The sequence below is a fragment of the Actinomycetes bacterium genome (genome assembly GCA_022396035.1).
In the GTDB taxonomy this organism is placed as follows: domain Bacteria; phylum Actinomycetota; class Humimicrobiia; order Humimicrobiales; family Humimicrobiaceae; genus Halolacustris.
In genome coordinates, this window is sequence record JAIOXO010000013.1 from 1 (window position 1) to 45,236 (window position 45,236).

General features: G+C 39.3%; 44 protein-coding genes and 1 pseudogene. 6 read left to right on the plus strand and 39 right to left on the minus strand.

What is annotated here, in order from left to right:
- Nucleotides 1-341: 341 nt before the first annotated feature.
- Complete coding sequence (locus K9H14_05335) at nucleotides 342-2,417, minus strand: thioredoxin domain-containing protein (GenBank protein ID MCG9479616.1); 2,076 nt, start codon at nucleotides 2,415-2,417, stop codon at nucleotides 342-344.
- A gap of 42 nt (nucleotides 2,418-2,459) precedes the next feature.
- A complete protein-coding gene (locus tag K9H14_05340; GenBank protein ID MCG9479617.1) occupies nucleotides 2,460-3,329 on the minus strand; it encodes a hypothetical protein in 870 nt (289 codons plus the stop codon).
- Nucleotides 3,330-3,399: 70 nt separating this feature from the next.
- On the opposite strand from K9H14_05340, the gene phrB reads away from it, so the two are divergent.
- Nucleotides 3,400-4,761, plus strand: coding sequence for a deoxyribodipyrimidine photo-lyase (gene phrB, locus K9H14_05345; protein MCG9479618.1), 1,362 nt, complete (start codon nucleotides 3,400-3,402; stop codon nucleotides 4,759-4,761).
- 76 nt (nucleotides 4,762-4,837) lie between these two features.
- Nucleotides 4,838-5,653: an SDR family oxidoreductase gene (locus K9H14_05350; GenBank protein MCG9479619.1), complete on the plus strand. Its 816-nt coding sequence runs from the start codon at nucleotides 4,838-4,840 to the stop codon at nucleotides 5,651-5,653.
- Between the two features lie 2 nt (nucleotides 5,654-5,655).
- Here the strand turns inward: K9H14_05350 and K9H14_05355 are convergent, their stop codons facing one another.
- The 8 genes from K9H14_05355 to K9H14_05390 all read right to left on the minus strand — a co-directional run bounded on the left by K9H14_05355 (nucleotide 5,656) and on the right by K9H14_05390 (nucleotide 16,998).
- Nucleotides 5,656-8,040, minus strand: coding sequence for a diguanylate cyclase (locus K9H14_05355; protein ID MCG9479620.1), 2,385 nt, complete (start codon nucleotides 8,038-8,040; stop codon nucleotides 5,656-5,658).
- Between the two features lie 129 nt (nucleotides 8,041-8,169).
- Nucleotides 8,170-9,159, minus strand: coding sequence for an IS1595 family transposase (locus tag K9H14_05360; GenBank protein ID MCG9479621.1), 990 nt, complete (start codon nucleotides 9,157-9,159; stop codon nucleotides 8,170-8,172).
- 212 nt (nucleotides 9,160-9,371) lie between these two features.
- A complete protein-coding gene (locus K9H14_05365; GenBank protein ID MCG9479622.1) occupies nucleotides 9,372-9,947 on the minus strand; it encodes a hypothetical protein in 576 nt (191 codons plus the stop codon).
- Between the two features lie 67 nt (nucleotides 9,948-10,014).
- A complete protein-coding gene (locus tag K9H14_05370; protein ID MCG9479623.1) occupies nucleotides 10,015-12,270 on the minus strand; it encodes a DEAD/DEAH box helicase in 2,256 nt (751 codons plus the stop codon).
- Nucleotides 12,246-13,334, minus strand: coding sequence for a ribonuclease H-like domain-containing protein (locus tag K9H14_05375; protein ID MCG9479624.1), 1,089 nt, complete (start codon nucleotides 13,332-13,334; stop codon nucleotides 12,246-12,248). Before K9H14_05375 ends, K9H14_05370 begins: the two co-directional genes overlap by 25 nt.
- A 136-nt stretch (nucleotides 13,335-13,470) precedes the next feature.
- Complete coding sequence (locus K9H14_05380; protein ID MCG9479625.1) at nucleotides 13,471-15,303, minus strand: transketolase; 1,833 nt, start codon at nucleotides 15,301-15,303, stop codon at nucleotides 13,471-13,473.
- A complete protein-coding gene (gene gnd / locus K9H14_05385) occupies nucleotides 15,293-16,204 on the minus strand; it encodes a decarboxylating 6-phosphogluconate dehydrogenase (protein MCG9479626.1) in 912 nt (303 codons plus the stop codon). The genes K9H14_05380 and gnd overlap by 11 nt, the downstream gene beginning before the upstream one ends.
- Nucleotides 16,201-16,998, minus strand: a complete 798-nt coding sequence (locus K9H14_05390) for a Cof-type HAD-IIB family hydrolase (protein MCG9479627.1) — start codon at nucleotides 16,996-16,998, stop codon at nucleotides 16,201-16,203. Before K9H14_05390 ends, gnd begins: the two co-directional genes overlap by 4 nt.
- A 113-nt stretch (nucleotides 16,999-17,111) precedes the next feature.
- On the opposite strand from K9H14_05390, the gene K9H14_05395 reads away from it, so the two are divergent.
- The 4 genes and pseudogenes from K9H14_05395 to K9H14_05410 all read left to right on the plus strand — a co-directional run bounded on the left by K9H14_05395 (nucleotide 17,112) and on the right by K9H14_05410 (nucleotide 21,255).
- Nucleotides 17,112-17,975, plus strand: a complete 864-nt coding sequence (locus K9H14_05395; protein ID MCG9479628.1) for a DegV family protein — start codon at nucleotides 17,112-17,114, stop codon at nucleotides 17,973-17,975.
- Between the two features lie 141 nt (nucleotides 17,976-18,116).
- A pseudogene (locus K9H14_05400) lies at nucleotides 18,117-18,904 on the plus strand (electron transfer flavoprotein subunit beta/FixA family protein).
- 14 nt (nucleotides 18,905-18,918) lie between these two features.
- Nucleotides 18,919-20,142, plus strand: a complete 1,224-nt coding sequence (locus tag K9H14_05405) for an FAD-binding protein (GenBank protein ID MCG9479629.1) — start codon at nucleotides 18,919-18,921, stop codon at nucleotides 20,140-20,142.
- A 9-nt stretch (nucleotides 20,143-20,151) separates the two neighbouring features.
- On the plus strand, nucleotides 20,152-21,255 hold the full coding sequence (locus tag K9H14_05410) for an FAD-binding oxidoreductase (protein ID MCG9479630.1): 1,104 nt from the start codon (nucleotides 20,152-20,154) through the stop codon (nucleotides 21,253-21,255).
- 52 nt (nucleotides 21,256-21,307) lie between these two features.
- Here the strand turns inward: K9H14_05410 and K9H14_05415 are convergent, their stop codons facing one another.
- The 29 genes from K9H14_05415 to K9H14_05555 form a co-directional block, all read right to left on the minus strand.
- The gene (locus tag K9H14_05415; protein ID MCG9479631.1) at nucleotides 21,308-22,015 is read right to left on the minus strand and encodes an rRNA pseudouridine synthase; all 708 of its coding nucleotides are present in this window, start codon (nucleotides 22,013-22,015) and stop codon (nucleotides 21,308-21,310) included.
- The gene (gene scpB, locus K9H14_05420) at nucleotides 22,008-22,568 is read right to left on the minus strand and encodes an SMC-Scp complex subunit ScpB (protein MCG9479632.1); all 561 of its coding nucleotides are present in this window, start codon (nucleotides 22,566-22,568) and stop codon (nucleotides 22,008-22,010) included. The genes K9H14_05415 and scpB overlap by 8 nt, the downstream gene beginning before the upstream one ends.
- Nucleotides 22,549-23,313 (minus strand): segregation/condensation protein A, encoded by a 765-nt coding sequence (locus K9H14_05425; GenBank protein MCG9479633.1) that lies wholly within the window; start codon nucleotides 23,311-23,313, stop codon nucleotides 22,549-22,551. Before K9H14_05425 ends, scpB begins: the two co-directional genes overlap by 20 nt.
- Nucleotides 23,300-24,283, minus strand: a complete 984-nt coding sequence (gene trpS / locus K9H14_05430) for a tryptophan--tRNA ligase (protein MCG9479634.1) — start codon at nucleotides 24,281-24,283, stop codon at nucleotides 23,300-23,302. The genes K9H14_05425 and trpS overlap by 14 nt, the downstream gene beginning before the upstream one ends.
- A 27-nt stretch (nucleotides 24,284-24,310) precedes the next feature.
- Nucleotides 24,311-24,994 (minus strand): site-2 protease family protein, encoded by a 684-nt coding sequence (locus tag K9H14_05435; GenBank protein MCG9479635.1) that lies wholly within the window; start codon nucleotides 24,992-24,994, stop codon nucleotides 24,311-24,313.
- 126 nt (nucleotides 24,995-25,120) lie between these two features.
- Nucleotides 25,121-26,026, minus strand: a complete 906-nt coding sequence (gene xerD, locus K9H14_05440; GenBank protein ID MCG9479636.1) for a site-specific tyrosine recombinase XerD — start codon at nucleotides 26,024-26,026, stop codon at nucleotides 25,121-25,123.
- The gene (locus K9H14_05445) at nucleotides 26,013-26,561 is read right to left on the minus strand and encodes an NUDIX hydrolase (GenBank protein MCG9479637.1); all 549 of its coding nucleotides are present in this window, start codon (nucleotides 26,559-26,561) and stop codon (nucleotides 26,013-26,015) included. The genes xerD and K9H14_05445 overlap by 14 nt, the downstream gene beginning before the upstream one ends.
- An 8-nt stretch (nucleotides 26,562-26,569) precedes the next feature.
- A complete protein-coding gene (locus K9H14_05450; protein ID MCG9479638.1) occupies nucleotides 26,570-27,718 on the minus strand; it encodes a M20/M25/M40 family metallo-hydrolase in 1,149 nt (382 codons plus the stop codon).
- Nucleotides 27,691-28,392: a DUF1461 domain-containing protein gene (locus K9H14_05455; GenBank protein ID MCG9479639.1), complete on the minus strand. Its 702-nt coding sequence runs from the start codon at nucleotides 28,390-28,392 to the stop codon at nucleotides 27,691-27,693. Before K9H14_05455 ends, K9H14_05450 begins: the two co-directional genes overlap by 28 nt.
- Nucleotides 28,389-30,011: a CTP synthase gene (locus K9H14_05460; GenBank protein MCG9479640.1), complete on the minus strand. Its 1,623-nt coding sequence runs from the start codon at nucleotides 30,009-30,011 to the stop codon at nucleotides 28,389-28,391. The genes K9H14_05455 and K9H14_05460 overlap by 4 nt, the downstream gene beginning before the upstream one ends.
- A 2-nt stretch (nucleotides 30,012-30,013) precedes the next feature.
- Nucleotides 30,014-31,771: a DNA repair protein RecN gene (gene recN, locus K9H14_05465; GenBank protein MCG9479641.1), complete on the minus strand. Its 1,758-nt coding sequence runs from the start codon at nucleotides 31,769-31,771 to the stop codon at nucleotides 30,014-30,016.
- 13 nt (nucleotides 31,772-31,784) lie between these two features.
- Nucleotides 31,785-32,654, minus strand: a complete 870-nt coding sequence (locus K9H14_05470; protein ID MCG9479642.1) for an NAD(+)/NADH kinase — start codon at nucleotides 32,652-32,654, stop codon at nucleotides 31,785-31,787.
- Nucleotides 32,655-32,659: 5 nt separating this feature from the next.
- The gene (locus K9H14_05475; protein MCG9479643.1) at nucleotides 32,660-33,463 is read right to left on the minus strand and encodes a TlyA family RNA methyltransferase; all 804 of its coding nucleotides are present in this window, start codon (nucleotides 33,461-33,463) and stop codon (nucleotides 32,660-32,662) included.
- A 146-nt stretch (nucleotides 33,464-33,609) separates the two neighbouring features.
- A complete protein-coding gene (nusB, locus tag K9H14_05480; GenBank protein ID MCG9479644.1) occupies nucleotides 33,610-34,026 on the minus strand; it encodes a transcription antitermination factor NusB in 417 nt (138 codons plus the stop codon).
- A 2-nt stretch (nucleotides 34,027-34,028) separates the two neighbouring features.
- Entirely contained in the window at nucleotides 34,029-34,589 is a 561-nt protein-coding gene (efp, locus tag K9H14_05485; GenBank protein MCG9479645.1) for an elongation factor P, read from the minus strand.
- Nucleotides 34,590-34,606: 17 nt separating this feature from the next.
- Nucleotides 34,607-35,716, minus strand: a complete 1,110-nt coding sequence (locus K9H14_05490) for a Xaa-Pro peptidase family protein (protein MCG9479646.1) — start codon at nucleotides 35,714-35,716, stop codon at nucleotides 34,607-34,609.
- A 12-nt stretch (nucleotides 35,717-35,728) separates the two neighbouring features.
- Nucleotides 35,729-37,060 (minus strand): hypothetical protein, encoded by a 1,332-nt coding sequence (locus tag K9H14_05495; GenBank protein MCG9479647.1) that lies wholly within the window; start codon nucleotides 37,058-37,060, stop codon nucleotides 35,729-35,731.
- A gap of 11 nt (nucleotides 37,061-37,071) precedes the next feature.
- Nucleotides 37,072-37,635 (minus strand): prepilin-type N-terminal cleavage/methylation domain-containing protein, encoded by a 564-nt coding sequence (locus K9H14_05500; GenBank protein ID MCG9479648.1) that lies wholly within the window; start codon nucleotides 37,633-37,635, stop codon nucleotides 37,072-37,074.
- Entirely contained in the window at nucleotides 37,616-38,320 is a 705-nt protein-coding gene (locus K9H14_05505) for a type II secretion system GspH family protein (GenBank protein ID MCG9479649.1), read from the minus strand. Before K9H14_05505 ends, K9H14_05500 begins: the two co-directional genes overlap by 20 nt.
- A gap of 7 nt (nucleotides 38,321-38,327) precedes the next feature.
- Nucleotides 38,328-38,762 carry a type II 3-dehydroquinate dehydratase gene (aroQ, locus tag K9H14_05510; GenBank protein ID MCG9479650.1) on the minus strand — a complete coding sequence of 145 codons (435 nt, stop codon included), beginning with the start codon at nucleotides 38,760-38,762 and terminating at the stop codon, nucleotides 38,328-38,330.
- A gap of 3 nt (nucleotides 38,763-38,765) precedes the next feature.
- Entirely contained in the window at nucleotides 38,766-39,863 is a 1,098-nt protein-coding gene (gene aroB, locus K9H14_05515; protein MCG9479651.1) for a 3-dehydroquinate synthase, read from the minus strand.
- On the minus strand, nucleotides 39,860-40,375 hold the full coding sequence (locus K9H14_05520) for a shikimate kinase (protein MCG9479652.1): 516 nt from the start codon (nucleotides 40,373-40,375) through the stop codon (nucleotides 39,860-39,862). The genes aroB and K9H14_05520 overlap by 4 nt, the downstream gene beginning before the upstream one ends.
- Nucleotides 40,376-40,379: 4 nt before the next feature.
- Complete coding sequence (gene aroC, locus K9H14_05525; protein MCG9479653.1) at nucleotides 40,380-41,510, minus strand: chorismate synthase; 1,131 nt, start codon at nucleotides 41,508-41,510, stop codon at nucleotides 40,380-40,382.
- Between the two features lie 11 nt (nucleotides 41,511-41,521).
- Complete coding sequence (locus K9H14_05530; GenBank protein MCG9479654.1) at nucleotides 41,522-42,040, minus strand: hypothetical protein; 519 nt, start codon at nucleotides 42,038-42,040, stop codon at nucleotides 41,522-41,524.
- A complete protein-coding gene (gene pilO / locus K9H14_05535) occupies nucleotides 42,009-42,545 on the minus strand; it encodes a type 4a pilus biogenesis protein PilO (GenBank protein MCG9479655.1) in 537 nt (178 codons plus the stop codon). Before pilO ends, K9H14_05530 begins: the two co-directional genes overlap by 32 nt.
- Before the next feature lie 15 nt (nucleotides 42,546-42,560).
- Nucleotides 42,561-43,226 (minus strand): PilN domain-containing protein, encoded by a 666-nt coding sequence (locus K9H14_05540; GenBank protein ID MCG9479656.1) that lies wholly within the window; start codon nucleotides 43,224-43,226, stop codon nucleotides 42,561-42,563.
- Nucleotides 43,223-43,594, minus strand: coding sequence for a hypothetical protein (locus K9H14_05545; GenBank protein MCG9479657.1), 372 nt, complete (start codon nucleotides 43,592-43,594; stop codon nucleotides 43,223-43,225). The genes K9H14_05540 and K9H14_05545 overlap by 4 nt, the downstream gene beginning before the upstream one ends.
- Nucleotides 43,566-44,351 carry a pilus assembly protein PilM gene (gene pilM / locus K9H14_05550; protein ID MCG9479658.1) on the minus strand — a complete coding sequence of 262 codons (786 nt, stop codon included), beginning with the start codon at nucleotides 44,349-44,351 and terminating at the stop codon, nucleotides 43,566-43,568. Before pilM ends, K9H14_05545 begins: the two co-directional genes overlap by 29 nt.
- A 9-nt stretch (nucleotides 44,352-44,360) precedes the next feature.
- Nucleotides 44,361-45,125, minus strand: a complete 765-nt coding sequence (locus K9H14_05555; GenBank protein ID MCG9479659.1) for a prepilin peptidase — start codon at nucleotides 45,123-45,125, stop codon at nucleotides 44,361-44,363.
- Nucleotides 45,126-45,236: the final 111 nt, after the last annotated feature.

Sequence of the window (45,236 nt, forward strand, 5' to 3'; positions counted from 1 at the left end):
CCGATAAGACCCAGGCCTATTACGCATATGTTTTTTATATCCTTCATGATGACCTTTAGTAAATGATTGAATTTCTTTAATAGATTAACCATTATACTTTTTAAGCCAAAAAAAATAAACAACCTGGACAAATTTATATTGACAAAGCATTTTTATTCTGGTAATTTAAAGTTATTCTTAAGGCAGGAGGCAACCTCCGAGAAAAACTTGTTATTTGAACTGAAAAGTAAAAATACAGGTTAAAATTTTGGAGAGTCCCTAAGAAAAGTCTTAAGAGGTACCCCGAGGTGTTTATTAGCCTAAGGCTTCTGGCTAAGGCAAACCATAACTCGGGGTTTTTTTTATTCTTCAGTAACCAGTTCAATCATCTTCTCTATATCGCTGGTTGGAAATTTACAGTTAAAATCAGTGCAGACATAAGCGGTTGGCTTTTGTTCATAGCAAATATAGCTATGGGTAAATCCGGTCAGGTTATCCAGTTCGGTATTATCCTGCTGGCAGGGCTTAAAGATAACATTTACCTGGGGCAGGTATCTCCTATTTAACTGATTAATCATATTCTGGCTGTCATCGGCAAAGCTCTGCCCGCAAACAACAACTTCCCTGGTGCCATAATATAAGAGCAGATAAGCATAGAGCATAAACGGATGATACTGGGGGTTATTTTTTAAACTTTGAGAGAACTCTTTAATGATTTTTAAACCAAACTGTCCCAGTTCTGGTTCACTGGTAAGCTTGGACAATCTGATCATATTTAGAAGAGACACTGAATTTCCCGATGGAAGTGAAGTATCGCTGGCTTCTTTCTGCCTGTATATTAAAGCATCTTCGGTTACCGAAGTATAATAAAATCCACCGTTTTCTTCATCCCAGAACAATTCCAGCGCCTTACTGTTTAATTGTTTGGCAATTTTTAGGTATCTTAGATTAAATGTGGATTGATAAAGTTCCAGCAGGCCGTTTATAAAATAGGCATAATCATCAATGGTGGATCCGGATGATGACAGTCCCTGGTTCCAGCAATGATAAAGTCTGCCTTCTTCAATCATATTCTTGATTATAAAATCTGCTGCCTTTTTGGCGGCTTCTATATATATTGGCCGGTCCAGTACTCTGCCCCCTATGGCCATAGCTGCTATCATAAGGCCATTCCAATCAGTCAGAATCTTGGGATCAATAAATGGATGCTGCCTTTTATTTCTGGCTGCCAGCAGCTTCTGTAGACATCCTGAAATCATATCACTTAGCTGCATGGCAGGCAGTTTTAATTTTCGGGAAAGTTTATCCATATCTTCATTTATGTAAAGAATGTTTAGATCATTTTCCAGTGAAATGTTTCCCTCCGGCTGGATATTAAATACATTTACCGCCAGTTTGAAATCTTCCGGGTTCAAAGCTTCCTTTAGTTGCTGATAGGTCCATAAATAATATTTTCCTTCCTCACCCTGGCTGTCTGCATCCACAGAATCATAAAAACCACCTTCGCTACTGTAAAGGTCACTCAGCACAAAGGTAAAAATATCTTTTACGGTCTGGCTGTAAAGTTGTTTTTTTGTCACCAGATAACCATCAATATAAGCCCGGGCTAACAGGGCCTGGTCATATAACATTTTTTCAAAATGAGGTAATTTCCAGCTTCTGTCAGTCGAATACCGGTGAAAACCAAATCCAATATGATCCCATATTCCACCTTTCCTCATGTTATCCAGGGTTTGGGTAGCCATATGGATGCCGCTGGAAATTTCATTTTTATGGCTGTATCTTAGCATATAAATTATATTGGCAGCCTGTGGAAATTTAGGCTGATCACCGAATCCACCATATTCCTGATCATAAAACCTGCCCAGCTGGCTAAATCCCTGCTCAAAGATTGATTCATCCAGTTCGGCCCTGTTCTTGTACCGGGAAGCTTTCTGCAGTGATGCGGTAATTTTATCAGATGATTTTAGCACCTCTTCCCTCTTGGTATCCCATATTTCTCTTATCCTGGGCAAAAGTTTAACCATGCCCACCCGGCCGTAAGCATCATGTTTGGGTATATAGGTAGAAGCAAAGAATGGTTTGCGCTCAGGAGTCATAACAATAGTAAGGGGCCATCCTGAAGTATTAGCCAGTATCTGGGCTGTGGCCATATAGGTTTTGTCTATATCCGGTCTCTCTTCCCGGTCTACCTTTATGCAAATAAAATTATTATTAAGTAAATCTGCCACCTGCTTGTCTTCAAAACTATCTTTTTCCATCACGTGGCACCAATGGCAGGCAGAGTAACCAATAGACAAAAAAATTGGTTTATCCTCTCTTTTTGCAGTCTCAAAAGCCTCCTGGCTCCAGGGATACCAGTCCACCGGATTGGTAGCATGTTGCTGCAGATAGGGGCTTTTTTCGTTTATTAATCTATTGTATTTTCTTTCATTCATAACCCTGTTCGCCTCTAATTTTTATATTTTAACAATCTAGCATTAAAAGCAACTATTACTGTACTTATGGACATAAGCACAGCCCCAACTGCCGGGCTTAAAAGTATGCCTACCGGATACAGGACCCCCTGCGGCCAGGTTCTGGGTTTTGGATTTGCTTTGCTGGGCCTGCCTTACCCTTTTGACAATCTGTGAAAGAAATGACTCTTCCCCGGTGTTTAAAATTTTAACCTTTACCGAGTCTTCTCCGTTTATCGATCCCCCTATAACCTGGTCTCCACCACTTTTTTCTACCGGCATTGATTCGCCGGTCAGCATAGCCTCATTCACCGAGGTCTGGCCTTCAATAATTTCTCCATCAGCCGGAATCTTTTCCCCAGGTTTTATTAACACCAAATCCTCTTTTTTAAGTTCTTTTATATCTACATCTTCTACCTGGCCCTTACTGTCAATGCGATGGGTCTGGGAAGGCATAAGCCGGGCCAGCTCTTCCAATGCGCTTGAAGCCCCCATCACCGATTTCATTTCAATCCAATGGCCCAGAAGCATTATATCTACCAGAGTAGCCAGCTCCCAGAAGAATACCTTGCCTTCTACCCCCAATACCACTGCACTGCTATAGGCATAGGCCACTATAATAGCCAGGGCTATTAAAGTCATCATGCCTGGTTGTTTTGCTTTTAATTCCTTATACAGGCCTTTTAGGAAAGGCCAGCCTCCATAGAAGAATATAAAGCTGCTTAATGCCAGCAGCAGATACATGTCCCCGGTAAAAGAAAGGTATCCCTCAATATTTAAAAACTGCTGAATAAGCGGAGATAACAGCAATACCGGTACCGTAACTATAACCGATACTATAAATCTTATCCTGAAATCCCTTACCATGTGATGATGATTCTGCTTGTCTTTCATAGGCTTTTTTAAAACTATAATATTAAGTATTATAATATCTGATTATATTAATTTTGTGGAGGGTCCAGATATTAACTATCCACGACACAGAGAACTGAAAAAAGGCAAAACAGGATGTGGTGCGGTTGCCTTCTGGATGAGCAGAGACCAGAGGTCAGATGACAACTGGGCCTTGCTTTTTGCACAGGGCAGGGCAAAAGAATTAAACCGGCCCCTGATAACCTTCTTTTATTTATCAGACCAGTTTCTGAATGCGGATAAAAGCCATTTCTGGTTTATGCTGGAAGGCTTAAAGATGGTTGAAAAAAACTTAAACAGAAAAAATATACCTTTCTATCTGGTACAGGGCAAACTTGAAGATATTGCAGCCTTTTTAAACCAGAAAAATACAGCCGAACTGGTTACCGACTTTGATCCTTTAAATATAAAAAGAAAATGGAAAAAACAAATTTTAACCCGGATAAATATCCCTGTTTACGAAGTAGACACCCATAACATCGTGCCCTGCTGGATAGTTTCCGATAAGCAGGAATATGCAGCCTATACCATAAGACCAAAAATTAACCGCTTAAAAAGTAAATACCTGACTGGATTTATAAAATTGACCAGACAACAATCAATGCCCGATTCCAGCTACAGGCCTCCAAACTGGGATGATATTTATAGAAAACTGCAGATTGGCAATATCAAACCCGCTTTTAAGGCAAAACCGGGTGAAGAGGCTGCATTCAAGACCCTGGAAATTTTTCTGGAAAGCAAGTTGAACCATTACGGGCAAAAAAGAAATAATCCTAATCTGGATGCCACCTCCGGTCTCTCCCCTTATCTGCACTGGGGACAGATATCCGCCCAGAGAATTGTGCTGGAAGCATTAAAGTTTAAGCCTGACTCCAATCTAGAATCCTTTCTGGAAGAATTAATAATCAGGCGTGAACTTTCTGATAACTTCTGCTACTACAACCAGAATTATGATAAATTTGAAGGCTTTTCTTCCTGGGCAAAAAAAACATTGCTCCAGCACTGCAAAGATAAAAGGCCCTATACCTATAATCTGGAACAGCTGGAAGGTGCGCAAACCCACGACATGGTGTGGAATGCCGCCCAGAAACAAATGTTAATAACTGGAAGCATGCACGGGTACCTAAGGATGTACTGGGCCAAAAAGATACTGGAGTGGACTCCCGGTCCTCGGCAAGCTCTGGAATATGCCCTGTACCTGAATAACCGCTATCAGCTGGACGGCCGGGACCCCAATGGCTATACAGGAATTGCCTGGAGCATTGGCGGTGTACACGACCGGGCCTGGAACCAGAGAGATGTATTTGGTAAAATCAGGTATATGTCACTGGCAGGATTAAAAAGAAAATTTGATACATCGGCCTATATATCAAAAATAAAAAAAATTGAACAAAATATTTACCAGGATTCTTAAATCACACCGGATTATTGATAATATTATTGAAACAGGATTATAATTATAACTATAAATAATTTATTCCACAGGGAACATGAGAAAAGCTTATTCTAGAAACTTAATTAAATTAAGCAAGCTGATATCTCTACAAGGGAAAAAGACCCTTATAACCGGGGCAGGTTCCGGCATCGGAAGGGCTATAGCCAAAAGATTTGCAGAGGCAGGATCAGACCTATTGCTGCTGGATATAGATAAACAAAGCCTGGATAAGACCCAGGAACTGCTAAGCCATTTTGCCTGCATAAAACATAGCTATGCTATAGATCTTACCAGCAAAAAGGATATAGATGATTATTGGGAAAGCCTGGGTTCCGATCTTCCCCATATACTTGTAAATAACGCCGGAATATACCCATTTAAGGATTTCCTTGAACTGGACTCTGATTATCTTAAAAATATTATAGATATAAACCTTAACTCAGTAGTCTGGATGTGCCAGAAATTTATCCGTAATAGAATTAATACCGGGGGCATTATAATAAATATATCCTCCATAGAAGCAATTCTCCCCTTTAAGGAAAATATGACCCATTACAGCATAACCAAATCTGGAATAATAGCCCTAACCAGATCGCTGGCCAGAGACTATGGCAAGAATGGTATTAGGGCTAATGTAATACTTCCGGGAGCCATAAAAACTCCGGGTACTGATAATCTGGTTAAATTTGCCTTGAGGCGGTTTAAGTTTAAATTGATTAAAACAGGATATGATTTTCAGTCCAGACTAGCTCTGGGGCGATGGGGATACCCCGATGAAGTGGCAAAAGCATCGCTATTTTTAGCCAGCGATATGGCCAGCTACATCCAGGGAGCAATGCTGCCGGTAGACGGGGGTTTCCTCTCTTCTTAAAATCAGGTCACAATATTGTTCTTTTCAAAAATAGCAACAAATTCGGCCGCTACCTCCGGATCAAACTGGGTACCTGCACATTTCTTTATTTCGTATAATGCTTCCTTGGGGGTTAGCGCCTTCCGGTAAGGACGGTCATTGGTCATGGCATCATAGGCATCTACTACCGCAATAATTCTGGCAAGTATGGGTATCTGATCTCCTTTTAAGCCCCGGGGGTAACCGCTGCCGTCCCAGTTTTCATGGTGGCTGAGTATGGCCTCTGCTATTAAGGTTAGCTCTGGACTCTGGCTGGCTATCCTGTACCCTATCTCTGGATGTTTTTTTATTATATCCCACTCGCCAACCGATAATTTATCCGGTTTAAATATAATATTATCAGCTATGGCAATCTTGCCAATATCGTGAAGGGTAGCCAGCAAGTTGAGTTCATCCAGGTCGGATTCAGGAAGGCCTAAACGCTTGCCCATAACTCGGGATAATTTTTTCATCCTCTGCATATGTTCTTCAGTCTCAAAATCCTTCTCTTCCAGAGCTTTACCCAGGGAAGAAATCATCTGGCTGCGGGCACTTTTTGTCTCTATCAGCTTGTGTCTGTACATTTTATCTTCAGCTTCTTTTATAAGCAAACCTATGTTGCAGTCCGGGGTTTGTTTGCAGGCACACCCTAAAGATATGCTTAATGTGAGCTGTTTTTTGCTTTCATTACGGCACCTGACTTTTATTCTTTCTATTATTTTTAAAGCATCTTTTTTAATGGTATGAGGAAGTATGGCTATAAATTCATCCCCGCCCCACCGGGCCAATATATCTTCTTTTCTAAAACCATCCTTTAATATTTGTGCAATTTTGCGCAGCAGCTTATCTCCCTGATTATGTCCAAAGGTATCATTAATGAGCTTCAGCCCATTAACATCACCAATTATTATGCTAATGGGATACATCCTTTCAGTATCCAGCCTTTTTAGCTCCTCTTCAAAAAAGTAACGGTTATATAATCCGGTAAGGCTGTCATGAAAACTTAAATACTTTATTTTCTGTTCAGTCTTTTTCCGGCTGCTTATATCTCTTACTATTCCCTCATAATAGGTTTTACTGTTTTTATCCATAACAGACCATATGCTGGCTTCCACCCAGATCTTCTCTCCACCTTTTTTGGCCAGCCTGCACTCAACTGTTTTTTTGAAAGGCTGTAAAGACTTTTTCATTTCCTGGGCAATATCTATTAGCGGCAGTTCCTGCTTGCGGCTGCAGTTAAAAATTTTCAGCATGGACCCGTTCACTTCTATATAGTTGCCATCCATGTCTAAACGAAAAATTCCATCCAGAGAATTCTTAAAAATAGACCTGTACCTCTCTTCAGCCAGGCGTTGTTCTGTAACATCATTAAATATAAGTATCTTTCCTATTATTTTCTTATTCATATCCATAAAAGGGTTTATGGTCAGGCTAAAGATATTGGGAAGACCACTCAGGGTAAGGTTGTCTATTATTTCAAAGCCGCTGGAAAGCTTGCTTTTTATACCGTTCCAACTGGGCCATATATTATCCAGTTCTTCGCCTATCAGATTGTTTTTATCGAAATATCTTAAAACTGGCTGATTGGCATATACAACCCTGTCATTCTTATCCACTGCCAGTACCATATCCTGGTTATTTTCAATTTCCGGTTCCACGCTAATAGGAATAAAATCACCTATTTTTAACCTCATAAACCCATACAGCAAGGCTGAACTACCCAGAGTTAGTCCCATAGGGGCAAGCTTTAGCTTAAACAGAAAATCAAAAGCAAAAACATCTAAAACAGTAAACAGGATAGGTATAGAAATAGTAATTATAAGCACAATGGCATGACTTCTAAACACTTTTTGTCTGCTGGCAAGAAGCCTTGCCAGCATTATTAAGGCAGTAATGGTTAAACTATAACAATAGGTAATCCATAACCAGAACCAGGGTCCATAACTTTCATTTATATAAGAAAGTATTCCGCTGGTTTCAAAAGTTATACTTTCCCAGATCAGCCCGTGATACTGATTGGTAAACACCAGGGCCATAGTGGCTGCTGGGATGAGGCTAAACAATGCTATCTTTTTCAGGTTAACCCATTTGGAATAACCGGTATAATAAAGTACCAGAAAAAAAAGAGCAACAGGAATAGAAGTTACCCCCAGGTATTTTATTTTACTCCAAAAAAGCTTGGTGCCCTCTGCCAGACTGAGAAGTTCAAAATAATAACTGAGCACCCATATAAAACTGCCCCCAAAAAGGGCTATTCCAAATTTATAACCATAAATGTTCCTAAACCTCCCCAGAAAGAAAATCCCTGTAAGAGGAATTATCAATCCCAGCACCAGAGCAGATATATAGGGTATAACTTCTAAGTCCATTTACTATAATTATAAATATATTAATTTATATTATAATTATAATTAAATATATAAATAATTCAATAATATATTTTATAAATTTATGAATATATAAAATAATATGGCTCTTTTTAAAAATATTGTTGATTTCTACACCGCCTTTACAGAGCATGCCCTAAGCAACAGGGCCCTTCCTGCTGTTTCTAGTGTCTTATCTTTTGCCACAGTATCAACAAACTCGAACCAGTGTAGGTAATTGCTCAAATACTTGGTTGCCACACCTTTAAATCTGTATATCCAATTCTTTAGCCTGCTGTGGTAGGAGTTAACGTTCTGTATGTGATATATCCCCTTAAGCGTCCTTCTGCCTTTTTGTAGATCAAGGTTTATATAACCAATCCCATTATCCTTGGCAAAGCGGCCAAAACTGGGGTGCCTGTCTGTTAGAAGAACTGATTTTCCAGAAAGTCTGCCACCTAAAAGTTTGCCGATCTCGTCTGCGGAAGGACGACCAAAAGTGGCAATATCTGACAGGGTGTGACTGTCTCTATCCCTGGCCACGATTACGCATACCTGGTCTCTGCTTATACCTCGCTTCTTGGATTTTCCACCCCTTTTTCTGGGTTTTCTTCCAATGTTTTTGCTGCCTTTCTGGGAATGAAGGAAAAAGGTATCATCCGCCTCTACAATCCCGGAAAGGCTGTCATCTTCAATGTTCTTTAATATAGAAAGCACCTTGTGCCTCCAGTTAAAGGCAGTAGGGATTGAGATCTTTGCCTTCTTGGCAGTCTCTTCCAGTGTGGCCCCGGAAAGCATAAGCTTTGCTGCATGTACAAATTTTTCCTTCTCATGGATATAGTGAAGGGCGGTAGAGGTAAGATCGGTAAATGTCTTTGTGCAGCTTCTGCACAGGTATCTTTTCCTGCCTCTGTAATTGCCATACCTTACCACTCTGTCACTTGAGCAGTGGGGACAGTGATATCCACTGCTAAATCTCCTGTCTCTTATCTCAGCCACCATATCTGTCAGGGTTTTACCGGAAACTTCCACATCCTTTAGATAGGATATGATTTCTGATTTCTCCTCTGAAGATAGCTTTGAGAGAAGTAAATACAGTTGTTTTTTTAAGTCTTCTGTCAATTTATTTCCTTTCGAACATACTTGATTTAAGGATATATTAGCAAACGTATGTTCGTATATCAACAATATTCTTGAAAAGAGCCAATAATATTTAAATTTACTATTTATAATAGCTGAAAATAAACCTTTAATTTATAAATAACTAAAAATATGGTGTAAAGATTGATGGAACACAGCTGATCCCAGGTTTAAACCTAAGCTTAAAATAACTTCTACTGCATACTCAGCACTATCCTGTAAATTATAAAGGTTATTATAGCCACCAGTATAAGGGCAAATATTACTATGCAGCCTGTATTCTTTAACATTGGGCCCCAGACATCCTGGCCGCCAGGATACTTATTGGGGATATTATCTTTTTCAGGTTCAAAATCTTCATTCAAGGTAATGCTGCAATAAGGACACAGGTTATAATCATCTTTTATGGGCATATGGCAATCCGGACAGAGTTCCTTACCCAGCTTTTTGAAAAATTCAAGCTTGGCATCTATTTCTTTCTGGCTTAGTCCGAAATTATTCTTTATTTTATTCAGCAGATTTTCCTCTTTTTCGGTAATCTGTCCTTCGTTGGCAAACTGGGTGTAAGTTTTAGCATAGAGTTCGAGGATATTTTCTTTGTCAAATTTCTTTAAAATATCAATCTCTTCGGGGGTAAGATCCTTATATACAATTATGTCATCCTCAATTTTATCAAACCTTTTGTCCAGCATATCATCGCATTGGTCACAATAAGGTGAATCTGTGTCCGGCGGCAGTTCTTTGCCGCATTGCTTGCATTTATCAACCATGATAACTCCAATCCAAATAAGAAATTATTTAAACTTATAAAATAAAATAGTACAACAACTACCGATTCTAAAATATACCATTAATATTATGCAATATCAATTTGGTGGCACTTTTATCCAGCGGCTGGTTATCATTGCCGCATTTGGGTGAAAATACACAGGCAGGGCAGCCATTTTCACAGGGACAGTCCTTTACCAGCTCATAGGATACATTGACCAGTTTTCCAAACAGATCAAATGCTTTTTCAGAAAGACCTATTCCTCCCTGATATGAATCATAAATAAATATAGTCGGTTTTCCGTTTGCAGGATAATAAGGAAAAGAGACTCCCCCTATATCCCAGCGGTCACACATCACCAGAAGAGGCATCATGGCTATCATGCAATGTTCCATTCCATGCAGTCCCCCATTAAAATCAAGGCCTTCTCTTTTAACCTTATCTTCTATATATCCGGGTATGGTAAACCACAGGCCATAGGTATCAAATTCGATGGGGGGCAGTTTTAATTCATTGGTGCCTATAGTACGGTCATTTTTTATAATTTTATAAGCATAATAGTTTTCTTTTACCATTATCCGGCCATAAAAAGTCATGGTATCATTATCCGGCTGCTTAAGGGTTTCCTCTATCCTTATATCGGTATTTTTTAAGGGTTGCGTATAATAATCAACCGGGCGCCTCTCTACCTCTATGACCTGTCGGTCAAGGTTGAAATCTTTAACTATAAAGGTTTTCCCCTGATGAACCATAACTGCACCCTGGTATGCTTCCCGGTAGGCCTGCTGCTGGCTTACCGTCTCCATCACTTCTCCCCCATTCACTATGGTATAGGTAGTCTGGCCAAAGTTCTCAAGATCTACAATATGGCTGGGCGAACCGTTTCCACAGTATATCCAGCCATGGGCTGTATCTTTTAGTAATCCGCTGTGTTTAAAATCAGGTAAATATTTATTCCAATGGACCTCAAAATATTTAGTGTCTCTATCTTCTTTAAGCGGCAGCTCTGCGGAAGCGCATAGAAGCTGACCTGTATTTATATAGGTGTTATCTACATCAATAATGGCATTTTCGGGAGAACTTTTAAAAATATAGTGAGGGTGATTTACCAGATACTGGTCCAGCGGATTCTGGAAAGCAACCATTATTACTATGGAAGGATTGGTTTTTCTGCCTGCCCTGCCTGCCTGTTGCCTGGTAGATATAATAGTTCCTGGAAAACCAGAAATTATTACCGAGTCCAGGTTGCCAATGTCTATGCCCAGCTCCAGGGCATTAGTAGATACAATACCCTTAAGCCTGCCTTCTTTTATGGCTGCTTCAATGTTTCTTCTCTGCTGGGGCAAATACCCTGCCTTGTAACTGCTTATACTGGAGCCAAGCTTGCTGCCCTGTTCATCTAATTTGTCTTTGGTCCACTTGGCAATAAGTTCTGCCATCTTTCTGGAAGTGGTAAAGCAAAGGGTCTGGATACCCCGCTTAACCATATATATAAGTAAATCCACTGTCTCCTGATGGGTAGACATAATGCTGCGGTCCTGGAGGAAAGGATTATAGAGCAAGAAATATTTATCCCCCCGGGGAGAACCGTCTTCCCGGATTATTTCAAATTTTAAGCCGGTGAGCTTTTCACCAAATTCCACAGGATTGGCCAGAGTAGCAGTAGAAAGTATAAACTGTGGGCTGGCTCCGTAGTAATCCATTATCCTTCGCAGTCTTCTTATCAACATGGCTATATTGGAGCCAAATACTCCCCGGTACTGATGGGCTTCATCAATAACTATAAATTTGATATTTCTAAAAAAACTCTCCCATTTCCAGTGCCAGGCCAGCGAATGGTGGAGCTGGTAGGGGTTAGTAATTACCACCCTGGATCTGGACCTGATCCTGGATCGTCTGGCTCTGGGGGTATCTCCATCATAAATATCAGAATAAAAGTTAAGGCCCATTGCCTCTTCCATATCCCTGATTTTTTTTAACTGATCATTGGCCAGAGCCTTGGTAGGATAGATATAAAGGGCAGTAGACTGCCGGTCCTTTATAAGCATATTAAAAACAGGGAGATTAAAAGCCAGTGTTTTGCCCGATGCAGTGGGGGTGGTTATAATTAAATTATGCCCCTTATTTATTTTCTCCATTGCCTTACACTGATGGCGGTACAGCCTGATATGATGATCTGACAGGTATGACTTAATCATATCAGCAAAGTTTTTGGTATCTCCATATACCGGATTCTTCTGGCCCAGCAGTTCCACATGAACTATTTTTGAACCAAACCGGGCAGATAATTTTAAATGTTTTATGATGTCTGGAATTTTTTCCATTGTTTATGCAATAATGAGAAAAGTTTGGCTAAAGAAACTAAGTCCTGGCGATTGTGATTTATGACTGGAACCAGTGTGTCCACATTACCATTGTCCAGATACTGCTGGTAAAATTGAGGCACCATATAGCCGGGTAAATCCTGATGTCTCTGGATACCCAGCAAATTTTCTTCCAGTGAAGACAGCCTGAAGCTGTCAAATTGATCTTTCCAGAAAAATCTGCAAAACTGCAAAATATCCAGGTGTATTTTATCTAAATCGTGCACCAGACTGTAATAATAAAGTCTTTGCCTTATAAACGGTACATCAAACATCCTGCCGTTAAAGGAAACCAGTACCGTATTTTTAGACAGATTATGGTTTAACAGATAAAGTACTGCTGCTTCTTCTTCATAACTTCTGGCCAGGTATTGCTTTACCCTTATTGATCCGTTTACTATCCTGGCAACCCCTATAAGTATAACCGGCATATTATAAAGACCCATAGTCTCAATATCCAGCAGAAGAAAGTTTTTCTGGTCACAAAAAGAAGAAACCAGAAGTTGATGGGGATGGGAGCAGGGACACCATCTGGAAATCCATTTGGTTAATTGCTTAGGCTGATTCTGTTCAAGATAAACCAGAAATTGTCTAGCCTGCTGGCCGTAACCAGGATGTGAGACCAGATCCCTTATGGACCTATAACCTTCATCTCTTAGTTTTTGCTCGGTAATCGAACCGATTCCATATATAAGTTTTAGATCTGATAATAATATCTCCTGAGCCTGGCCGGGATCAAGGCAATTTAAGGAAAAGTCTTCACGGGTAGATATTAATAAACAATTCCCCTTTCTGGTCCTGATCTGGCTGCCCCCGAATATATCAGTCAAATTTTTACCACTATACTGGGGAGCAAGAGACTCTGTCCAATACTTTAAGTTCCGGGAATTATCCTCTTTTCCCATATTGGCTGCCGCATTTTTCAAGCGGTCCATATGTCTGGCCCTTCCACTTATCAGTTGACCGCATTCAGGGCAATAATTTTTGCTTATATCTATTTTAATGCCGCACTTTGAGCAATACATATCAGTTTTTCCCCTAAAATATGGCAAATTGGCCAGATTAAAAAAACAGATTACCAGTGGCCAGGTCCTGGCAGTATTATAGCATAATCAGGCAGCTTAATTATGAAGATTACATTAATTTATAAGAATACTTTAACTATAATATTGCCTTAACTCTTGCGGTTATAGCATCTGCAGAAATCTCTTCAAAGTCCAGAAGCTCCTGTGGTGAACCGCTTCTGGGCATCTTTCTAACTGCCATTATGTGTACAGAAACATTGTCTCTGGAAAGCAAGCTGCAAACTGCTTCTCCCAGTCCCCCTTGGGCATAATGATCCTCTACGGTAACTATGGCTTCAGTTTCTCTCTGTGCTTTAAGCAAAGCTAAATAATCAAGAGGCTTTATACTGTAGAGATCAATTATTCTGACAGCAATACCCTCTTTTTTCAGATTGTAATACGCTTTTAAGGCCTGGTGCACGGTAATTCCTGCCGCACAGATGGTAACCACATCTTTTGGACTACTTTTTAGCGTACTACTTCCCCCGATTTTAAATTCATCTTGGCTTTTATAGAGTATGGGGGTATCCATCCGGGTGGTTCTAATATAGACATTACCCTGGTGCAAGGCTGCCTGTTCTACCAGCTTAATAGTGGATACAGCATCAGCAGGATAGAGTATTACCGAGTCCAGGTTGGTCCTAAACATTGCTAAATCTTCCAGCCCCATCTGGGAGGGGCCGTCCTCCCCTATGGAAACCCCGGCATGTGAACCCACAAACTTTATATTTGAATTAGAGTACTGGCTCATTCTTATCTGATCAAAGGCCCGGCTGTGGAAAGCTGCGAAGGAAGACATAAAAGGAATTTTTCCTCTCAAACTCAAGCCTAGAGCTACCCCGGTCATATTCTGTTCAGCAATAAACATCTCAAAATAGTTATTGGGATAATTGTTTCTGAATACTTCTGAATAGGTAGAATTGCTGACCTCCCCATCCAGAGCTACAATATGGGGAAATTTGGGAAATATATTAACCAGGCCCATCCCATACGCTTTCCTGGTAGCCATCTTGTTTTTAGATACAGTAAGTATTTTATCTTCTGCCGGACTGCATTTATGGGGTTTTAAGTTTTCAGGTTCAGCCAGCTTTGCCCTCAGACCATATTCAATTTCTCCCAGTTCAGACAGTGCTTTTTTTTCTTCTTTTTCAGTTAATGCCTTTCCGTGCCAGCCCTGCCTGTCCTCCAGAAAACTAACTCCCTTGCCCTTTACGGTATCGGCTATAATCATTACCGGTTTATCTTTTGAGTCCATAGCAGCGTTAAAAGCGGAAAGGTTCTCCGTTATATTATGACCTTCTACCTCTATGGTTTGCCACCCAAAAGATGAAAGCATTTCTGCATACCTCTGGGTATTATGGCCATACATGGTCCATCCGCTCTGCCCCAATCCATTTACATCAATAATGCCAACCAGATTATCTAATTTATAGTGACTGGCCAGCTGCACTGCCTCCCATATGCTTCCTTCTGACATTTCACTGTCCCCTAAAAGGACATAGGTCCTGTATGGAAGCATATCCAGATATTTGGCATTCAAGGCCATGCCTACACCTATACTTAAACCCTGGCCCAATGAACCGGTAGCCGCTTCTCCGTATTTGAAATTTTTGGTAGGGTGGCCTTCCAGGTTACTGCCAAACCGGCGGAGCTGCCATAACTCTTCTTCATCAACAGCTCCGGCTATCGTCCACAATGCATAAAGCAGCGGACTGGCATGACCTTTGGAAAATATTAACCGGTCATTATTGGCAAATAAAGGGTAGTCAACCTTGTATTTAAACCACCCGCCGAACATCAAAGAAGCCATGGTTTCTACCGCTGAAAGTGATGATGTAGGATGGCCTGAACCGGCAATAGTGGTAGATTTTATTATATAGTACCTTAACAGTTTACAAATTCTGGTTAATTTATCTATGTCATTCATCATTCCTCCTCCTTATTGCTGGATGACCTCCAAACCTGTTTCTTAATGCAGACAGTATCTTTTTGGTAAAATTGAAACCGTCGGTTTTATCTTTTCTAAAATTTAATGCACTTTCAATTGAAGGTATTTTAATTTTTTTTACCCGGGCATACTCTACTGCCCACTGGCCTTCACCGGAATGTCCCACCCTGCTGCTTACATTTTCCAAATCATTTCCGAACTTTTGGAAAGCATCCTGCAGCCAGGCAACCAGCCTGGATTTTATTACGCTGTCATGGTTGTAAAGGTCTGCTATCTGTTTCAGGTCAAAATCAAATTCTGATTCAGAAAGAAGGTTAAAACCTTCGGCCAGTGACTGCATCATCCCGTATTCAATACCATTATGTATCATCTTGGCAAAATGGCCCGCTCCAGGCTTTCCAACATGTCTGCAGGCCTGAAAACCGGCCAGAGTATTTAACAGCTGTTTCTGGTCCTGAAAAGTCCGGGCAGCAGCACCTGCCATAAGGCAGGCCCCGTTTCTGGCTCCGGAAGGCCCCCCGCTGACTCCAACATCTATGAAGTTTATGCCTTTCCGGCTCAGAAAATCATAATTTTTTTGAGAATTCTTCCACCATGAATTGCCGCCATCAATAATGGTGCTGCCTTTTTCTAAAAAATTGGATAATTCGCTGATCATGCCACCGGTTTCATTATGGGGAAGCATTAACCATAAAACTGCAGGCTGCCTTAATCTGGTTATCATCTCCTCCAAAGAACGGGAATTGATTGCTCCGCAGGCTTCCAGCTCTATGCCGGGTTTTAAGTCCTGGTCAAAAACCACTACCCTGTAATTGTTTTCTAAAAGTCTTAAAACCATATTATAGCCCATTTTTCCCAGCCCTATAAAGCCCAGCTCTTTCATGGCCCGCCTTCAAGTATATGGTTATATATGGCCTTGCCTACCCCGGCCTCATTGTTACTCCCGGTAATAATATCCGCAGTATCGGTTAGCTGCTGATGAGCATTTTTTACCGCAATCTTTAATCCTGCGGTATCAAACATACTTAAATCATTTAAATTATCACCAAAAACCGCAACCTCTTCCTGCCTCAGGTCTAAATGTTTAATTATTTCCTTCAATGCCCTACCCTTGGATGCTCTGGCCGGCAGGATGTTTACATAGGTTTTCCAGGGTCTGGTAATCATAACCCCACCATTGGAAAACTTTTCTACCAGTTTATTTCCAAATTCCTCCTGCTGGTGTAGAACACTTATAGCTATTGCATTATTCTTGAAATTATCACTGTCAAGATTGGAAGTCTGCTGCAGGTTTTCGCCGGTTTGCTTTATATAATCTACTACCGGAGTAAACTGATCATAATACATAATATTATCCTGCAGAGAGACCAGAGGGCTGTACCCATTGGATTTAATATAGTCTATAATCTCTGAAAAAAGATCCGGATTTAATTTTATAGCTCTATGTACTTTCAGGTTTAAGTCAATCAGTGTTGCTCCCCCTGCTGTTATCTGGGGCATGGTAAGACCCAGGGGTTTAATTATTGGAATCAGGGAGTAGATAAGTTTACCGGTAGCCAGTACGATTCTTATACCTTCCCTTTTGCAGTCCTGCAGAGCCCGCATATTAAGTTCAGGTATCTGGTATTTTTTGTCGATCAGGGTTCCATCAACATCGGAAACAATAAGTTTTATCATGTTTATGCCTCCAGATATAACCATAGCAGTTTACATTTGTTTTTTCCAACAGGTACTTTTTATTTTTATTTTATCTGATAATATTAAAATAATATAAAGAGGCATAAAAAAGTATGTCAAAAATTGCTGTAGTCACCGACAGTTCATCAGATATACCCCAAAAGATTGCCCACGATCTGGGAATAAGCATAATACCCATGTACATAAATATTGAAGGCAAATCCTATAAAGAAGGCCGGGAGATAAATAATGAACAGGTATATAAAGCATTAGCAGACGGTTATATGGTACGTACCTCCGGACCTTCAGCAGCTGATTTTATGGAGGTATTCACCCGGTTATTTGATGAGAAAATAGAAAAAATCTATACTATCTGCCTCAGCTCCAAACTCTCCGGCACGCTTAACTCAGCCTTACTTGCCCAGCGAAATTTTAAGAAGGGGCTGATAAAAATAATAGATTCCAGAAATACAACCATAAGCATGGGCCTTCTGGTAACCGAAACCGCAAGACTGGCTAAATTAGACTTAGCTGAAGATGAATTGGAATCAAAGATTGCTTACCTGATTGAAGAGACCAGTTTTTATGCCGCCATAGAGAATTTTAAATACGTATTTAGAAGTGGGAGAACCCCTTTTTTAGGAAAATTTCTAAGCAAGGCCCTGATCTTTAAACCGGTAGTATCGATAAACAGTAATGGCAAAATCTATTTAAAAAGTTTTTCAAAAAGCAAGCAAAAAGCTATCCTTAAGCTATACAAACAGACCATTACCAGCATAGACACCCGGCGGGCATGGCGCATAGGAATTTTTTATGGCGACCGGATTCAACCAGCCCTGGACCTAAAACAGCGTTTTGAAGAAAATAATAAGGGTAATATCAGGGAAATAATATTATCCGAAGTTACCACGGTTATAAGCGCCCATACCGGCCCGGGAATATGGGGCGTAGCTTATAGCCCTATTCTGAATTACTGAATTAAGTAAAATATTCTACTCTATTTAAGCCCTTAATTTAATCAATAAGTTTGGTTAACCTAATTTTATTTTAATTGTCTATCTAACCCAAATATGTTACCATCCCTGCTTAGATTAAATGGTCTAAAACGAGGAGTTTATATAAATATAGTGGTATGTATAAAACAGGTGCCCGGGACCTCCAAGGTAAACATAGACCCTAAAACAGGAGTTCTCATAAGAAGCGGTATTGATACCAAGATGAACCCCTATGACCTGTTTGCCCTGGAAGCTGCTTTAAAAATAAAGGAGGAAAAAGGCGGCACCATAAAGGTCATAAGCATGGGTCCCCCGCAGGCTGCAGATGTTATAAAAGAAGCTTACATGATGGGAGCTGATTAGGGGGTTTTGCTTTCCGATAAGAGTTTTGCCGGCGCTGATGTGCTGGCCACCTCCTATACCCTGTCACAGGGTATAGAAAAGCTTGAACCCTATGATTTGATTATTTGCGGAAAACAGACTACTGACGGCGATACTGCCCAGGTAGGGCCGGAGATAGCAGAGTTCTTAAAAATACCACATATAGCTAATGTGCTCAGCATACTTCAGCTGGATGCAGAAAGCATGTGGTTGAAATGGACATGCCCAACACCATAGAAATTGCCAAGTTGAATTATCCCTGCCTGATAACCGTAGAAAAGGATATATATGAACCCCGGCTGCCATCATTTAAGAAGAAGGTAGCTACCAGGGATAGGGAAATTAAGGTACTGAGCTTAAAAGATTTCAAGGATCAGGATACCAACAAATATGGTCTTGACGGGTCACCAACGCAGGTAGAAAAGGTTTTTCCTCCTCCCCAGGATACCAGCCAGGAAAAATGGAGCGGAAGCCCTGAGGAGGCTGCGCAGAAAATTGCAGATAAACTCAGAGAATTAAAGTACATATAAACAGGAGAATATTTATGGGAAGATTAAAGATAAATCAGGAAAAAGTAAATAGAGAAGTTTCCAAAAAACTTATAGAGTTATGCCCCTTTGGCAGTATAAGTGAAAAAGAGGGGCAGCTTGAAATAGATTCAGGCTGTAAAATGTGTAAATTATGTGTAAAAAAAGGTCCCAAAGGAGTTATAGAGTTTATACAGGATTCAGGACCAAAAGTGGATAAGGACCAATGGAAGGATATTACCGTTTATGTGGATCATGTAGATGGAGAAATACATCCGGTTACCTATGAGCTCATTGGAAAAGCCAGAGAACTGGCCCGGAAGGTTGGATTTAAGGTTAATTGCCTGTTTATAGGCCACAGCATTCTGGAAAAGGCTGAACAGCTCCTGGAATACGGAGTGGACCAAGTCTTTGTATATGATGACCAGAAATTAAAAGAATTCCGTATTGAGCCCTATGCTTTAGCCTTTGAAGATTATATAAAACAGCTTAAACCTTCCATCATTTTGGTTGGAGCCACCACCATCGGCAGGTCTCTGGCTCCCCGGGTTGCAGGAAGGTTTAGAACCGGCCTTACTGCTGACTGCACCGTGCTGGACATTAAAAATAATACAGACCTGGTGCAGATAAGACCGGCTTTCGGAGGCAATATAATGGCCCGGATCATTACTCCAAATTCAAGGCCGCAGTTCGCGACCGTAAGGTATAAAGTTATGGACGCCGCTGTTAAATTCAGCAACATGGAGGGGAAAATAAGGGCTATGGATACCGGACAGCTGAAATTTTCTTCAGGCATCGATGTATTAAATATTACTGAAAAGGAAATTGAGGAAAATATATCAGATGCTGAAACTATAATTGCTGTAGGGAAAGCAGTAAAGGATAATAAACAAATGGATATGATCAAGAAACTGGCCCGGCTTCTGGGGGCACAGATTGCTGGAACCAGACCGTTGATAGAATCAGGACTTATAGAGCCTCAGAAACAGATCGGCTTAAGCGGGAGAACAGTTAAGCCCAAACTAATAATCACCCTGGGTGTATCTGGAGCAGTACAGTTTATTGCCGGCATGATCGGCTCTGACCATATATTTGCCGTAAACAAAGATACGCAGGCGCCCATCTTTAATATAGCCAATTACAGCATTGTGGGTGATATTTTTGAAGTGGTTCCCCAGTTAATTGAGGAAATAAAGAAACATAAAGGTACCGATGTTAAAGAATGTGTGGGTGTAAAATGAGGAGGAAGAATGAAAGAAGCAGTAATAAATAATGAATATAAAAAAATTGAATTAGAGGATATAGATTATTTAGCTTCAATAGTGGGCAGGGAAAGCCTTTATTTGGGTGAAGATATACATGAAGATTTTTGCCATGACGAACTGTTTAGCATAAGCCAGATGCCGGATGTACTAATTGAAGTTAAAAATACCGATCAAATATCCAAGGTATTAAAATATGCAAACCAGCATAAAATACCGGTGGTAGCCAGAGGCTCAGGAACCGGTCTGGTAGGAGGAGCTGTTCCTATTTTTGGAGGTATCCTTATCAATATGACCAAAATGGACAAGATTATCAGCCTGGATGATGAAAACCTGGCTCTTACTGTAGAATCTGGAGCTTTGCTTATGGATATAGCCAAGCATGTAGAGGAAAACGATCTCTTCTATCCCCCCGATCCGGGAGAAAAGTCAGCTACTATAGGCGGTAATATAAGCACCAATGCCGGGGGTATGAGGGCCTTAAAATATGGGGTTACCAGGGACTATGTATTGGGCCTGGAAGTAGTACTACCCAATGGAGAAGTACTTGATATCGGAGGAAAGGTAGTAAAAAACAGTTCTGGCTATAGCCTGAAAGACTTATTCTGCGGTTCCGAAGGTACCCTGGGAATAATAACCAAGGCTATACTCAAGCTATTGCCTTTGCCCAAGAAGTTCATCAGTTTACTGGTTCCTTTTCCTGATCTGGATAGTGCCATAGCTGTAGTTCCCAAAATACTTAAGCTGAAGATTGTACCTACGGCCATAGAATTTATGCAAAAAGAAGTACTGAAATCAGCAGAAGAATATCTGGGGAAAAGAATACCTGATAATTCAGGCGCTGCCTCCTATCTGCTGTTTACCTTTGATGGAAACAGTAAGGAAGAAGTTGAAAAGGAATATGAGACCGTGGCCAGGGCCTGTATAGACAATGGTGCTTTTGATGCTTATATAGTAGATACAGATGAAAGAAAGGAAATGGTATGGTCTGCCAGAAATACACTCCTGGAAGCAGTTAAGGCTTCCACTTCTGAACTGGATGAATGCGATGTTGTGCTTCCCCGTAACAAGATTGCTGAATTTGTAAATTGATCCCAACAATATATTAAATCCAGGCAAAGTATGCCAGTAATATCAAGAGGATTTATTTTGAAACCAGTTTTTTAACCTGTCTGCTATCAAGTATCTTGTACTGGCCTTCTTTTAAATCCCCTAAATCATATTTTCCGATTTTGGTTCTTACCAGGTCCTGAACCTGGTAGCCCAGTTTTTTAAACACTCTTCTGATAATCCTTTTTCTGCCCTCTACCAGCCGTAAATCAATCAAGGAGTAATCAGGGTTTCTTTTTAAAACCCGGGTAGACAGTATAGCTACTTCCCGGTCCTCAATTTCTATTCCCTTATTAATCCGCTGTAGATGGGAGTCATCAATAAAACCCTTAATTTTTACTCTATAGGTCTTGGGGATGCTAAATTTAGGGTGAGTAATCTGATAAGCAAGGTAACCGTCATTGGTCATAATTAACAGGCCTCTTGAATTATAATCCAGCCTGCCTGCCGGATAAAGCCTCTGTTCTAAATCTATAAGGTCAGTTACCTTTTTTCTTTTAAAATCATCCTTAACTGTTGACAGATAGCCGCCGGGCTTGTTTAAAGCAATAACCAGCTTGGCCTGGGGATAAACCTTGCGGTCCAGGCAGTATACTTGGTCCTGCTTTCCTACTTTAAGAGAAAGCTTGTCTACAGGCCTGCCATTCACTTTAATTTTTCCATCCAGTATCAGCTGTTCACATTTTCTTCTGGAACCAAGCCCGCAATCTGCCAGATATTTAGCTATTCTAACCTTATTCACTGTCAATACTATCTAATGGTGGTAACTGACTCAAGCTGTCTATTCCCATCAGTTCAAGGAATTTTTCAGTAGTCCTGTAGATTATGGGGTTACCTGGTTCCTTGAGCTTACCTGCTTCCTTCAGCAACCCCTTTTCTACCAGGGTTACTACCACGCTATCGGTCCTTACCCCTCTTATCTCAGCTATCTGGGTACGGGTAACCGGTTGTTTATAGGCGGTTATGGCCAGAGTTTCTAATGCCGCCTGTGAAAGATGGGATCTTATATTGGATTTAACGAAGTCTTTTATGTAATCACTTATGGCCGGATTGGAATAAAAACGGTAGCCGCCGGCCACTTTCCTTAATATAAAGCCCCGGCCGGAATCAATATATTCCTGCTTCAGATTTTCAATTATTTCTTTGGCCTCACCGGGCTCTATGCCTAGAGCATCAGCAATTTCCCTGCTCTTTACCGGCTGCTCGGATATAAACAGGATTCCTTCTATGCATGCTTTTAGAAGTGGCTGATCGGTTTGAAGTAGATTAAATTTTTTATTGGTTTTTTGATTCATCTTTATTTATTTTTTTAATGATTATATTTCCGAAGTTTTCAAATTGAATAATTTCTATTTGTTCATTTTTATACAATTCCAGAATGGATAAAAAGCAAATAATTATATCCAGAACCTGCTTGAACTCCATGGTTAATTGCTTGAAAGTAATTTCTTCTTTTTGTTCCAATCTTATATTTATTCTCTCCATTTCATCATAAATGGACCTTATATTCCGATGATTGTAAGCTATATCCAACCCCAGCTGTACCGGATCCCCCCTGAATAGATTTCTTGCTATCGAGGCCAGATCATTTTTATTAATTCCTTCTAGAAAATTTGGCATAATATCCAAAAATTCTTTTTCTACCGGAGCTTCTCTCACAAAAAACAATTCTTCGGTTTCCAAAGATTTTTCCAGGTATAAGCTCAGTTTCTTAAAAATCCTGTATTCTCTTTCCCTTAATTTAAGAATTTCTTCGCTTATCTCCTGCTGTTTCTGATTTTCTGTATTCTTGGAAGGCAAAAGTGACCGGGATTTTATTTCCAGCAGGACCGATGCAGTATAAATAAACCCGGACAAGGTATCAATAGCCACTTCCCGGTGCTGGTTTATAAAATCAACAAAGCCGCTGATAATCTCATTCATGTTTATCTGGTATATATCAGCTTTTTTGGTTTGCACCAGCTCCAGCAACAATTTTACAGGACCAGACTGGTCCTGGTAATGGATGATGTATTGCCCTGAGCCCTCAGTCAATTCCAATCTTTTCCCTAACCTGTTTTATAGTATTGTTTGATATTTCCCTTACCTGCTCTTTCCCTTTATTTAGTATCTGGTGAATTTTTTTACTGTCCTTTTCCAGCTCTCTTCTTCTGGCCTGAAAATCTTTTAGTGACTCGTAAATAATATCTGCCAGCTCCTGTTTGCATTGTATGCAACCTATTTCAGCATTCCTGCATCTGCTTTCAATGTTCTCTATATTATCTTTCTGATATATATTATGGAAAGTAAACACATTGCAAACCTCAGGATGACCGGGATCTTTGAGCTTTACTCTCTGGGGATCAGTAATCATCATTTTTACCTTTTTGGACATGATTTCATGGCTGTCTGTAAGATAAATGGCATTCCCGTAACTTTTGGACATCTTTCTGCCATCAGTGCCGGGAACCCTGGTGGATTGAGAAAGCAGCTCTTCAGGTTCATTGAAATACTGGCCGTACAGGTAATTGAACCTTCTGGCAATTTCCCTGGTAATTTCCAGATGCGGCAGCTGGTCCTCCCCTACCGGGACAATATTGGCATTAACTATAAGTATGTCTGCCGCCATTATCACCGGATAGGATAAAAACCCCAGCGTAGATAAATCTTTTGATTTCAGCTGGTTGATCTGTTCCTTATAGGTAGGACAGCGTTCCAGCCAGCTTATGGGGGTAATCATGGAAAAATAGAGGGTAAGTTCGGTGATTTCCGGTATATCTGACTGCCGGTATAAATGAGTCTGGTCAGGGTTTACACCCAGAGCAATTAAATCAATTACACAATCCATAAGATTCTGTTTAATATGGGAAGGATTCTGGTATTCGGTAGATAGGGCATGCCAGTCTACCAGAAAGAAGAAATTTTCATACTGGTGCTGATGTTCTATCATATTCATAATATTGCCATGCAGGTGCCCCAGATGGAGCTTGCCTGTGGGCCTGAAACCGGTTAACATTTTTGTTTTTTTCATCCTTATTTCCTTTTGCTCTAGCATTCCTCAAATTAAATATTGCCACCAAAGGCACATACTATATATAAACCCTACAACTGGAGAAATTATATTCCAGAAAAAACTTCCCCCCAAAAATAATATTATAAAAATAAATATAAAACCAAATCTGCCCAGACTCAAGTACTTATACATAGCATTGCTGGGCAAAAAGGAAGCAAGAACCTTGGAGCCATCAAGTGGCGGTATGGGGATAAGATTAAATACTGCTAAAAATATATTAATATAAATAGCAAAAATAAATATATCAGCTATAAATTGTATTGCTGCATTATAGGTATTTCTGGTTAAGAATGCATACAATCCAAAAACTGAACCAAGCATAAAAGCAATTAACAAATTAGTCACTATCCCTGCCAGGGATGTATACCTTATTCCTTTACGGAAATCCCTGAAATAATTAGAATTAATGGGTACCGGCTTGGCATAGCCAAATACTATATTGGAATTAAGCAAAATCAGCAGCAGGGGTAAGATGATGGTGCCAAAAATATCTATATGGGCAACTGGGTTTAAGGTAAGCCTGCCCATATTCCTGGCAGTTGGGTCTCCCTGTTTGTATGCAATATAGCCGTGCGCATATTCATGCAATATTACCCCTAAAAACAGGCCCGGGGCCCAGGTTATTGCCTGCCTTAGGAAATCTACCAAAGAATTGAATAAATTACTCATTAAATCCTGCCGTTTCTAACTTAATTTGTCGGCATAAATTATATGCCTGCCTGGTTATGACCTTATACCTTAACAAAAATTCTCAAATTTGCAACTATGGAAAACCTATGGAATAAGGCCTATATTTCAAACCTCTCTGGGATGATATTTAAAATATATTTTTTTCAGGTGTTTTTTGGTAACAGTAGTATAAATTTCGGTAGAAGATATGCTGCTATGCCCCAGCAATTCCTGTACTGTTCTCAAATCTGCGCCTCTTTCCAGCATATGGGTGGCAAAACTATGCCTCAGTATATGGGGGTAAAGAGTCTTTTTTAAACCGGATAGCCGTCCATACTTTTTCATAATCTTCCACAAAGCCTGTCGTGATAATTGTTTTCCAAATCTATTTAAAAACACATAATCCTGGCCATACTTTACAACTGTTCTCCTTTCCTGGTCTTTGTACCTGGTTAATGCATCCAGCGCCTTCTGGCCTATGGGGGTAACTCTTTCTTTTTTTCCCTTGCCAATAAAGAAAAGCAATCCTTCATCAATATCAATATTTTTTAATTTCAGGTTAACCAGCTCGCTGGCTCTTAAACCACATGAATACAATAGTTCAAACATGGCAATATCTCTCTGTTTAGACTTATTAGCCTTCTTTCTTACTATATCCAAAAAGATAGAGACTTCCTGTTCGGTTAAGACATCCACCAGCCTGCGCGGCAATTTTGGGTTGCTTAACTCTGCAAAAGGGTTTTTTTGAAGCTGTTGTCCCCTTATCAGAAACTTATAGAATCCCCGCAGCGATGATAGAATCCGGGATATGGAGTTACTGCCCTGGTCCTGCCTTAATTGTTTTAAAAATTTAAGAATATCATCATCTTCAACCTGCAGATGGTTAACCTTTTTCTGTTTCAAGAAATTGCCGTATTTTTGCAAATCTCTTCTATAAGCTACTTGAGTATTTGGGCTGAGCATTCTTTCAAACCGAAGATAATCTAAAAAATCCTGAAAATTTTCTTCAAAACTGCGGTCATTTTTTTTCATTTATATAATCCCTGGCCAGCATAAGACCGATAATGGTTTTAGCGTCCTGTATCTGCCCGTTTTTAATCATATCTATAGAATCCTTCAAGTTAAACTTTAATATATGTAGAAACTCATCATCATCCAGGTTGTTATCAGTTATTTTAAAGTCTAAGGCAAGGTACATGTGCAATAATTCATCACAAAATCCAGGGGTGGTATAAAAAGAAGCCAGCTTAATCAATTTACCATTTTCTGCTCCCACCTCTTCCTTTAACTCTCTTTGGGCACAATTTATGGGATCTTCGCCTTCATCCAGTTTTCCTGCAGGTATTTCTATTAAAGTCTGATGAGGTGGGTACCTGAATTGTTTTACTAAATACACCTGGTCCTGGCCATTTATGGGCACAATCCCCACTGCTCCCGGATGGGTGACTTTTTCCCTGGAAGCAATTTTTTTATTGGGCAGCTGAACCTGGTCCAGGTACAGTCCCAGTATTTTACCTTTAAAAATTTGTTTTGAACTTATCTTTTTTTCATATAACTCTTGATCCATAAAAACCCCTAACCATTTATGCTGGATTTACAAATTTCAACCATTAGACTGGAAAGGAGTATCAGCTGTTCCACTTTGACATATTCCTTACAGGTATGCACTTTTTCCATACCTGCAGACAAGTTTACCGCAACCTTTCCTCTGGAATTTATAATATTTACATCGCTGCCTCCGCCAGTAGCCTTCAACCTGGGTTTAATGCCCAATTTTTCAATGGCAGACCTGGCTATGGAAAGGGATATGTCATCTTCTTTTATATCAAACCCATCATACTCTCTTTCCACTTTTACATCTATTTTGGCTTTATATTTTTCTTCCACTATCCTGGCATTTTTTAAGAATTGATCGGTAATCTCATTTAGCCGGTCCACATAAAGGCTTCTGGCTTCCATTTCCATATAAACCTTGTCCGGGACTATATTTTTTGCTTTCCCCCCCCTTATTATTCCCACATTAGCAGTGCTATAATCATCCAGGCGGCCAAATTTACATAACTGTACAAAGCTGGAAGACATTTCAATAGCGTTTATTCCCTTCTCCGGTTCAATACCCGCATGTGCTGCCTTGCCCTTAAAATTGATATAGAAAGAATTTTGATAAGGGGCTTTATTTATTATAGTACCTATATCTCCATCAGCATCGAAGGTAAAGCCGTATTTGGCTCTAACCTTTTCCAGATCAATGTATTTGGCTCCAAATATTCCGCACTCCTCTCCAACTGTCAATAATAGGTATATATCCGGGGTTGCAATTTTCTTTTCCATAATCACCCTGACTGCTTCTATAATTGCCGCCACTGCCACCTTGTCGTCTCCGCCCAGTATACAGCCCTGGTTGCTGTTTACTATCCTGCCATTTTTTAATACCGGCTCAACCTCTCCAGTAAGCTCCACTGTATCCAGGTGAGCATTTAAGAAAATAGGCTGCCCTTCCAGTTTATATTTATTGGAAAACAGGGCAGTTATATTTCCAGAATTGCTGCCGAAATTCTTCCCACTGTCATCTATTGATACCTTAAGGCCCATATCTTCCAAGATATTTTTTACATACTCCACTATTTCTCTTTCATTTCTGGTTGGGCTCTTCACCTTCAGCAGCTTAAAAAAAGTGTCTAGCAGCCGATCCTCGTTTACCCGGTTTTTTCTTTCTTGGTCCATAATTTCTTTATTCTTTCAGTTTTTAATAATATTATTCCTAATAGTAATGAAAACATCCATATTATGCCACTGGCTGTTATTAATTTTAAAAAGTATTGGTAAAAAAATCCCATAGGGAAAAGGGTTATAAGCAGAGAATCACCAGGGAAAATATAATTGCCCTGGGGAAAAAATATCTGGTGAAATTTTTCAAATAAAAGCATGAAATTGCTGCTAAACAGATAGAGAAATACCAGCAATACCATCACCAGAGAAGTCCCGGTAACCAGAGACCATCCTGCAGACCGGATAAATTTTGCTTTATTGCTAAAAAAAAGTATAACTAATGACCCTGCAAATAAAGCTACGGAAATATAAAAAACACCCAGCAGCCAGTTGGTTAAAACCCTTACATCTTTTAGATGGCTTATTTCCTGTAAAGCAAAAGGCGGAGCAGCTCCCGGAGGGTCGTAAATAATTATTTCAGATTTATTTTTAAAAAATTCAATTAAATTTAAGGTTATCTTTTCTAGGTGGGCTTTTTCTATCGACTCTGTGACCTGGTTTTGCCGGTATAGCTCCATATAGGTAGCAGTATTGAAAAAGTAAAGTGCAAAAGGCCCCAGGATTATAATAATCATCAGAGTAATTGCGGTTAAAGCTATAAAAATTTTCCTGAACCAGGTATTTCTCATAAGCTCTCTAACTGTTGGGAATACTTTATAGCCGCTCCAACAAAGTCTCTGAATAATGGATGAGGCCTGTCCGGTCTGGACTTAAACTCAGGGTGAAATTGAACCGCTACAAACCAGGGATGGTTTTTTACCTCTACAATTTCTACCAGGTCCTGGTCGGGATAAATACCGCTAACCATCATCCCTGCTTCTGTTAATCTGTCCCGGTATTTATTGTTTAATTCATAACGATGCCTGTGCCTTTCATGTACCAGCTGCTTGCCATAGGCCTTATAGGCCAATGAACCCTTTTTAAGGCGGCAGGGATACTTGCCCAGCCTCATTGTACCCCCCTTGACATTAATACTCTTCTGTTCGGGCATTAAATCAATTACCGGGTTTAAGGTATCAGCATCAAACTCGGAACTGTTGGCATCCTTTAATCCTAAGACATTTCTGACAAACTCGGTGACCGCGCATTGCATACCCAGGCATATACCCAGATAGGGTATATTGTTTTCTCTGGCATAAGTAATGGCATTGATTTTTCCATCAATTCCCCTGGTGCCAAATCCCCCGGGAACCAGTATGCCCTGCAGCTTTCCCAGCTCCTGTTTAATATTATTTTCCGTGGTAAGGCTTTCAGAATTTATCCACTTAATTTCCACATTTTTTTTAAAATAATAACCGCCATGAGCCAGGGATTCTACTATACTTATGTAGGCATCTTTAAGGCTGGTATACTTTCCTACAATACCAATGGTAACCTTTCCTTCAAGATTATGGATATGTTTTACCATCTGTTTCCAGCTGCCTAAATTGGAGGGGTGCTGCGGTAATCCCATTTTTTCCAGAACTATACTGTCAAGCTTTTCTTTCTGCAATAACAGCGGCACTTCATACAGGTGTTCGGCATCCACTGCATTGATAGTAGCATCCTTTTCTATATCACAGAACAAACCAATTTTAGCCTTTAAGTCATCATTCAGGCCCATCTCACTTCTGCATATTATTATATCCGGCTGAATTCCTATACTCCGTAGTTCTTTGACGCTATGCTGGGTAGGCTTGGTCTTAAGTTCTTCGGTGGTTTTAAGATAAGGCACATAAGTTACATGCATATATAAAACATTTGTTCTGCCCACATCTTTTCTAAACTGTCTTATGGCTTCCAGGAAAGGCAGGCTTTCTATATCCCCTACAGTCCCCCCTATTTCGGTAATAACTATATCTACCCTGCGTTGCTGAAGGGTTTTTTTGATACTGGATTTGATTTCATCGGTTATATGGGGTATAACCTGAACCGTTGAACCAAGATATAATCCCTGCCTCTCATTATCTATTACTGCCTTATAAATCTTTCCAGATGTAAAATTATTGTATTTTGACAGCTCTTCATCTATAAATCTTTCATAATGGCCCAGATCAAGATCGGTTTCTCCACCATCTTCGGTAACAAACACTTCACCATGCTGTATGGGATTCATAGTGCCGGGATCTATATTTATATAGGGATCAAATTTCTGGATGGTAACGCTATATCCCCTTGATTTCAGCAGTCTTCCCAGAGAAGCAGCACATATGCCTTTACCCAGAGAGGACAGCACGCCGCCGGTGACAAATATATATTTAGTATCCAAAATTAATCCCTGCCTTTATCTATATTATGTTTAATAGTGCTGCATTCATTAATCAGCTCCCGGGCATGCTTTATGGATATATTGCTGTTTTTCATTCCGCTCAGCATCCTGGCAATTTCCCCGGTTTTTTGATCCCCGGATAATCTGGTTATTTTAATTTTTGTTCCACCTTCACTGCTGTATTTTTCTATAGCAAAGTTATGCTGTCCAAAAGCAGCAATCTGCGCCAGATGGGTAATGCATATAACCTGGCAACCGGTGGAAATTTTATACAACTTTTCACCCACAATCAGGGAAACAGCCCCTCCTATCCCCGCATCTATTTCATCAAATATCATCACCGAAATAGAATCCACAGACCCGATTATGGATTTTAGAGCCAGCATAACCCTGGAAACTTCCCCTCCGGAAGCAATCTTGTTCAGCGGTTTGGGCTGCTGTCCAAGATTAAGGGATACCTGAAACTCAATATCATCTATACCTTTTTCGGTCAGCTTTACCCTGTCCTGACCTATCATTATGCCATCATCCGATAAGAGGTAATCCTGACTTATTTTAAAAACCACATTCTTGAAATTCAAATCTTTTAACTCTCTGGTAATACGCTCTTCTAGTTCTTTACTGATTTCTTTCCTGATTTCGCTGAGATTTAAAGCCTTGTTGGCTACATCCTGCCGCTGGCCGGCCAGCTCTTTTTTTAAATCTTTTAACTGATTTTCCAGGCTGCTGTAATTATCTATCTGCTTTTTTAAATCCAGGGCATAGGTTTTAAGTTCACTTAAGGTCATTGAATACTTGTTCTTTACCTCATCCAGTTTAAATAAACGCTCCTGTATAAAATCCAATCTCTGGGGGTCATATTCAAAATCGGCCAGATAGCTGTTCAAAAAATGGCTAAGCTCATCAAGCATGTCGCTGGCGGAAGATACTTCTTGTTCAAACTGCGAAAATTGTTTATCTATTTCTGCCAGGCTGTTAAGGCTTTTATGCAGTAATCCCATATTGTTAATAAGAGTCTGATCCCGGTCTTCTTCTCCCTTAATTAGGTTTACCGCCTCGGATATATGCTGGAATATAACTTCATAATTCCTTAAAATTTTTCTTTCCTGTTCCAGCTTTTGCTGCTCGCCTTCATGGATATTCAAAGCTTCAATCTCTTCTAACCTGTACCTCAGGTCATTTAATTTTTCTTCTTTTGCCGACTCCATTTTTTGCAGCTGTTCCAGTTGTTTCTTAATTTTCTGGTATTTATCCAGGGCTTCCCTATACTGATGTTTTTTATCTTCTATTTCCTTTTTGCCATACTTATCTATAACCTCTAAATGATTTTTTTTATTTAAAAGATACTGGTGATCGTGCTGGCCATGTATATCTATAAATATGGAACCAAGCTCTTTTAAGGTTGACACCTGGACAAATATTCCGTTGATAAAAGCCCTGTTTTTTTCATTTCTATTTACTTCCCTGCTAATTATTACTTCATCAGCCTGGTTATCACTGTCAATTAATCCGGCATTTACCAAGTAGTTTTTAGCTGCCCGGCTTTCGTTGAAATCAAAGAAGCCCTGTACCAGCAGCTTGTCCTGATTGTCCCTGATAAGAGAGCTGTCTGCTCTCTCTCCTATCAATAAATTAATAGCTTCAATGATTAAGGTCTTTCCCGCACCGGTCTCCCCGGTTAGAACGCACAGGCCGTTACCCAGCGTTAATTCAGCATCATCAATTATGGCAAAATTTTTAACTTGAAGTTTCTTTAACATTCCTTAAGCTAAGTTAACTCCTGCTCAGTAATTTTTGTTTAAATATCTTGAAGAAGATATTATCATTAAAAGTTATTAATTTTAACTTTAATTTGGAGCTGTTCACCCTGAACACATCCTCATTATTCAGATTAACAGAGCTTTTTACCCCATCTATGCTCAAGGTATTATTAATATTTTTGGTATTAATTTTTATCTGTATCTCACTTTCCGGACTTAAAACCATACTGCGGTTATAAAGGGAATGGGGACAGATAGGGGTAACTATAAATAAATTATTATTAGGTTCTACTACCGGACCCCCTGCCGATAATGAATAGGCAGTGGAACCGGTAGGAGTTGATATTATTATTCCATCTGCGCCAAAATCCATCAGAGAACAATCATTTACTATAACCTCCATTTTTATTATTTTCTCCAGTATGGACCGGGTCAAAGTAAATTCATTTAATGCCAGGTAGGGAATGTTTTGCTCACCTACTATCTGGCCTTGCCTCCATATTCTTCCTTCTATGAGCATCCTTTCTTCAATGGAGTACTCATCTTCCAGCAAATTTTCCATAGCTGTATACAATTGATTGGTCTCGATCTCGGCCAGGAATCCCAGGTTACCAGCATTTACTCCCATTACCGGTATTTCTCTTTTAAATGCATATCTGGCTGCCCTTAAAAAAGTACCATCTCCGCCTACCGAAATGATAATTTCGACATTTTTACTGAAATCATCTTTACTACAGGAAACAAGATTGTACTTCTGTGCCAGAATATCCTGATCCAGAAGATAAACCTGGCATTTATGCTTGATAAGGTAATCGTATACATCCTTGGCAACTAGTATCGCTCTCTCATTTTTATTATTAGAAACCAAACCAATCTTTTTCATAAAACCTATCCGTTCTTATTAAAATAGCAATGAGATTCTCTTACTACATCTTCAACCATTTTATCATAATTTAGATTTATTTCTTTTCCTTTTGCCGATTTTTCCACATAAATCCAATATTCTATATTGCCTTTAGCTCCTTTTATGCTGGAAAATGTAATTCCCTTTAGATGGATATCAGTATTTTTTATGCTTTCCATAAAATCACTTATTGCTTTTATATGCAGTCTGTAATCGGTGATTACGCCACCATCCGGGACCAGGCCTTTCTGTATCTCGAATTGTGGCTTTAGCAGCATCAGCAGCAACCCCCCGGTCTTGGTTATTTCCAAAAGTTTTTGAAAAATAAGTTTAAGCGATATAAAGGAGACATCTACCACGGTTATATCTGCCAGATATGGAAGATCTTCACTGGATAAATTCCTGATATTGGTCCTATCCAGAACTGTAACCCGGTTATCCTTCATTAGCTTCCAGGATAACTGTCCATATCCTACATCAATGGCCACTACCTTGTTTGCCGACTGGCTTAATAAAAAATCTGTAAACCCACCGGTGGAGGCCCCTACGTCTATAGCCTGAAATCCACTAACGCATAGGTCAAATTTAGCGAAAGCAGATTTAAGTTTCAGCGCTCCCCTGGAAACATAATCCAGTTTTTGTTTTACCCTTATATCTGTGTTTTTATCGATTAGTGTTCCCGGCTTATCCAAAACTTGCTGGTTTCCAATTATCCGGCCTTCCATAATAAGGGCCCGGGCCAGTTGCCGGTTTGCAGCCAGCCTCCTGGACATAACTTCATCTATCAATTTTACTCTTTTACTGTTGATTTTTTTCTTCCCTGCCTGATATATAAATTAAGAATTCCATCTGTTATAGCCATGATATAAACATTTTTTAATGATTATACCTGTATCTGCCAGATTTAGTTTGACCAAAGGGTTTGTAAAAAACCTTACTGGTCTTTCGAATTCATATTAGATAATATCTTTCCAAGAATGCCGTTGATAAATTTAGGGGTATCATCTTTCTGACCCAAAACCTTGGCTATCTCAATAGCTTCATCTACCGATACCTTTAGCGGTATATCATCCATATAGTACATTTCATAAATAGCAACCCTTAAAATATTTAAATCAATAATAGCTATACGGTCCAGGGTCCAGTTTTTTACTACACTTTCGATGATTGAATCCAGTTCTTTTTTTCTACTGTATACACCAAGGGCCAGCTTCCGGGCAAATTCATCCAGATCTACCCCTAATGATTCCTGGTTTAATATAACTTTGTCTATATCTTTGCGCATAAGACCGCTTTGATACAGCAGGGTGATAGCTATTTCTCTACTTTTCCTCCTGGATATCTTAACCATTTTTATTTGGTAACCCTCTCCATGTATTCTCCGCTCCTGGTATCAATCTTTATGATGTCTCCTTCATTTATAAATAAGGGGACCTGAAGCTTGGCCCCGGTGTCAACTGCAGCATCTTTGGTGGAAGAACCAACCGTATCCCCCTTAATACCTGGTTGAGTTTTGGTTACTTCCGCCTCTATGAATATAGGCAATTCTACTTCTATTGGTTCGCCCTTATAAAATACCACCGAAACTTCCATATTCTCTTTTAAATAATCTTTCTTATCCTCAAGACTGCCGGAGCCCAGAGGTATCTGCTCATAGGTTTGAGTATCCATGAATATATAATGAACATCATGATAAAGATACTGCATTTTTTTGGTTTCAAGTATGGCCTGTTCTATCTTCTCTCCGGCCCTGAATGTCTTTTCGATGGTGGCTCCACTATTCAGGTTTTTAAGTTTGGTCTTTACAAAAGCTGCGCCTTTGCCTGGTTTAACATGCTGAAAAAATAATATTTTAAATAACTGGCCATCGTATTCAATGGTCATTCCGTTTTTTAAATCATTGGAAGTAATCATAAATATATTCCCTTCTTCTATCCAATCAAATTTGTATAAGTTTTGGTGCAATTTATAAGGGGCTGGCATCCGCCTTCTTCCACAAGCACCGTATCTTCTATCCTTACTCCCCCCAATCCTTCCAGGTAAATACCGGGTTCAATGGTAACCACCATCCCCGGCTTTAATTTCTGGCTGCTACTTTTGCCAATTACCGGCGCTTCATGGACTTCAAGTCCTGCACCATGGCCCAATCCATGGCCAAAACACTCTCCATAACCCTTGGATTTTATAAAATTTCTGGCAATCTGGTCAAGCTGGTTGCATTTAATACCGGGTCTGCAATTCTCCAAAGCTAATATTTGAGCCTGTAAAACTATATCATAAATTTTTTTAAATTTATCTTCTTTTTTTAAATCAATAAAAAATGTCCTGGTAATATCTGCATGATAATGCCCGTAAGCTGCCCCATAATCCAATAATAAGGCCCCCGGTCTTATCATTTTATTTCTTGCATGATAATGTGGGAAGGCTGATGATTGATTATTGGCTATTATAAAGTCAAAACTGGCCCCATCTGCACCCAGCTCATAAATTTTTTCCTCCATTTCCAGGCCCAGCCTGGTTTCGGTAAGGCCATAAAAGAAATCTTTCTTTGAAGCTATCAGGTATTCATAGACTTTATCTGAAACCTGGCAAGCTTTTTTTAGATTATTTATCTCAGTTTTATCCTTAATAATTCTTTGTTTTTCCAGCAGGCCGGAGACCACTTCCACCTTTATTTTTTTCTGTTGCATTATATCTTTTATTTTTTTGTAATCCTGGTAACTTAAACTGGATTCTTCCAGCACCAGGGAAGGTTTATCAAAGCTGTCTGCTAGTTTAAGAAAATGTTTAAATTTATCGGTTTGAAAGCCTACTATTTCTATATCTGTATTATTGATACTTTCTTTTGCTTCCAGATAATATATAAAATGTACCAACAGATAGCATTTATTGCTGCTTACCAGCAATATACTTGCCCCCTGATCACCCCAGAAGCCGGTTAAATAGTAGATATTTTCTTTTTTCTGGACTGCAAATAACCGGTAATTTTTTTGTTCAATTTTTTCTTTTAAGCTGATTAGCCTTGGTTTAAAGATATCCACAATAACCCTTTCTTACTGATTCCTTATCTCCTGCCAGTTGGCTATTATAATTTCATGTTCGAGCATAATCTGGGATTGCGGTATATCCTGGGGTAAATATTCTCTTATGCCTTCTACATAATATATTTGAGAATTGTTATCAATATCGATGTGACCGGCAATAAAGCTGCCTATAAGAATCACGTTTTCCTCAATATTTAAATTATTATTACTTATGGCTACAACCTCTGCATCGGGGCTACCCTCTGATTTTCCAAAATCAAGAAAAATATCAGACATAGAGAGCAGCATCATCAATGATTCTTGCGGAAAAGCATTTGCGGTTACTAACTGATAATAAACGATTATACTGCTATCACCGGTTACTATGATTTTTCCATTGCCCTTATAATAAATTGAATTAGGAGCTTTTTCTTTAATACCTATATTAACATTTCCATTTACTACTATATTTCCATTAATATTCAGTATTTCATTTTCATCAAAAAAGAGATAGTTACCCAAATTATCCACAGAAACGTTATTCACAGAAATGTTATTATCAGTTATGCTCAAGTCCCCATCTATTTCCTTTTTATCTGTTAATCCTTGTATATAAGCATCATCAATTACCAGCATGGGTAATTCTACCAGTACATCCGAAAAATTGCTTATATGCACATTGGCCAAACCCCCGGTATTTAGAGGATCAATTTCTTGTCCGTTTCTATCTTCAAATACTCCTCCCAGATAAAGGTCTATGGGGTTGCTGGCTTCACCTATTGATGAATTGCCTCCCAGTATAATATCTCCATTAACATATAAGGGACCGTCCAGGAATGAAACTCCCCCACTTAAGTTTAAGTTTCCATTGGTAAAAAAGGGACCAACAATGCGGGTATTGGAAGCAGTTATGTCTCCATAGTTCATTGAGGCATCTGAATATATATAGTCATAGATATCAAAGGGCAGAGTACCTCTAAAATACAGGGATGCCCTTATAGTTCTCTGTCTCTGGCTGCTATCAATTCCTATGGATGTAACGTCATACCCTATTACCTCGTCTCCGTCATTAATTGGTTGATAGCTTACCGAATAACTTCCTTCCACCACTTCATTTTCAACCAATTGCTGGGAATATCCAGTGGCCGGTAGTTCTTGATTATTATCCATTTGCATCTTTAATCTGTACTGGAAATCAGCAATTCCGGCTTCCGCGAAACTAAGTGCCTTTAAATTTTCTTCATCTATTTTAGTAAAGTTAATATCTCTGAACACAAAGCCAATCATGGATGCTGTGCCAAGTAATATTACTATGGCCATAACCAGCACCAGTATAGTTACATTTCCTTTTTCCTTACTCATATAATTTGCCCCTAAATATTATTTCTGAGACTAACATGGGTATCCAGTTTTGTAGTATTGTCGGTTTGGACACCCTGACTATCCATGCTCAGACTTATGCCTATTATACCAATATCTTCCAGTTTTTCCTGTTCTACTGGACTTAAAATCTGTTGCTGATCTGAATAATAGTAGCTGAAAAAATCAGAATTTATTATATTTTTGGTAATCTCCACCGGTTGATTGCTGCCTACAATCTTATAAAGATTATAAGATTCACCTTCTAGTTGAAGGTAGTAACTGATTTCTTCTACCACCTGGTCGCTATTTATATCACTATTGAAGGTAATATAATCAGATTCTGCTCTTATCATCTGGGTTGTCTCTCGCAGTTCCCTGGTTAGGGTATAAATGGTAGTTCTTGCTTTTCTTTCTATAGTGGAAGATTGCAATACCAGCTGCGATGCTTTACTGGATGTAAAATAAGTTAAAGTAATTGCGGCAACCACTATTATCATAAGCATTAATACCAGTAATACTTCTATCATGGTATAGCCTGACTGCTTTTTAAAATAGCTAGGTACTTTGGATTTCACTGGGCCCACTTTCAACTCCATCTTCATAAACTGCAGTAACAAAATAAATATAAATAATACCTGTTTCAGGATTATCTATATAGCCGGTATTCAAACTGGTTCCTATTAACTCGTAGTCACGATATATATTATAACCGGTAACCACAGAATCAGTATCAGGTGCATTCCATTGTAATATAACCGTCTCATCATCATAACCTCTATCTATATACAGTCCGTAAGGCGCAGGGTGTTGGTTTAATTGTTCATCCCCGGTTGAAACAACAGCAGGAAAAACAAGGGTAATGACCTTAACTTCCTCTACCATGGGCTGCTTATAGGCACTAACCGATATCTGCTTGTAATTCTGTGCATCATCAGCCCACCCTATATTATAATTTACCCTGTATCCGTCTTCAGTGTTAACCTGTGCTTCCAGTATCCCCTCCGGATCGGAGCCAGTTAAACCGATATCCTGATAATCCATAGCCCTTATTTTTTCTATTTCTTCATTAACAATATTTAATGCTACCGTCTTAGCCTGGTTTATCTGGGAAGTGTTTAAGGCCATGGTAGTACTGTGAATAACCACACCGGTAATGATGGAAATGATAAACAAGGCAACTATTACCTCCACCAGAGTGAAGCCATCCTGGTCCTTACCCTTTTTCAGGGCACACTTGAATTTATTGAATAATGCTGCCATAACTATTTTAAGCTAAGTAATTAATTGCTGCATAAAGAGCAATTTTGTACCCATCTGTTCCCAAACCACATATAACCCCGGTAACCGCCGGGGATATAACTGATTTTCTTCTCCATTGCTCCCTATTATAGATATTGGAGATGTGTACTTCAATAGCAGGCATTTTAATGGCTATTATAGCATCATGGATGCTATAGCTGTAATGAGTTAAGGCACCGGGATTTATTATAATCAGGTCAAAATCATTTCTGCACTGATGTATCTTATCAATTATGGCTCCTTCACTGTTGGACTGAAAATAAGATAGCTGTACTTCATTATCTTTGGCAAACTGCTCCAGACCATCATAGATTTCTTTAAAACTGTCCTGGCCGTAAATATTTTCTTCTCTCTGGCCCAGGAGGTTTAAATTGGGACCGTTTATTATTATTATTTTTTTCATTTTTTAACCCATATTTTTTTTAATGTTGTTTATAATTATATCTTTTTTTAGCCCGTAATAAAAAAATGGTTTATTTATACCCTTTAAAAGTATAAATTTATTTTTTTTACCGGTAAATTTCTTATCATACCCTACTGCCCCCATTATGGTTTCTATGTCCAGGCCTTCAATCTTTAACGGTAGCCCGATTTTATTATAAAGATTGACAATCTGTTTCTTAACTTCAGTTTCCATATACCCCAAACTTATGGAAATATCTAAAGCTGCCAGCATCCCCAGGCTTACTGCCTTTCCATGATTTATAAGAGTTAAACCAGAAGCCTTTTCCAGGGCATGGCCAACAGTATGGCCGAAATTTAACAAATTCCTATATCCAGTATCATACTCATCAACGGCCACCACCTGAGCCTTAATCTTAGCGCAACGATATATTATTTCCATAAACCTATTACTTTCAACTGCCTTTTTTAAACTATCAGGACCGGTAATAATATTATCCAGAGACTGAAGTATTTTTCGGTCAAAAACTATTCCATATTTTATTACCTCTCCCAAACCGTTTAGAATTTCCCCAGGTTTCAGGGTAGAAAGCAGTCGGGAATCCATTATAACCATATGAGGCTGATAGAAAGTGCCGATAATATTTTTTACCTTTTGATAATTAACCGCCACTTTTCCCCCTATGCTGGAATCAACCTGGCTTATAATAGTAGAGGGATACTGTATCAGTTTTAACCCCCGGTGGTAAGTAGCAGCAGCGAAACCGGCCAGGTCCCCTATTACTCCCCCACCAAAGGCAACCACAATATCGTTACGATGAAAATTTTGTTCCAAAAGCTGGTTATATATTTGCTGGCAGCTGGCAATATTTTTATATTTTTCACCATCATCTATTAAATGTATGCTGTACTTAAGCCCCAGGCTTTTAAGCATTTCAACTACCGGCTCATGGTATATGGCATCAATTTTATCATTGGAAACCAGCAGTATTTTTTCTGCATCCTTTATCCGGTTAATTAACCGGGTAGCATGTTTAAAAATACCATTGCCTAAATATATAGAGTATTTACGATTTGAAGTCTTGGCAATTATTTTTTTCATTTTTTTTCAAATATGGAAATAATAATATCCGCAATCTGGTAGGGTTCATAAATATCAGTATCTATTATCACATCAGCGCTACTGCGGTAAGTCTGGTCTCTTCTTTGCATAAGATCCATAATTTTTTGTTTTTTGTCCGGAACATCCAGAAGTGGACGTCCTGACACTCCTTCAGTTCTCTCTAAAACTTTAAGGGGAGAAGCCTTAAGATAAACCACCAGGCTGTTTTTTTTTAAAACCCTGATGTTTTCCCCCCTCTCTACAACTCCGCCCCCACAGGCAAACACACAATCCTTATTGTCACCTAATTTAGCAATAACTTCTGACTCCTGATCTCTAAAATATATCTCTCCAAAATTCTTGAAAATGTCAGCCACAGGCATACCCTGTTTCAGCTCTATAACCCTGTCTGTATCAATGAAAACCATTTGCATCTTGTCTGCTATCAATTTACCCACAGTACTTTTACCTGAAGCCATAAAACCTATAAGTGATATATTGCAGTACTCCATCTGCCTAGATGCTTCTATAATATTTTTTCCAATGGTTGTAGCTTTTGAGTATTTCTTCCATGCTATCCCTGCCAAACTTGTCTTGAACTGCTCCCGCAAGCACTATGGCCATCATAGCCTCGGCTACAATTGATGCACTGGGTACCGCGCATACATCCGACCTTTCCTTGAGGCTGATTTCCGGCTGTTTGGTTTTAATATTAACCGATTTCAGGCCTCTGGTGGTTGTGGGTATTGGTTTCATAACTGCTCCCAGAATTATATCCTGCCCATTGCTTATGCCTCCCTCAATTCCTCCGCAATGATTGGTTTTCCTATAAAATTGTTTTGTTTTTGAGTAAAAAATTTCATCATGAAATTCAGTCCCGGAAATATTTCTGGCATCAAAGCCATCCCCTACCTCTACTGCCTTAATGGCCGGTATGCTCATTACATGCTGGGCCAGCATCCCATCTAATCTCTTATCCCACTGGCTGTAGGTTCCAAGCCCAGGAGGTACATTTGTGGCCAGAACCTTAAAACTTCCACCCAGTGTATCCCCCTGCTGCCCGGCTGATTTTATCTTGAGTTTAATTTTTGATTCCATATCCTTATCCGGAACCCTCAGTTCCGAGTTTTCAATCTGTGCCCAGAGCTCAACATTCATTGAAACCGGCTGTTTTACTGTTATTCCTCCAATATTATCCACATAACTGTAAATGTTTATACCCAAACCGGATAAAAATTCTCTGGCCAAAGCACCTGCGCATACCCTGGCTGCAGTTTCCCTGGCACTGCTTCTTTCTATAACATCCCTTATGCCCTTAAGATGGTATTTTATAACACCGTTAAGATCAGCATGTCCCGGCCGGGGATTGTAAATTGGTTTTTCTTTGTTGTTCTTCCAATTCTTCCAGTCGAGGTTGGCAATTAAAAAAGATATGGGGTTACCGGTACTGACTCCTTTATTTAAACCGGACAAAAATTCAACGGTATCTTCTTCAATATCCATCCTTTGTCCCCGTCCATAACCTGATTGCCTTCTTTTTAGCTGTTGGTTGATAAAATTCTGGTCAATGGTTACACCGGAGGGAAAATCATCCACTATACCTACCAGAGATTTACCATGCGACTCTCCTGCGGTTAGAAATCTCAAGCTACCACCTGTCAATCATATAATAGTTGTCCTAAAATCAAGGTTATTATTTCATCACCCTTTAGCAAAACCACGGAATTCTCATTAATGGCCTGTATCTGATATACCTCTGCAAATACATCGGTTTCGGTTAACTTATAGTCAAATTCATTGAATTTAATTTCAGCATATTCTACCCCGTCCTGGCTGTATATTTGATCCAACCTTATCGTATTCTCTTTTTCCTGGGCCTGCTGGGTATAGTAGGGTTTAAAGGGATCAGCCACATCCGGGTTTACGGTAGATTCTTTCTGTGCCTGATAATTGGTTTCCATATTTTCATCAATATTTTCTATAATTGCCAGTTCTCGCTCATCTATTTCTACTTCTGGAATGGAAGTAAGTTCCTGGTTTTCCTGGATTTCGGGAAATAAGAATTGGCCAATACTGCACCCTGGCAAAAACAAGATACTTAGTGTTAATATCAATATTGTTAATGTAATCTTCTTTCCCATAATATTAAGGATTAATTTGATAATATGTTCTTCCATATACCAGACCTATCATATCAGGATAACCTTCTGCAGCCAAACCCAGTTCAGTACTGTCCAGGCTGATAGACCTGGGCATCGATTCCAGTGCTTTTAGAAACACCAGTAAATCATAGTAGGTACCCTTAACTGTGATATTGATATCTATAGCCATAATCTCTTCCTGATCGCCAGCATCCACCTCATTGTAATTTACCGACTGGATATCCACATCCGCAAACTGTGCAATATTATAGATTTCATTGGTTAGAACCTGAATATCAGTTTTACTGGGCAACTCTACGGAATATTTCTGGTACTGGGCATAAAGTATATTGAATCTATCCTTCAGACCGGAAAGCTGGTTTATCCTTTCAGCAAGCTGCCGGTTAGTTTGCCTCTGTTCCTGTATTGAATTCTGTGTACCCATATTGGTTCTAAGGGCAGGCATTATAAATACCAGAAATACTGCCAGCATAACCACAATAATTATTACTATAATTAATATTCTGAGAGTATTAGTCATAATTTATTCAAACTCCTATTCTAAATCCTGCTGCTGTTCCGGTTCTTCCTTTTTTTCACTAATATCCCATTCTTCTATCAGTCTTCCGGTATCCCAGAAGGTGGCCACCGCAAAATTCAATCCATTGACCCCTTCAGTTACCTGGGCTTGACTAATGCTTTCAACCCAGGCATCACCAATGTATGGAATTTTTTTCAAACCTATTATTAACCGGGAAACATCAGTATAATCATTTGCATATCCCCGAATGGTAAAACAGGTTACCTTCTGTCCGCTAATTTCTGCTGAATATTCTTCTACAAATTTCTCTAAATCAGCCATGCTTCCCTCAAAATTGGTCAAACTGGCTTTGGGAGGTACTGCCTCCCCCAGGTTATAAATAATATCAGACCACAATACATCTTTGTCTTCGATTGAATCCACTAACTGGGCTTTCTTCTGTACTTTTTTCTCAAATTGCTCATAAATCTCTAATTTATCTACATACTCCTCCAGCTTTCCCCCTGTATCCTGGTATTGGGCTAAATTTGAATTAAGGTCTTTTGCCCTATCCTTTATTACAATAAAAGACATTACCATTGCTGCAAGCAGTATAATTAGCAAAACTATAACCACATTCAAGGTTACAGTCCTTTTATTAAACGCTCTCTCTTTTTTGGGAAGCAGGTCTATATATTTCAAAGGCCATACCCCCTTAAAGCCATCCCTATGGCCAGGGTCAGCTGATTGGCAAAATGGTTAAGATCCTTATTCAGATAATAGGTTTTTTTATTTAATACATCCAGGTTGAAATAGTTGCCTACATTAAACTGTTCTACCTCAAAGCCAGTCTCCTTTTTGATTAATAGATCAAAATTCTTAAAAGTATCGCCACTGATTATAATTTTTTCTATATTATAAGTAGAATAACGATTTAAGAAATAATCTATGGAACGGTTTATTTCATTTATGAACTGACTGCTAGCTTCTTTTATAGCAATGTTTAAGGTAATATCATGGTCATCTTTTCTTACAGAAGTTTCAGTATCTCCCCCCCATTCCCGGTTCAAGATTTCTGTCAAACTGCATATCCAGGGACTGGTCAAAATCAAAATCATCCAGTATTTTTTCAATATCCCCATAACTTTTATTGGTTTTCTTACTTATGTAATCAATAAAGGTTTTTATACTGATATTACTGAACCGGGGAAATTTTAGCTGGTTGCCGGTCAACATATTTATTATGGATATGTCCTTTCCTATATTAACCAGGCAATAGGCATTCTTCTTATCTGTAGCTTTCTGGCTCTGGAAATGATAGGCAGTATTTATTACCCGGTACAGGGAAAAACAATTAAGATCTATGGCCACAGGGTTTATTCTAATGTTTCTTAAGCTCTCCACAATACTGTCAACCATATTTTTGGCAGCCCCGGCAATCATGATATTTGATGATTCATCATCCTTATCCACCACAAAATAATCATAGGTTATATTATTTTTAGAAATGGGTACCAGATCATTAATTTGATACTTTATGGAAGACTCTATCTCACGGTCATCGGTAATAGGCAGTTTTATCTCTTTTATAATAACTTTAGGATTGGACAAACCCACAAATACTTTTCGGGAACCAAACCGGTAATACCCCCATATATCTTTTATGGCGCTGGACACTACCCTGGTGTCTTTTATCTCACCTTTTTCTATAACCTGCTCGGGCACTTCAAACACCGCAGCATTATCTATTATAAAGGTGTTCCTTTTTTTAGTTACCTCCGCTACCGCTATCCGGTTGGAGCTTATGTCCATGCCTATGTATCCCATTTAATCTCCTTAAAAATAACCCAGATACCAGTTAATTATAATATTTCCCCAGAACAGCGCAATAATGCTGCCCAGGGAAATAAAAGGGCCAAAAGGGATAGCCTGCTTAAATTTTTTCTTTCTGGTGGCTATAAGGACCAACCCGTATATGGAACCGATCAAAAAACCTGCAAACAAAGCCACAATAACTGATTTTACCAGGAATGCCCCCACCATAAGAGCCAGTTTTACATCACCCATGCCCATTCCTTTGGGGTATATAAGGTGTATGATCAGCATAAAAACAAAGGCACCGACGCTAAAGGCCAGAGGCATCCACCACTGGGATGGCCTGTCAATTATATTCAGCGCAATCCCTACCAGAGTCATGGGCCAGGTAATAGAATTGGGTATAATTCTAAACTGTATGTCTATGACCGAAATTGCTATCAGGGCACTTACCAGTATCAGGCCAATTAAAAGTTGAATGGTTATTCCAAAAAAATAAAAGACCAATAGAAACAGTAAAGCTGTTGCCAGTTCTACCAGGGGATATATATACGGTATTTTTGCCCCGCAGCTGCGGCATCTCCCCTTTAATACCAGATAAGATATCAGGGGTATATTGTCATAAAAAGCTATCCTTGCTTTGCACCGGGGGCAGATAGAAAAGGTAGGCTTGTATATAGAAAGTCCCCGGGGAATACGATAAATTACTACATTTAAGAAACTTCCTACTATAAGGCCGGCTATAAATAGTATTATATATATTAGTATGTCTGCCATTTCTGCCATGCTATTGCCTTATTTTATTACATTTTTACTACAGTCAGGGCTACTTTTAAATTTCTATAATTTTAAATATGGAAATAACTATTTGTACCTTTGTATATTAACACAGCAATT

Excerpts from the sequence above, each read along its gene's own strand:
- recN (MCG9479641.1), bottom strand. The coding sequence starts at position 31,771 with ATGTTAAAGAAACTTCAAGTTAAAAATTTTGCCATAATTGATGATGCT.
- K9H14_05505 (MCG9479649.1), bottom strand. The coding sequence starts at position 38,320 with ATGGCAGCATTATTCAATAAATTCAAGTGTGCCCTGAAAAAGGGTAAG.
- K9H14_05470 (MCG9479642.1), bottom strand. The coding sequence starts at position 32,654 with ATGAAAAAGATTGGTTTGGTTTCTAATAATAAAAATGAGAGAGCGATA.
- scpB (MCG9479632.1), bottom strand. The coding sequence starts at position 22,568 with ATGAATCAAAAAACCAATAAAAAATTTAATCTACTTCAAACCGATCAG.
- nusB (MCG9479644.1), bottom strand. The coding sequence starts at position 34,026 with ATGGTTAAGATATCCAGGAGGAAAAGTAGAGAAATAGCTATCACCCTG.
- xerD (MCG9479636.1), bottom strand. The coding sequence starts at position 26,026 with ATGAAAAAAAATGACCGCAGTTTTGAAGAAAATTTTCAGGATTTTTTA.
- gnd (MCG9479626.1), bottom strand. The coding sequence starts at position 16,204 with ATGAAAGAGCTGGGCTTTATAGGGCTGGGAAAAATGGGCTATAATATG.
- K9H14_05350 (MCG9479619.1), top strand. The coding sequence starts at position 4,838 with ATGAGAAAAGCTTATTCTAGAAACTTAATTAAATTAAGCAAGCTGATA.
- trpS (MCG9479634.1), bottom strand. The coding sequence starts at position 24,283 with ATGAAAAAAACAAAAATGTTAACCGGTTTCAGGCCCACAGGCAAGCTC.
- K9H14_05405 (MCG9479629.1), top strand. The coding sequence starts at position 18,919 with ATGGGAAGATTAAAGATAAATCAGGAAAAAGTAAATAGAGAAGTTTCC.
- K9H14_05445 (MCG9479637.1), bottom strand. The coding sequence starts at position 26,561 with ATGGATCAAGAGTTATATGAAAAAAAGATAAGTTCAAAACAAATTTTT.
- K9H14_05530 (MCG9479654.1), bottom strand. The coding sequence starts at position 42,040 with ATGGAAGAACATATTATCAAATTAATCCTTAATATTATGGGAAAGAAG.
- K9H14_05455 (MCG9479639.1), bottom strand. The coding sequence starts at position 28,392 with ATGAGAAATACCTGGTTCAGGAAAATTTTTATAGCTTTAACCGCAATT.
- K9H14_05340 (MCG9479617.1), bottom strand. The coding sequence starts at position 3,329 with ATGAAAGACAAGCAGAATCATCATCACATGGTAAGGGATTTCAGGATA.
- K9H14_05380 (MCG9479625.1), bottom strand. The coding sequence starts at position 15,303 with ATGATGAATGACATAGATAAATTAACCAGAATTTGTAAACTGTTAAGG.
- pilO (MCG9479655.1), bottom strand. The coding sequence starts at position 42,545 with ATGACTAATACTCTCAGAATATTAATTATAGTAATAATTATTGTGGTT.
- K9H14_05520 (MCG9479652.1), bottom strand. The coding sequence starts at position 40,375 with ATGGAGTACTGCAATATATCACTTATAGGTTTTATGGCTTCAGGTAAA.
- K9H14_05495 (MCG9479647.1), bottom strand. The coding sequence starts at position 37,060 with ATGAGTAAGGAAAAAGGAAATGTAACTATACTGGTGCTGGTTATGGCC.
- efp (MCG9479645.1), bottom strand. The coding sequence starts at position 34,589 with ATGATTACTTCCAATGATTTAAAAAACGGAATGACCATTGAATACGAT.
- K9H14_05390 (MCG9479627.1), bottom strand. The coding sequence starts at position 16,998 with ATGATAAAACTTATTGTTTCCGATGTTGATGGAACCCTGATCGACAAA.
- K9H14_05410 (MCG9479630.1), top strand. The coding sequence starts at position 20,152 with ATGAAAGAAGCAGTAATAAATAATGAATATAAAAAAATTGAATTAGAG.
- aroQ (MCG9479650.1), bottom strand. The coding sequence starts at position 38,762 with ATGAAAAAAATAATAATAATAAACGGTCCCAATTTAAACCTCCTGGGC.
- K9H14_05375 (MCG9479624.1), bottom strand. The coding sequence starts at position 13,334 with ATGTATTGCTCAAAGTGCGGCATTAAAATAGATATAAGCAAAAATTAT.
- K9H14_05355 (MCG9479620.1), bottom strand. The coding sequence starts at position 8,040 with ATGGACTTAGAAGTTATACCCTATATATCTGCTCTGGTGCTGGGATTG.
- K9H14_05335 (MCG9479616.1), bottom strand. The coding sequence starts at position 2,417 with ATGAATGAAAGAAAATACAATAGATTAATAAACGAAAAAAGCCCCTAT.
- aroB (MCG9479651.1), bottom strand. The coding sequence starts at position 39,863 with ATGAAAAAAATAATTGCCAAGACTTCAAATCGTAAATACTCTATATAT.
- pilM (MCG9479658.1), bottom strand. The coding sequence starts at position 44,351 with ATGGGATACATAGGCATGGACATAAGCTCCAACCGGATAGCGGTAGCG.
- K9H14_05395 (MCG9479628.1), top strand. The coding sequence starts at position 17,112 with ATGTCAAAAATTGCTGTAGTCACCGACAGTTCATCAGATATACCCCAA.
- K9H14_05555 (MCG9479659.1), bottom strand. The coding sequence starts at position 45,125 with ATGGCAGAAATGGCAGACATACTAATATATATAATACTATTTATAGCC.
- K9H14_05365 (MCG9479622.1), bottom strand. The coding sequence starts at position 9,947 with ATGGTTGATAAATGCAAGCAATGCGGCAAAGAACTGCCGCCGGACACA.
- K9H14_05370 (MCG9479623.1), bottom strand. The coding sequence starts at position 12,270 with ATGGAAAAAATTCCAGACATCATAAAACATTTAAAATTATCTGCCCGG.
- K9H14_05435 (MCG9479635.1), bottom strand. The coding sequence starts at position 24,994 with ATGAGTAATTTATTCAATTCTTTGGTAGATTTCCTAAGGCAGGCAATA.
- K9H14_05450 (MCG9479638.1), bottom strand. The coding sequence starts at position 27,718 with ATGGACCAAGAAAGAAAAAACCGGGTAAACGAGGATCGGCTGCTAGAC.